Consider the following 56,490-nt stretch of genomic DNA (forward strand, 5'->3'; position numbering starts at 1 on the left):
CGGGAGCGGCAATCAGAACCTGGCGTCGAACTTTCCTGGGTAGTCGGTGTTGCCGCTGTAACGCAAGAAGGCCGGGAGTGATCCCGGCCTTCTTTGTTTGCTGCGGTCTGTCATGTAGGAGCGCACCTGGGCGCGAGGGGCTTTCTGGTGGGAAGCTTCGGTCGCGCCCGGGTGCGCTCCTACGATTGCGGGAGCGGCAATCAGAACCTGGCGTCGAACTTTCCTGGGTAGTCGGTGTTGCCGCTGTAACGCAAGAAGGCCGGGAGTGATCCCGGCCTTCTGTGTTTGCTGCGGTCTGTCATGTAGGAGCGCACCTGGGCGCGAGGGGCTTTCTGGTGGAAAGCTTCGGTCGCTCCCGGGTGCGCTCCTACGATTGCCGGCGCACCGATCAGAACTTGGCGTCGAACTCGCGCGCGTAGCCGGTGTTGACGATGACCTTCTGCAGCGCGTCGCTGATCTTGATGTTGCCGGCCACGATCTGCTGGGTTTCCGGGCCCATGTTGTCCATGCGCGGCGGGGTGGCGCCCTTGTAGTCGCAGACGCGGCCGCCGGCTTCGCGCACCAGCAGCACGCCTGCCGCGATGTCCCAGGCTTTGACGCCGGCTTCGAAGTAGGCATCGGCGCGCCCGCAGGCCACGTAGGCCAGATCCAGCGCGGCCGAGCCTGTGCGGCGCACGTCCTCGGCCTGCACCAGCACCGCATCGACGCACTTCAACTGCGCACTGATCCGTGCGCGCTCGCGCGGCGGGAAGCCGGTGTGGATCATCGCGCCTTCCAGATCCTTGCGCTCGGCAATGCGGATACGGCGGTCGTTGAGCACCGCGCCGGCGCCGCGGCTGGCCGTGAACAGCTCGTTGCGCAGCGGGTCGAAGATCACCGCGTCGGTCGGTTCGCCGTTTTCCACCAGTGCGATCGACACGCAGTAATGCGGAAACCCGCGCAGGTAGTTGCTGGTGCCGTCCAGCGGGTCGATGACCCAGGTGTAGCGGCCACTCTTGCCGCCCTGCACGCCGCCTTCTTCACCGAACACCGCGTACTCGGGGTAACCGCGCTTGAGTTCCTTGATGATGACTTTTTCGGCATCGGCATCGACTTCGCTGGCGTAGTCCATGCGGCCCTTCTGCACCACGTTGAGTGCATCCAGCTTGTTGATACCACGCAACAGCACATTGCCGGCGAGGCGGGCGGCTTTGACCATGACGGTGACGGCGGGTTTCTGCATGGTTAAAGCTCCCGTGAAGGCAGAATCGAAAATGGCGAAGGTAAAAGAGCGGTCCGGCACCAAAGCCGGCCGCGCAGTTTACCATCTACGACCGAATAGCTCCCCAATCTCCGTTCATGTCCGTCAGCCAGCGCATCCGTTTTGTTCTTGTCGGTACCCAGCATCCAGGCAACATCGGCGCCGCCGCGCGTGCCATGAAGACCATGGGTGTCTCGCGGTTGGTACTGGTGGCGCCCGAGCGCGCGCTCGATGAAGACGCGTATCGGCGCTCGGCCGGCGCCGAGGAAGTGTTGGGCGATGCGCCGCTGTTCGCCACGCTGGGCGAGGCGGTAGCCGACTGCACGCTGGTGATCGGCTGCACAGCGCGCGCGCGTCGGGTGGCCTTGGAAGAGTTGCTGCCGGACGAAGGCGCGCAGCGGGCCTTGGCCAAGGCGAGCGAACCGGCCGAAGTGGCGTTCGTGTTCGGCCGCGAGCGCACTGGCCTGACCAACGACGAATTGCAGCTCTGCCACGCGGCGGTGCATATCCCGTCCGACCCGCAGTTCAGTTCACTCAATCTGGCGGCGGCGGTGCAGGTGCTCGCCTACGAAGTACGGCTGGCACAGCTGGCAGCCGGCGAGGCCGAGCCAGCACCGGCCACCGCCGCCGGCCTGCGCGACGGGCCGGCCAGCCATGCGCAGCTGGAAGGCATGTTCGGCCAGTTTGGCGAAACCCTGGACGAGATCGACTTCCACAAGGGGCGCGCGCCGGAGTCGGCGATGCGCAAGTTGCGGCGGCTGTTGTTGCGCGCGGAAATGACCGAGCAGGAGGTGCGGCTGATCCGCGGCATCCTGTCCGATGCGCAGCGCATGGCGATGCTGGCCAAGCGTGCCGGAAACTGACGTCTGTCACATCTTCACAGATTCGGCTAGGCTGTCCGCGGCTCTAGGGGAGTGTCCGTTTTGCGCGGTCTACAATGGTGTCTGATTGCCTGCTGGCTGGTGGCCGGGGCAGGCTTGGCCGCGACGGCTGCGGCAGCGCCCTCCTCGGTATTGGTGCTCGGGCGGATCAGCGATGACCCCGCCACGCATTACGATCAACTCAAGCCACTGCTGGACTATGTGGTGCCGCGCATGCGCGAGGTGGGTATTCGTCGTGGGGAGATCCTGATGGCGCCGGATGCGCGCCAGATGTCCAGCTATCTGCGGCGTGGCCGGGTCGACTGGGTCAGCGAGACCACTGGTGCGGCGATGTTGCTGGAGCGGCGCGGCGGCGCGCACCCGTTGCTGATGACCGAACGTGGCGGGGTGCGCGAGTTCCACACGGTTTTCTTCGTGCGCCGCGACAGCCCGATCCAGTCGCTCACACAACTGCGCGGGCATAGCCTGGCATTGCAGACTGCGTCCTCCACCAGCGGTTATCTGGTGCCGATGCTGGAGCTGATGCGCAACGGCATCGCCTGCGATGTGCTGCTGTCGCCCGACGACCCTCAGGTGCCGGGCTCGGTGGGCTATCTGATGGTCGGCTCGAAATTGAATGTCGCTGCGTTCGTGCACAAGCGCCTGATCGATGCCGGGGCCTTCAGTAATCTCGATTGGGACGACGAGCGGCATTTGCCGCCGGTGTTCAAACGCGATTTCCGCATCGTGTACCGCAGCGCGCCGGTGCCGCGTGCGGTGGAAATGGTGCGCTCCGGCATGGACCCGGCAGTGGAGCGTCGCCTGCGCGTGGTGTTGCTGCAGGCAGCATCCGACCCGCAGGCCGGACCAGCGCTCAAGCGCTTTTTCGGCACCACCGCGTTTCACCCGCTGGATGGCAGCAGTCGCAGGCGTCTGGATGCGTTGAGCGCCGGCTTGCGTCACGTCAGGGATGAAATCGAATGAGCCAGGTGCGCTTCGGGTTGCAGGCACGCTTCTTGTTGGTCATGGCGCTGACCTTGCTGTTGGTCGGCGCGATCCTGGCGTCGCTGCTGCAACGCCAGAGTGCGATGCAGCGCGAGGTGCGCGGGCTCAGCGCACAGATCCTGCACGAGCTGTTCGATCGCAGCCTGCGCACCCGTGGCGAGACGCTGGCGACCGAGCTTGCCTCCGGCTTGGCCAATCCGCTGTATTACTCCGACCTGGGGGCGGTAGGCGCGCTGGTGCGCAATGCCTCGCGCCAGCAGGTGGTGACGTATGTGCTGGTGTTCGATCGGCGTGGCCTGCTGGTGCACGACGGCACGCCCAATCTGCAGCGCTACGGTCAGCGCATGGACGACCCGCTCGCGGCCAAGGCGGTGACCGCGCAGGCGATGCTGCTGCAATCCTCGCCCGAGGTGCTGGACGTGACGGTGCCGATCAAGATCGGCGATCAGCGCATCGGCGGGGTGCGCGTGGGCATGTCGCGCGAGCGGGTGCGCAAGATCGAGTCGGGCGCCAATCTGACCCTGGTTCAGAACCTCAATGCGATCGGCAAGCGCGATCTGGGCTGGTTGCTGGTGCTGCTGGCCGCGTTGGTGGCGCTGGGCGTGCTGCTGGCGATCTATGTGCAACGCACGCTGGTGGCGCCGGTGCGGCTGTTGGCGGCGGCGGCGCGGCAGATCGAGCGCGGCGACTACGCCGTGCAATTGCCGCCGCATCCGCGTAACGACGAGATTGGCGAGCTGATTTCCGCATTCGGCCGCATGAGCGAAAGCATTGCCCGGCACGACCGTGAAGTGCGTCATATGGCCTACACCGATGCGCTGACCGGGCTGACCAACCGCCTGGGTTTTCGCGAAGGTCTGGACTACCTGCTCAATACCGCGCGCAGCAGCAACAGCAAGCTGGCACTACTGTTTGCCGATATCGACGACTTCAAGCGCGTCAACGATACGCTTGGTCATGAAGCGGGCGACGAGGCCTTGTTGCAGTTCGCCAGCCGGATCAGTCGCGCGGTTTCTGCGCTGGGTGGCGACGATGCGATCCTGGCGCGCTTCGGTGGCGACGAGTTCGTGATCCTGCTGCAAAGCGGCGATGTCACCCTGCTCGCTGCACAGCTGGCGGACCGCCTGGTGCATGAATTGAGCCGCCCGTTGAATGTGCAGGGCCGCGAAGTCTTCCTGGGCACCTCGATCGGCATCACGCTGTTCCCCGACGATGCCAACGATGCCACCGCGCTGCTGAAGAACGGCGACATCGCGATGTACCAGGCCAAGGTCGCCGGCAAAAACTGCCACCGCTTCTACAGCCGCGCGGCCGACCATGCGGTGGAGCGACGCGTGCATATGGAGCACGAGCTGCGCGGTGCCTGGGAGCGCGACGAGTTGCGGCTGGTCTATCAGCCGATCTACCGCACCAGCGACCGCCTGCTGGTAGGCGTGGAGGTGCTGCTGCGCTGGCAGCATCCGGCGCTGGGCACGATTGCGCCCTCCACGTTTATCGATATTGCCGAGCAGAGCGGGTTGATCGAGATGATCGGCCCCAAGGTGCTGCGCGCGGCCTGCCTGGAAGCGGCGCAGTGGCCGGAAGTGGGCGAGGGTCTGTTTATTTCGGTCAATGTGTCGCCGCGGCAGTTGCGCAGCGGCGATCTGATCGACACCGTGGCCGAGTGCCTGGCCGAGTCTGGCTTGCCGGCCGCGCGCCTGCATCTGGAACTGACCGAGACGGCGGTGATCGGCGACGAGATGATGGCCGCCAGCCTGCTCGATCAGCTGCACCGCACCGGTGTGAAGGTGTGGCTGGACGACTTCGGCACCGGTTTCTCCGGGTTGAGCCATCTACGCCAGGTGCCGGTGGATGGGGTCAAGATCGACAAGAGCTTCATCGCCGACCTGCAGCGCGACCCGGACGATCTGGCGCTGACCACGGCCATCATCAACATGGCCCACTCGCTGGGAATTACGGTAGTGGCCGAAGGCATCGAGCAAGAGGCGCAGTTCAACCTGTTGCGCGAGCGCGGCTGCGATCTGGGGCAGGGCTACTGGTTCAGCAGGCCCTTGAGCCCGGCCGATATGGTCAAGCTGATCGCGACGGGCTAAGTACCGTAGGAGGGCACCTGGGGGCGATTGGCGTTACCGGTGAGGCTTCGTCGCGCCCGGGTGCGCTCCTACGGCGAGGAGTGCTTGGGTCTGGGCGATTACAACGGCCATCGCCTGAGACTTCGCTCATTTGCCACGTTACCCGATAGCGCCGTAGGAGCGCACCTGGGCGCGATGGGGCGTTACCGGTAAGGCTTCGTCGCGCCCGGGTGCGCTCCTACGACGAGCTGCGTTTGGGTGGTGTAGGTACAGCGGCGGCTTGCCGGTATCGCCCGGAATTTCGCGCACTTGATGTGGCACCGGATACCACCGTAGGAGCGCACCTGGGCGCGATGGGGTGTTACCGGTGAGGCCTCGTCGCGCCCGGGTGCGCTCCTACGATGCACTGCTTGAGTTGGTTGGTTACAGCGGCCGTTTGCCGGTATCGCCTGGGATTTCGCGTACCAGGCGCGGGACTAGATAGCCAGACAGGCGCGTGGCCAGTTCCGCATGCAGGGCGCGTGCGCGGGCATCGTCCACTTCGAAATGCGCCACGCCCGCTACGCGATCGAGCTGATGCAAGTAGTAAGGCAGCACGCCGGCGGCAAAGCTGCGTTCGCTCAACGCGGCCAGCGCGTCCACGCTGTCGTTGACGCCACGCAGCAGCACCGCCTGATTGAGCAGTTGCACACCGGCATCGCGCAAGGCGTGCATGGCGCTGTCCACGTCGGCATCGAATTCGTTTGCATGGTTGGCGTGGATCACAAACGCCACCGGCCACGGCAGGCTGCGCAGCCAGGCCAGCAGGGGCGTGTCCACGCGTGCGGGCAACACCACCGGCAGGCGGCTGTGGATGCGCAGCCGCTTGAGGTGTGGGATGGCGGCCAGGGCGTCGGTGAGTTCAACCAGTTTGGGCGTGGCCAGCGACAGCGGGTCGCCGCCGGATAGCAGTACTTCGTCGATGTCCGGGTCGGCAGCGATCGCCTCCACCGCCTCACGCCAGCCATCGCGCGCGGCGGTTTCTTCTGCGTATGGGAAGTGGCGACGGAAGCAATAACGGCAGTGCACCGCGCAACTGCCGGTGGCGATCAGCAGGGCGCGGCCGCGGTATTTCTGGATCACCCCGGCGGCCGTCTTGGCGGCGGCATCGCCCACCGCATCCAGACCGAAGCCCGGCACCGGCTGCATTTCTGCATCCAGCGGCAGCACCTGCTGTAGCAGCGGGTCGTCGAGGTCGCCGTGCCGCATCCGCGTCACGAAGGCCTGCGGGACGCGCAGCGGAAACTGCGCGGCCGCGTCTGCACTGATGCCGGCCGCTTGCGCGTCCAGGCCCAGCAGTTCCAGCAATGCGCGCGGGTCGCGCACGGCATCGCGCCACTGCTGCTGCCAGCGCGGCGGCTGCAGGGTGGAGGGCGGGGATGGCTGTAAGGCGACGGGGGCTGCGGTTATCATGTGCGGTCACAAAACCAATGCCCGCCGGTTGCGGCGGGCGCCCCATTCTAATCCGACCGGCCACCGTGTGGCGGGTCGTGGTCTTATCGAGGAGCTGCACCATGGCCACTGTTGGCATGAACGACGTCAAGAACGGCATGAAGATCCTGGTCAACAACGAGCCGGCGGTCATCACCGAGACCGAATATGTCAAGCCGGGCAAGGGCCAGGCCTTCACCCGCATGAAGTACCGATTCATCAGGTCCGGCCGCGTGGTCGAAATGACCATGAAGGCGACCGATGACCTGGAAGTGGCCGACGTGGTCGATACCGACATGCGTTACCTGTACAGCGATGGCGAGTACTGGCACTTCATGGACCCGGAAACCTTCGAGCAGGTGCAGACCGACAAGGCCGGCATGGGCGGCGCCGAAAAGTGGCTCAAGGGCGAAGAAGACTGCATCGTGACGTTGTGGAATTCCGCGCCGATTTGGGTGCAGCCGCCGAACTTCGTTGAGCTGAAGATCACCGAGACCGATCCGGGCGTGCGCGGCGATACCTCGGGCGGCGGCGGCAAGCCGGCCACGCTGGAAACCGGTGCGGTGGTGCGCGTGCCGTTGTTCGTCAATCAGGACGAAATCATCAAGGTCGATACGCGTTCGGGCGAATACTCGGCGCGCGTCAAGTAAGCCGGATGCGCCCGCGACGCCTGCCTGTTCGAGCGGTACGCAGTGCCGGTGTCCTGGTGGTGCTGTGGGCTGCGCTAGTAGCGTGCCCGGCCTTTGCGCAATCGGCCGCCGCAACCTGCGACGCCGGTGACGTGGCCGCCGTTGCGGCCATTGCAACCTCCGGTGTCGTGGGCGGCGCTGCCGCCACGGTGCCGGTCGAGCGTGCGGTGGCCCAGACCTGCAAGCCGTGGCCGAACGATCCGGCCATCCGGCTGGCAGCAATCGCGTTTGCTGGCGACGCTCAGACCGTGGCTGGCGAGCGCGACCTTGAGTTGCGCGTGGCCATGCTTGATGCCGCCAGCGGCAAGGTGCTGGCGTTTTATGCGCAGGAAATGGGCGAGGACGCGGCCTTCGAACTCGCTGCCGACAGCCTGCGCCTGGATACGGCGCGCTATGACCTGGCCAAGGGCGTGCGCGCGATCGGCGTGGTGGTGCATAGCGCTGCGCGTGGGCCCAGCTGCCCGGATTTTTACAGCAATCAGGCATTGACCTTGCTGGTACGCGACGGGCGCAATTTGCGCCCGGTGCTGCAACGCGATCTGTATGCGTGGCAGCGTGTGAAAGGCGAGCCGTGCAGTTGGGGGAAGGGCGGTGTCATCACCGAAACCGCCAAGGTCGCTGTGAGCATGGCAGCGCAGGCACATGCCGGCTATGCGGACATCGTCCTGACCGCCGACGTGGTCACCATGGAGACCGCGCCGGGCAGCGACACCGATACCGAACGCACCCGTCGTGCACGCCAGGTGCTGCGCTACGACGGCAAACGCTACGTGCCTGCTGCTGGTGGCGATCGCAGCTGGCCGTTCGACAACTAACCCTTTATGGATACGCTCATGACCAATGCCCCTCCCGAAGCGTGCGACCTGTTGATCGAAGCCGGTTACGTGGTGCCGATCGAACCGCATGCGGTGGTGCTCGAAGACCACGCGGTGGCGGTCAGCAATGGCGTCATCGTGGCGATCCTGCCGACTGCCGAAGCACGCACGCGCTTTGCGCCGAAGCAGACCGTCTCGCGCCCGGAGGCGGCGTTGATGCCGGGTCTGGTCAATGCGCATACGCATAACCCGATGACGCTGCTGCGCGGTATTGCCGACGATCTGCCGCTGATGGTGTGGCTGCAGCAGCACATCTGGCCGGTGGAAGCGGCGGTGATCGGGCCTGAGTTCGTGGCCGACGGCACCACGCTCGCCATCGCCGAGATGCTGCGCGGCGGTACCACCTGCGTCAACGAAAACTACTTCTTTGCCGATGTGCAGGCGGCGGTCTACAAGCAACACGGTTTCCGTGCATTGGTGGGCGCGGTGATCATCGATTTCCCCACCGCTTGGGCATCGTCGGACGACGAATACTTCGCGCGGGCCGGCGAGCTCCACGACCAATGGCGCGACGATCCGTTGATCGGCACTGCGTTCGCACCGCATGCGCCCTATACGGTGAATGACGCCAACTTCGAGCGCGTACGCATGCTCGCAGATCAGCTGGACATGCCGGTGCATCTGCACACGCATGAAACCGCGCAGGAAGTGGCCGATTCGGTCAAACAATACGGCCAGCGCCCGCTGGCACGGCTGGATCGGCTTGGTCTGGTCAACGACCGCTTGATCGCCGTGCACATGACCCAGCTCACCGAGGCGGAAATCCATCTGTGCGCCGAGCGCGGCGTCAGCGTGGTGCATTGCCCCGAGTCCAACCTCAAGCTGGCGTCGGGCTTCTGCCCGGCCTGCGCATTGCAACGCGCTGGGGTGAACCTGGCCATCGGCACCGACGGCTGCGCCAGCAACAACGATCTGGACATGTTCAGCGAAAACCGCACTGCCGCGATCCTGGCCAAGGCCGTGGCCAACGATGCCACCGCGCTGGATGCGGCCACCACGCTGCGCGCGGCCACGTTGGGCGGTGCGCGTGCGTTGGGCTTCGGCGACAAGATTGGCTCGATCGAAATCGGCAAACAGGCCGATCTGGTCTGCGTGGATCTGTCTGCGCTGGAGACCCAGCCGCTGCATCATGTGCTGTCGCAATTGATCTACGCCGCCGGCCGTCATCAGGTCACCGATGTGTGGATCGCCGGCAAGCCCAAGCTGGTGCAGCGCGAGCTGATCGACATGGATACCGCCGCCCTGGTCGCCAATGCGCGGCAATGGCGCGAACGCATCCGCACCGTCCGCGCCTGATCGCGCGTCATCGCATCCCGGAGTTCCGCATGAATCCCACGACCCAATCCACCTCCAGCAATTTCCGTCAGGCCGAGCTGGACAAATTCGCCGCACTGGCCAACCGCTGGTGGGACGCCGACGGCCCGCAGAAGCCGCTGCATGCGCTCAACCCGGTGCGTCTTGCGTACGTGTCCGCACGCCAGGAACTGGCCGGCGCACGGGTGCTGGATGTCGGCTGCGGTGGCGGCTTGCTCAGCGAGTCGATGGCGCGCCTGGGCGCGCAGGTCACCGCAATCGATCTGGCACCGGAGCTGGTGAAAGTCGCCCGGCTGCACAGCCTGGAATCGGGCGTGCAGGTGGATTACCGCGTGCAGTCGGTGGAAGACCTGGCAGCCGAGCAGCCGGGCAGTTTCGATGCGGTGACCTGCATGGAAATGCTCGAACACGTGCCGGACCCGACCGCGATCATCCGCGCCTGCGCCAGCCTGCTCAAGCCGGGCGGCAAGCTGTTCCTGTCCACGCTCAACCGCACGCCGGCCGCATTCGCGCTGGCGGTGGTCGGTGCCGAATACATCGCACGGCTGCTGCCAAAGGGCACGCACCACTACAAGGACTTCATCAAGCCATCGGAACTTGCGGCGTGGTTGCGCAGCGCCGAACTACAGCTGCAAGACGTCAGCGGCATGCTGTACGAGCCGTGGCGCAATCGTGCGCGGCTGTCCTCGCGCACCGAGGTCAATTATCTGGCGTATGCGGTGAGGCCGTGACGGGCGGGAATTGGGGAGTCGGGATTCGGGATTGGGAAGGGCAGCTAACTGCAATCTTGATGTCTTTCGATTCCTGCCGGGCTGCTTGTCGTTGGTCACTCGTGGTGGGCGCGTGAGTTTTCCGCGTGCGGCGTTGTTCGATCTGGATGGCACCTTGCTGGACAGTGCGCCGGATATGCTGGCCACGGTCAACGCAATGCTGGCTGAGCGCGAGCGTGCGCCGATTGCGTTGGAACAGCTGCGGCCGGTGGTGTCGAAAGGCGCGCGTGCGATGGTCGGCGTGGCCTTTGCCGAACTCGATGACGCTGCGCGCACCGCTTTGGTGCCAGAGTTCCTGCGTCGCTACGAAGGCTTGATCGGGACCCACTCGCAGCTGTTCGATGGTGTCGAAGCGCTGCTGTCGCGGCTGGAAGCGGCCGGCTGCATCTGGGGCGTGGTCACCAACAAGCCCGAATCTCTTGCACGCTTGATCCTGCCGCAACTGGGTTGGCAACAGCGCTGTGCCGTGTTGATCGGCGGCGATACCTTGCCCGAGCGCAAGCCGCATCCGCTGCCGTTGCTGACCGCCGCCGAACGCATCGGCGTTGCGCCTGCGCAGTGCGTCTACGTCGGCGACGACGAGCGCGACATTCTCGCGGCGCGCGCGGCCAACATGCCGTCGGTGGCGGTGTTGTGGGGCTATCGCCTGCATGACGATGTGCCGGCGCGCTGGCAGGCCGATGTGCTGGTGGACCAGCCGCAGCTGCTGTGGAATCCGGCCACGTGGCCGCAGACCTGATTCTTTTGAACTTATTTCTGGACCCGCCATGAGCCAATCCAGCGCTCTCGACAGTTTTCTCGACAAGTGGCGAACCCGCTGGCCGGAGTGGTCGGTTGCCGAGCCGTTCGTTCCCGCAGCGCAGCGCCACCTGACCGCGGCCTGGTTCGCCTTGCTGCAGGAATGGGAGGACATCATGAATATCCCCGGCGACCCGTTGCCGGCCGACGCCAAGCTGGCGTGGTGGCAGCAAGAGTTGCGCGATTGGTCCAGTCAACGCTCGCGGCATCCGTTGGGACGCGTGCTGGAGCCGGTGCGCGCGCCGTGGGCGCAGTTGGCCGAGACCTTGCCGACCATGCAGGTCGCACGCGCACAGCCGGCATCGCTGCAGCAGGCGCTGGACCAGTTACGGGCCTTTGCCGAGGCAGTGGTCGCAGTGGAAGCGGTGCTGTTTACGCGCACGGCGCCAAGCGATGCCACTGCGGTGTCGGTGCAATGGCTGGATGCACGTCAACGCGTGGCCGGCGATAGCGCCGCGCCTGGCGGTGTCACCACGGTGGCCTGGCGCACGCAGCTGTTGCATGCATGGCCACGCAAGCCGGCCTTGGCACGGCCGCATCGGGTGTGGTCGCGTCTTGCGCGGTTGCGCTTGCAGCGCGAGCTGGGCGGCAAGGCGGCCTATCCACCGCCGGTGCAGCAGTTGTGGCATAGCTGGCGCGCGGCCAGCGGCGCTGACTGAGCGTAACTGCGTCGGCCGGATGGCGGCCGTACCGTGCAAGCGCACTGGTGCGCGCCGCCGGCTGGCCGGATGCGTGCTCGTTGCATTGTTGGCTTTGAGCCCATGACTTGCTGCGATCGGTTGATCGCAGCAAGCGATGCATCAGCGTGTGACTGCTGTGCTGCAGGTCAGAACATCCGACTCAGATCGGCGAATCCGGCAGCACCGAGTGATAGGCAATGAAGGCGTCATTGCATTGCAGTGGCGCGCCCGGGCCGGGTTTGCCTTGCAGCTGCACATCGTTGGGCACCGATTCCGTCAGCTGATCGTAAAAGTTCACCGGGCCGCCCTTGAAGGTGAAGTGCGTCGCCCCCGGATTACTCGCAGGCCCACCGAAATGCGGCTGCGCGAAGCTGACCTTGCCGCCTTCCAGCACGACATTGTCCAGCGAGATGGTGATCGGCTGGGTGGTGCTGGCATCGCGATACCCATAGAAACTCAGTTCGCCGCCACCCAACGTGGTCGAACCCAGCGAATGCACGTTACTGAGCGAAATGCCGTTGAACTGCGGGATCTTGTCGCGCGTCGCCGCATTGGCGTAATTGGCATCGAACACCAACGGGCGCGCAACCCCGCGCATGCAGATGTTCTCAAAACTGATGTCGTAGACCTGCCCGCCGCGTGAAGCATCGGACTTGATGCGCAGGCCATTGGCCGAGTAGGGATCGCGCTGTACATCGTTGGCGTTGAAGCCGTCGATGCTCAACCCGCGCACGGCGATATGGCGCATGCCCGAATCGGTTTCGCTGCCGAGCGAGAATCCGTGGGTGTAGTAGAACTGGTTGTAGGCGAACAGCATGTTTTCCGAGGCGATGCTGCGCTTGCTGTTGGCATGCGCCTTGATCGCCACGCCGTCGTCGCCGGTGCCGATGTAGGAGTACGCCAGCAGCACATTCTTCGACTGACCGGGGTCGAACCCGTCGGTGTTCTTGGCGGTTTCCGGCGTGAAGCAGGTAGCGTGCGGATTGACGTCCGGGGTGCTGCCGGCCGGGCATTGGTAGCCAGGGCGCGAATAAACCAGGCTGGGTGCCAGGATCTTGATGCCCCACGCGGTCAAGCCCACCACGTTATCGCTGATGACATGGAAATTGGGCGAGTTTTCCAGGGTGATGTCGTACAAGGTGACGTCGGTGCTGTTGTCGATCTGCAATAGACGCGGCACGTGCTGACTCAAGCCTTTGGTGACGTTGAGATACGCAAGATCCCACCAGCTGGCCTTGCCGGCATTGGGCCCGGCCGTGAGCGTGCTGCCGCCGCGGCCGTCGATCTTGCCCGCACCGACGATGGCGCTCTTGGCCGCATCGGAGATGTGGATCAGCGGACTGCACGACTTGGCCTTGTCGCTGGTGGCGGTGCCGCAGGTGCCCAGGCCGTTGTCGTAGTCCTGCGGATTGCGCGAGCCAAACAAGGTGACGCCGCGGTCGATCCACAACGTGACTCCACTCTTGATGGTCAGCGGCCCACTGAGCAGGCCGGACTCGCCGGCATCGCCGGGGACCAGATGCACCGCGCTGCCGGCAGGGCAATCGTCGATGGCCGCCTGCAGGCGTGCGGTATCGCGCTTGGAGTGGGCGGGATCGGGATCTAGCGTGTCCAGCGAACCGGCCACCGGCACCAGCGCGGCCTTGAGCGTGGCGCAACTCTGCGTCGGCAAGCTCGGCTGCTGGACCACGCCCCACCGGGTGGAGATGCTGTGCGCGGTGTCTGGCACGTCCTGCCCATGCGGTCGCGCCGCGTCGGCCTGGAAGGCCGTCATGCCGAACAAGGCGAGTGTGAGCGGCGCGATGGCTGGAAAGGGAAACGTAGGTTGCATGGGGGAGTGCTCCGATGGGGCGCGGTGGCGGTGCAATCTGCGCGCGGCATCGATACGTTGCATGACAACTGGATGACCGTGCGGGGGGAGGCACAGTGCATGCAGTAAGGGTATCGATGTCGCTACGTCGATCGCCTAGGGGAGCCGTAAGCGTGGCGCCTCGTGTCGGCTGCCGACGTCGGAGGGGCGAACTCGGCACCGCATCCCCGAAGCCAACCAACGCATTGCCTCATCCAACACTGCGCCGCCATCAGTGGAGCGGAGACATGTCAAACAACATCGCCTGCTGGCAGGCCGCATCACGCGGGTTGCCAACAGGCGACGAGTGCAGTGCTAAACGCAGGTTTTGCTGCGAGGCTGCCGGAGAGCGGCGCAGCTGTCCTGGCTAACGCTCAGTCGGCGGCGCCCGCACCGCTATTGCCGTGCTCGTAAAAGCGGTTTGCCGAATTGGTGCAGCTGCTGCTGCAATAAGGGCGGCTTGCGGTGGAGGCATTCCAGGGCGTGGTCTTGCGGATATGGCTGCCCAGCGTGGAGTTGCGCACCGTCACCTGACCATTGGGTGAGGTGCCGTTGACGTAAGCGCCCAGATTGCTGATGCCTTCGTCCCAGGCGCGACCCAGATAGGTCTGGTTGTCGGGCGAACCGGACAGGCTGACAAAGGTGCTGTTGATGGCAAGAAAGCCGTATGCGCTGCCGGGGCGCGTGCTGGGTGCAAAGATATAGCCGCCTCGGCTGGTTCCCAAGCGCGCGCCGGTGGAGCGGATGTTGGCAGTGTCGAACACGCCGACGCCGGAGCCGAAGATGAAATCCACATCGCCATCGATGGTGCTGTTCTTGAAATACGCACGAATGACATTGGCTGCATTTGTCGCACTGATCAGCAAGGTGTCCTGGTTGCCGGTCACCAGCACATCTTCGAAGCTCGCCTTGTCGCCGCGCACTGCCAGCGCGACAGCCGCCTGGTTGTTGTCCGCGTAGGTGCCTTCGACGTAATTGTTGTCCACACGCAGATGGCGTGCCTGGAAGTCGGCCGCGCGCACCGTCAGCGTGGCGCTGTTGGACGTTCCCACCGTGGCGGCCGAGGCATTGCTGGCACACGCATGGCTCGCCGTCCCGGTGGGCTTGGGCGTGGGGTTGGCATTGTTGAAGCGGATGATGGTGTCGGCCTTGGCCGCACCCAGCCCGAACAGGGTCAACGGCGGTGCATTGGTCGGCACGCACACCAGTTCGGTATAGGTACCCGCCTTGATGCTGATGTAGCGACGCGTGGTGCCGCCTGCGGTCACTGCCGCATCGATCGCCGACTGCACGGTGCGGTAGCGCGTGGAGCCATCCGCGGCCACCGCATAGTCCGCGCTGAGCAAGGCAACGCCGGCAGTGGGATTCCAGTTGTCGGTGACCAATGCAGTGATCGGCCCGGCCTTGGCCAGCGCTTTGGCGATCGTATAAGTGCTTGCTTCGCTGCTGGTGAGCTGCGGACGTGAAGCGGTGCCGGTGAGTGCTGCCGCATCAACGCTGACAAGACTCAATAGTGCAGCGGCGATGCAGGTCGTGCGGATGTGCGAGACGGACATGGTGTGGCGCTCTTTTGGGAAGGGACGCATACAGACACGTGGGGACGCCGCAGATGTTGTGCGCTGCGTGAGTCGTCGAGCGCGGTTGCCTGCGATGGAGCAGGCGTCGTGGTCGGGTTGGAGTTCACGTCGGCGCCGCCTGCGGTGCAGAGCGATGGTACTGCCGGGGTCGCTTGTTGGCGCCGGCGACGCCAAGCAATGTGCAGGATGTGCGCTGTGGTCACGCTTTACACCAGCTGCAGGTCGCAACGCGCACCACTAGAGCGGCTCTCACAACGTAGCGAGCAGCCGTCAGGTGGATGCGGGCGGCGCGAATGAAATGGCGTGCACGCGTGGTCCCTGCCGTACCTGGCTCCGGTAGCGCCCGTCTGGTGGCTGCGCAGTCATGTTGTTAGCTGCTCATAGTCGTGTTGTCAGTCGCGCTTGGCCGCTGTCTCGATGCGGCTGCCTTATACCGATGCGTTGCCTGTGCGTCCTCACATGCCGTGGGCGTGCGGCCTTCCAGACTCAACGGCCCGCGTAAAAGCGCGTATGTCAGGAATCGAAATGGCAGATCCCAAAGAACTGCAGGAAAAATTCTGGAAGGCGTTGAAGTCCGACCGCACCGTGATGCTGGGCCTGGATGGCGTCGAAGACGGCCATGCGCGTCCGATGACAGCGCAGATCGAGGGCGACAGCGGTGGTCCGATCTGGTTTTTCACGTCCAAAGACAATGCATTGATCGCAATGCTTGGGCAGGGCCGCCGCGTCATCGGCGCCTTCAGCAGCAAGGGCCATGATCTATTCGCCAGCATCAGCGGATCGCTGCGCGAAGACACCGACCCGGCCGTGATCGAGCGGTTGTGGAACCCGTACGTCGCAGCATGGTACGAAGGTGGCAAGGACGATCCGAAGTTGGCGCTGTTGCGTCTGGACCCCGATCACGCGCAGATCTGGCTCAACGGCTCCAGTCTGCTCGCCGGCATCAAGGTGCTGTTCGGCGTCGACCCGAAGAAGGATTACCAGGACAAGGTAGCGGACGTTCCGCTGCGTTGAAGGTTGCACGCACACGCGGCCTTCAATGCCGCGTGTGTGTGCCGATTGCATCACCACGATTGCGCATCTGTACGCGACGACAGCGTTGGGGATTTCGCTCGCACGGTGTTATCGGGGGAACGCTTGGGTAAGGGCCGCCCGCGCGCGCGCCAGCCGTGCGTGCTGCATGCGCCGCACTGAGCTGCGCTTCACCACGGCAGAACACCGAGCAGCGCGATGATCAACCACCACGGCACAGCGCGCTTGCGCCGGTGCTTCATGAGGAGAGTGACATGCAGCAGATCGAGATCGGCCAGATGGTATTCCTGCGCGACGGCGAAGTTGGTGTTGGCGCGGTGCGCGATATCCGCAACGATGGCGCCGAGCTGGTGATCAATATCGAGAACGGCGGCGATTTCGTCCTGCCGGCGTCGGTGGTGCGCGATGTGCATTCTGGCAAGGTGTTATTGGATGTGGATCGGTTGCCAGAGGATGTGCGCAATGCGCTGCGGCATGTGCATGACAACGAGCTGTAGACCAGCACGTATGCTGCAAGTAATCCGCAGGATGGTGCGCTGAGGTAGACCTCCTGTCGGTCCATGATTGCGTCAACGCCGCGCTTGCGGCCTGGCGTTTGCCATGCGACGCGCTCGAGAAGGCTTACGTAACGCAGGCCGCCTCGCACACTGTTGACCGCCTCGGGCACCGTTCGGCCAAGCGAGCGACCGGTCGGCATGGTGACTTCCTGGGGGCGGCGAGAGCTCGACTAACGTTTACCGTCGGACTTCACCGTTTCGGGATCCGACATGAAACTCGCAGGTCTGGCCATTGTCTTGTCGCTCGTTGTTGCATTCGATGCGGTCGCATTCGATGCACCAGCTGCATCTGGCGCGGACGACGAACGCGAGGTTCGAAACACCGACACGCTGTTCTGGGACGCGTACAACGCCTGCGACATGCGTCGCATCGGCGAGCTGGTCACCGCAGACATCGAGTTCTATCACGACAAGACCGGACTCACGACCTCGCGGGCTGCCGTGGTCGATTCTTTGCGCAACGGACCTTGCGCCGATCCGACATCGCGACTGCGACGCGCGCTGATCGATGAAAGCCTGGCGTTAACGGCGTCGTCAGTGAGCGGGCGCTGCGCGAAAAATAGTTTATTGCAGGCGCCAGCCGCGCGCTCGCATCGACCGGCCTGCAATGATCGCGTGTTACATCTGGCAGGCGGCGGCAGGCGGGCAAGCACTCGTCGCTGGTGAGTCGCCTTGTTGACGACCCATCTCCGATCCATCGGCCAGAGCGTTATGCATCCGGTAACAGGAACGTACGCGGCACCGCATCGGCAGGCCCGGCCGACGGCAACGCCGGTTGCTCCGCTTCGTCCTTGAGTTGCACACCGGACAACTGACGGCGGAACGCTTCGCGCAACAGATACGCCAGCTTGTGCGTGGCGTCGGCGTAAGTCAGTCCTTCGGCACGGATGTTGGAGATGCAATTGCGTGCGGCATCGGTCAACCCGACGCGTGGCGTGTAGGTGAGATACAGGCCGAGACTGTCGGGCGAACTCAGCCCCGGCCTTTCGCCGATCAAGACGATCACCACGCGTGCCTTGAGCAGTTCGCCGACCTCGTCGCCTATTGCGACGCGCCCTTGTGCAACCAACACCACCGGCGCCAGCGACCAGGCTTCATGTGCAGCCAGGGCATCGATCTGTTCGAGCATGTGCGCCGCGTGCCGATGCACGGCCAGCGCCGAGAGCCCGTCGGCAACCACCACGGCGACATCATGCCCGCCGCCATGGACAGCGGTGAGCCCGCGCAGATGCGTGGCAGCGTCGTCGGCCAGGCGGCGGCCCAAATCCGGGCGTTGCAGATAGGCATGCCGGTCCACCGCAGCGCTGTGCAACAGAATGCTGCTGCGCCCACGTTGTTCCAGTGCGGCCTGCAATGGTGCCGGGTCGAATGCCAGATGCACCGCATCGCGTGCCTGCGCATGCGCGAGCTGGAAATCCAGGTGCGCGGCAGTGGGCAAACTGGTGCCGACCCGCCCGAGTGCGATGCGCGCAGGGGTGAGCCGACGCAGTTGCGCCCAGGCATCGTGCGGGGGTGTCGTCGGGCTGCTCATTGCGGCGACTCGGTGGGGAAGTGCGACAGCGCACGGCGAAACGCTGCAGGTACCTCGCTGCCTAGTTCAAACCGGCCATCGCCATGCAGCCGCAGAATGCCTTGCTGGTCCAGCCATCGCTCGAATTCGGGCGCTGCACGCAGGCCAAGTGCCTGACGCGCATACAGCGCATCGTGAAATGAGGTTGTCTGGTAATTCAGCATCACATCGTCCGAGCCGGGAATCCCCATGATGAAGTTGATGCCGGCGGTGCCGAGCAGAGTCAGCAACATATCCATATCGTCCTGGTCGGCTTCGGCATGGTTGGTGTAGCAGATATCGCAGCCCATCGGCACGCCAAGCAATTTGCCGCAGAAATGATCCTCCAGCCCCGCACGAATGATCTGCTTGCCGTCGTAGAGATACTCCGGGCCGATGAAGCCAACCACGGTGTTCACCAGCAACGGCTTGAACTGTCGTGCCACCGCGTAAGCGCGTACTTCGCAGGTCTGTTGATCCACGCCATGATGTGCGTTGGCCGACAGCGCGCTGCCCTGGCCAGTTTCGAAATACATCACGTTGTCGCCGACGCTGCCGCGCCGCAAGGACAGCCCCGCCTCGTAGCCCTCCTGCAGTACCGCCAGGTTGATGCCGAAGCTGGCATTCGCGGCCTCCGTGCCTGCGATGGACTGGAACACCAGATCCACTGGCACGCCGCGATTGATGGCCTCGATAGTGGTGGTGATATGCGCCAGCACGCACGACTGCGTGGGGATCTGGTAGCCGGTGATCACCGCATCGAGCATGCGCAACAACGTGGTGGTGGCTGCCAGGCTGTCGCTGGCCGGATTGATGCCGATCACCGCATCGCCATTGCCGTACAACAATCCGTCGAGCACGCTGGCGGCAATGCCGGTGGCATCGTCGGTGGGATGATTGGGTTGCAGGCGCGTGGATAGCCGCCCGCGCAATCCCAGCGTATTGCGAAAGCGCGTGACCACACGGATCTTTTGCGCGACCAGGATCAGATCCTGCACGCGCATCAATTTGGACACTGCGGCCACCATTTCCGGGGTCAGGCCGGGGGCCAGCGCGGCCAGTGCGGCTTCATCGGCCTGCGCGCTCAGCAACCAATCGCGAAACCCGCCGACGGTGAGGTGCGCCACTGCGGCGAATGCATGCGCGTCGTGCTGGTCGACGATCAGCCGGGTGACTTCATCGGTGTCATACGGCACCACGGCTTCATCAAGGAAATGCCGCAACGGCATGTCTGCCAGCGCCATCTGCGCCGCGACGCGCTGCAGCTCGGAATCGGCCGCAAGCCCGGCCAGTTGATCGCCCGAACGTGCCGGCGTCGCCTTGGCCAGCAACGTTTTGAGATCGGCAAACTGGAACCGCTCGCCGCCGGCCGTAAACGCAAAGCCGCTCATCTGCCGCTGGCCACGATGGACGTCTGGCTGCGCAGGCTCAGCACGCAACACAGCGCGCCAAACAGCAGCAGGCCGACAAAGATCAACGCCACGATCGGGTTGAACCACACCATCGCCACCAGACAGACCAACGCGAGCAACAGCGCAATCGCCGGCACCACCGGATACCCAGGTGCGCGGAAGCTGCGCTCCAGCCCAGGTTCAGAGCGTCGCAGCTTGAACAAACTGAGCATGCTCATGACATACATCACGATGGCGCCGAACACCGACATGGTGATCATTGCCGCCGTCAGCGACATGCCCTGAATCTTCACCACGCTATCGCTGCAGATTGCGGCAATGCCGATCACGCCGCCGGCCAGAATCGCGCGGTGCGGCGTACGAAAGCGCGACAACTTGGCCAGCCCGTGCGTCAAAAAGCCGGCACGCGCCAGTGCGAAAAATTGCCGCGAGTAACCCAGGATGATGCCGTGGAAGCTGGCAACCAGCCCGAACAAGCCGATCCACACCAGCATGTGCAGCCAGGTCGAACTATTGCCGACCACGGCCTTCATCGCCTGCGGTAGCGGGTCGTTGATGTTGGATAGCTGGCGCCAGTCGCCCACGCCGCCGGCAAACACCATCACGCCCAGCGCCAACACCACCAAAGTGAGAATGCCGGCGATGTAGGCGCGCGGGATCGTGCGCTTGGGGTCCTTGGCTTCCTCGGCCGCCATCGCTGCGCCTTCGATCGCCAGAAAAAACCGGATCGCAAACGGAATTGCGGCAAAGATGCCGGAGATGGCCGCAGGGCCGAACACATCGCTGCCGGCCCAGCCATTGGCGGCGAAGCGCGCCACGCTGAAGCCCGGCGCTACCACGCCCATGAAGACCAACAGTTCGATCACTGCCAGCAAGGTGACGATCAGCTCGAAGGCAGCCGCAATCGCCACGCCGACAATGTTCAAGCTCATGAAGATCACATACGCGCCGATGGCGGCGATGCGCGGGTCCAGCGTGGGGAACTGCACATTCAGATACGCACCGATCGCCATCGCGATGGCCGGTGGCGCGAACACGAATTCGATCAACGTGGCCAGGCCCGCAAGCATCCCGCCATAGGTGCCGAACGCGCGCAGGCTGTAGGCGAATGGCCCGCCCGCATTTGGAATGGCCGTAGTCAGCTCGGTAAAGCTGAAGATGAAGCAGGTGTACATCACCGCGACCAGCACGGTGGTGACCAGAAATCCCAGCGTGCCGGCGGTGCCCCAGCCGTAACTCCAACCGAAGTATTCGCCGGAGATCACCAGACCCACCGCAATGCCCCACAGCTGCCAGGTGCCGAGGGTGGGCTTGAGTTGCTCGTTGCGCATGTCGCACATCTCCTGCAGTCGGGGGAGGGGAGACGAAGCACGTCGATTGCAAGGGCGTGATCGCCAGCGCGGACTGACCGTCGCTGGCCGATCCGCCGCTGTCATCGGCGATGATCGACATTCGTCCGGTTATACCCCAAAGCCCGGCGACGGACACAAGCGCAGCGGGTAGGTGTGGCGGAACGTGGTGGCGTTCCAATCCGATCAATCGACAAGTGGGTGGAATCGCCGACAGGCCGCTGTGCGGCTGCAATCGCTGAAAGCCCCTCTCCCCTCGGGAGAGGGGTTGGGGTGAGGGTACGATTACTCAGTTAACCAGCCGCCGCCGCACCCTCATCCGGCGCTGCGCGCCACCTTCTCCCGGAGTGAGAAGGGAGATGTCCGCGAGTAGTTGTGAGCGCGCACGGGTTGAGCGCCTGATGCGCAAATGCTGGCCTCGCCACAACCCACGCATTCGGTCAATCAACACTTGTGTGGACTTGTCGAGGGCCCGCTTCGCTGCCGGCAAGTGAAAGCCCCTCTCCCCTCGGGAGAGGGGTTGGGGTGAGGGTACGGTTACTCAGTTAACCAGCCGCTGCCGCACCCTCATCCGGCGCTGCGCGCCACCTTCTCCCGATGGGAGAAGGGAAAAGCCGCCCATCCGGAATTACTTCCCGCGCTCAAGCACCAGCAATGGGTCGATACGCACATCGAACCAATTCATCCCCCAATGCAGATGCGGTCCGGTCGCACGCCCGGTAGCCCCCACCGCTGCAATTACCTGGCCCTGTTCCACCCGATCGCCCACTTTGACGTCGATCCGCGACAGATGCAGAAAGTTTGAGCTGATGCCGAAGCCGTGATCGAGCAGGACCGTGCCACCGGTCAGATACAGATCCGGCGCAGCAAAGGTGACCACGCCCGCAGCCGGGGCCTTCACCGGCGTACCGGTCGGCACGGCGATGTCCATGCCAGAGTGACCGGCGCCGGGCTGGCCGTTGTACACGCGCGCATTGCCAAAGCGCCCACTGATACGGCCCTGCACCGGCCAGATAAAGGGCTGCGCAAAATCCGCGCGTGCATCGTCGCGATCACGCGCGGCGGTGACCTGCGCCTGCTCGCGCTTGATGCGCTCGGCAATGGCCGCAGGCGGGTTTACCGTTTTGGGCGGCACGCCGTTGACGCGCTCGGTTGGCCAATCGCGCGGCGTCACTGCGATGCTGCTGGTGCGCTGGGTGCCATCGGGCAAGGTGATTTGCACCTGCAGCGGGCCGGTCGCGTCGCGGCCGATGCCGAACACCACGCTGCCGTAGCCACTGACGCGCAAGGTGCGCCCCGCATATTGCACGGTGCTGCCGGCAGGTACCTTGCCGATCACCATGGCTCCTTGCGAGGCGTTGGCCGGGAACACTACGCCAGCCTCGCTTGCGGCCTGCGCCTGCACTGCGCCCGCACTCAGCATGGCCGGCGCCAACGCCAGCCATGCACCAAACAATGCTGCGCGCATCAGCGGTCGAAGGTCAGGCGCTGGCCAGCGGCACTGCCGACCAACTGCTCGCCGTCCCACACCTGCTGCCCGTTGACCCAGGTTGCGGCAATGCGCGAGCGGAACGTGGTGCCCTCGAACGGCGACCAGCCGCATTTGGACAGCACCTGCTCGCGCTTCACGGTGAACGGGGTGTTGTCGATCATCACCAGATCGGCGAAGTAGCCTTCGCGCAGAAAGCCGCGCTCTTCCACATCGAACAACTGCGCCGGTGCATGCGCGAACTTCTGCACGATACGGGTGATCGGCAGCTTGCCTTCATGCACCAGCTCCAGCGCGGCGACCAGCGCGTACTGCACCAGCGGCAGCCCGGACGGCGCCTGCGCGTAGGGCTTCTGCTTCTCTTCCCAGGTATGCGGGGCGTGGTCGGTGGCGAGCACGTCGATGACGTCTTCGGCCAGCGCTTCGATTAGTGCCAGGCGGTCGTCGGCGTCCTTGATCGCGGGGTTGCACTTGATCAGGTTGCCCAGCCGCGCGTAATCGCTGCGGTCGAAGCGCAAGAAGTGGATGCAGGTCTCGGCAGTGATGCGCTTGCGCAGTTTGCCGTCGGCGTCCACCAGCGGGCCGGCTTCGAACAGCCCCAGCTCGTCGGCGGTGGAGATATGCAGTACGTGCAGGCGGGTGTTGTGCTTGCGCGCCAGCGACACGGCCAGCTGCGAGGACTTCAGGCAGGCCTGCCGCGAGCGGATGTCCGGGTGCATGTCCGGGGTCAGCGCATCGCCGTACTTTTCCTTGTACTGCGCCATCGTCGCGTCGATGGTCGGGGTGTCTTCGCAATGGGTGATGATCGGCGTCGGCGCGTCGCGGAAGATCGCGTCCAGCGTCTCGGGGTTATCGACCAGCATGTTGCCGGTGGAGGCGCCCATGAACACCTTGATGCCCGGCGCGGTCTTGGGGTCCAGCGACTGGATCGCGGCCAGGTTGTCGTTGCTGGCGCCCATGTAGAAGCCGTAGTTGGCCCAGGCGCGCCCGGCCGCAGCGTCGTACTTGGACTGCAGCGCGGCCGCGTCCAGCGTGGGCGGGTTGGTGTTGGGCATGTCCATGAAGCTGGTCAGCCCGCCGGCCACGGCGGCGCCGGATTCGGTGGCGATGTCGCCCTTGTGGGTCAGGCCAGGCTCGCGAAAATGCACCTGGTCATCGATCATGCCCGGCAGCACCCAGCGCCCGGCCGCGTCCACCACGGTGTCGCCGGCGGCAGGCGTGATCTTGCTGTCGATCTTGGCGATGCGACCGCCCTCGATCAGGAGATCGGCGTCGAACTCCTTGCCTTCGTTGACCAGGCGGGCGTTGATGATGACGGTTCGGCTCATGGATGAGGTCCTTTGCAACTGCAGGAAGAAGAGGGGGAAGGGGCGGCGGATGCGGACGCATCGGGCACCGGATCAAAGCCGCCCGGATGGAAGGGATGACAGCGGCCGAGCCGGCGCGCAGCCAGCCAGCTCCCGCGTAGCGGGCCGAAGCGGCCGATGGCGGTCATCGCATACTCCGAGCAACTGGGCGCAAAACGGCAGCGCGGCCCGAGCAGCGGGCTGATGAACAGCTTGTAGAAGCGCAACAGCGCGATGAGCAGGCGTCCGATCACTTGCCAATCATATGCCACTTGCATTAATAGGTGGTTGCCGGGGGTCAGCGGGGTACGTTATAAAGGCCCGCTTTCCCGGGCCCCGGGGGAACCAAGGAAGAGCGTTTCGTGGCTGCTAAAAAACCTGCAAAAAAGGCCGTAGAGGCCGCCAAGAAGTCCGCCAAACCCGCTGCGAAGAAGGCAGCGGCGCCTGCCGCTGCAAAACCGGCCGCCAAGAAGGCGACTCCGGCTGCTGCGCAATCGGTTGCCAAGAAGGCACCTGCGACCAAGGCCGCTGCCAAGCCGGCGCCGGCTTCCAAGGCCGCAGCGTCCAAGCCCGTGAAACCTGTCGCCAAGACCGCTGCCAAGCCGGCGGCGAGCAAGGCAGCTCCGGCTGCCGCCAAACCGGCTGCCAAGCCGGTGGCGTCCAAGTCCGTACCGAAGCCGGCCCCCAAGCCGGTTCCGGCCAAGTCAGTCCCGGTCAAGGCTGAGAAGCCCGCGCCCGCACCGGCCCCCAAGGCCGTCCCTGCGAAGCCGGCAAAGCCCGCGACCCCGTCACTTAAGAATCCCGTGCCCGTTTCGAAATCTTCCGCAAAAACGCCAACCAAAACCGAAGCCCCCGCCAAGCCCGCCGCGACCCGTCCGGTCGGTAAGGTGGCAGTGGCCGTGACCGCCAAGTCATCCAGCCCGACGCCCAAGACCAAGTACAAAGTGGTCGACTACAAGAACGACGAGACCACCGGTCGCCCGATCCTCCCGCAGGGATACAAGCCTTCGGCGGACGAGGAGTACATGAGCAAACTGCAGCAGGAATACTTCCGTCAGCGTCTGCAGAGCTGGCGCAACGAGATGGTGGAGGAATCCAAGCAGACCATCGAAAACCTGCGCGAAGAAGTGCGCGACATCGGCGACGAAGCCGAGCGTGCTACGCGCGAGACCGAGAATTCGCTGGAACTGCGCGCGCGCGACCGTGCACGCAAGCTGATCTCCAAGATCGACAGCACGCTCAAGCGTCTGGAAGACGGCGACTACGGCTACTGCGTGGACACCGGCGAAGAAATCGGACTGGACCGCCTGGACGCGCGTCTGACTGCCGAGCGCACCATCGACGCTCAGGAGCGTTGGGAGCATCTGCAGAAGCAGCAAGGCGACTGATCGTCTTTCTCCGTCCGCATAAAAAACCCCGCCGTGTGCGGGGTTTTTTTGTGGACGGTGGGTTGCTGCGGGCCGTTGTCGTGGCGCGTCGTTGCAGTGCGCCAAGCGACGCGGTGCCTGGTGGACCCGGTGGGTCCCGTCGCATCGACCGTCGCGGCGCGAAGTACGCGCAAGCGGTGCAGGGCACTGGCGGCATCTGCAACCAGCGCCTCGCCAGGCTTGGCCTGGAGCGTCTGGACAACCCGTCGCGGGCACACCGTCAGCATTTGCAGCCGATGCCTCGCCGGGCTTGGCCTGGAGCGTCTGGACAACACGTAGCGAACACACCGGCAGCATTTACAGCCGATGCCTCGCCAGACTTGGCTTGAAGCGGCTGACAACACGCAGCGAGAAGTCATCAGGCGGACTCGGCCGCCGCGCTCAGAACCCACGTGCACGCGTTGTAGCTACCGCGCCGAGCACCGACTGCGCCCGTGTTGCAGTGAGCGCAGTCGTCTTGTCGGCTGCGCTTATTGCAGATCGCGTAAGTCCAGCTTGCGCAACCGCGGTGCCTTCCAGGCCGTGGTTGCCACCACGCCCAGCGTGACGCAGCCGCCGATGACGACCGCCGGCACCAGCCCGACCAGCCGTGCCATGACGCCGTCGTAGAACGCACCCAGCTCGTTGGACGAGCCGATGAAGATGCCGTTGATCGACGACACCCGGCCACGCATCGCGTCCGGCGTAGCGAGCTGCAGAATGGTCTGCCGCACCACCACCGACACGCCGTCGCACATGCCGTAGACCAGCAGGATCGCCGCCGACAGCCAGAAGTGCCGCGACAGGCCGAAGGCGATGGTGCACAGCCCGAAGCCGGCCACCGACAGCATCAGGATGCGGCCGGCATTGCGCTGCAGCGGGTGCCGCGCCAGCCACACGCCGACCACGATCGAGCCCAGCGCCGGCGCACCGCGCAGGATGCCCAATCCCTCAGGGCCGTAATGCAGGATTTCCTGGATGAAGGCGGGCAACATCGACACCGCGCCGCCCAGCAGGACCGAAAACATGTCCAGCGCCATCGCGCCCAGCATGATCTGGTTGGAGAGCACGAACTGCGCCCCTTCGGCGATGCTGCGAAAGATCGGCGCACGTGGGCCGGCGTTGACCGGCTCGCTGACGCGCAACAACGCCAGGGCCAGGATCGCCACCAATGCCACGCCTGCGGCCACGCCATAGGCCAGGCCCTTGCCGCCCCAGCCGACCAGCACGCCGCCCAGTGCCGGGCCGATCACCATGCCGGCCTGGAAGGTGACGCTGCCGATGCTGGCGCCGCGTGCGAACGCTTCGCGCGGCAACGCACGCGCGAACAAGGCGTTGTAGACCGGCGACAGGAACGAGCGCGCCGCGCCGGTCAATGCGATGGCGGCATAGATCGGCCACACGCCCTGGATGGGCAGCCAGCCCTGTGCGATCGCCATCAACAGCAACGCGGTGGCGACCAACCCCAGGACTGCGACCATGCCCAGGCGCCTGCGTGGCAGATGATCGACCAGATAGCCGGCAAACGGCGCAATGCAGAAGAACGGCAGGATTTCCGCAAGGCCGATCAGCCCGAGCGACAGCGGATTGCGCGTGATCTCATAGATGTGCCATCCGACCGTGACCGCCACGATCTGGTACGACAGCATCGCCGCGACGCGGTAGAGCAACACCAGGCCGAAGCCCGGATGGGCGAACAGCGTGCGCAGCGAGTCGGTGGGCGAGGGCGTCGGCGTGCTCACTGTTGTGCGCGTGCAGTGTCGCGAATGAAGGCCAGCATGGCGGCCACGCCGTTGCTGCGCGTCGGCGACAGGTGCTTGGCCAGGCCAATGCCGGCGATGTAGTCCGGCTCGGTGGCCAGAATTTCTTGCGCGCTACGCCCGGAATACACGCGCAGCGCCAGATAGATCAGCCCGGACACGATGGCCGAATCGCTGACGGCATGGAAGTCCAGCCGTTCGGCATTGCCTTCCGGCACGATCCACACCATCGACTGGCACCCATGCAGGCGGTGTTCTTCGGTCTTCCACTGCTCGGGGAAGGTGGGCAATTTGCGGCCCAGATCGATCAGGTACTGGTAGCGCTCGGACCAGTCGCTGAAGAAGGAAAACTCGTCGGCAATGGCGGCCTGCGCTTCGACGGCAGTGGGTTCAAGCGGAAAGGGGGTGGTGGTCATCAAAATTCCAGAATCGTTCGCAAAATCTAGGGGCATTCGGTCAAAGCCCCTCTCCCTCCGGGAGAGGGGGTGGGGTGAGGGTACTGGCGAAGCCTCGCTGGAATTCGATGCGGACTTCGTCCAGCCCTCAAAAAAGCGGTACACGCGGCATCGCCTGCACCCTCATCCGCCCCTTCGGGGCACCTTCTCCCGCGCGCGGGAGAAGAAATCTGACGGACGCAGGCAAGAGGTCAGCTGCGCTTCCAGCGCACGCCTTGCGGGGTGTCTTCCAGCACGATGCCTTCGTCGGCGAGTTGCTTGCGAATGGCGTCGGCACGGGCAAAATCCTTGGCTTTCTTCGCCGTGCTGCGTTCTTCGACCAGGGCGGTGATGCGTGCATCGTCGCTGGCATCGGTGCCGCGCGAGAACCAGGCGGCCGGGTCTTGCTGCAACAAGCCCAGCGCCATTCCGGCACCCAGCAGCTCTGCCTTGGCGCGTTGCACTCCTGCAGGATTCTCTGGGCTAAGCCCGTCGATTGGGCCGCCGGCCGGAGCAAATTCCAGCAGCGCCCGGTTCGCATCCTTGGCAAGCTTTGCCAGCACCGCCAGCGCCAGCGGCGTATTGAGATCGTCGTTGAGCGCGTCTTCCATCTGCTCGGGAATGACAGGCTCCGCTTCGATCGCGCTGAGGCTGCGCAAGGTCCCGTACAAGCCATCGAGCCGCTTGACCTGATCGTCGATCAACGCATCCGACCAATCCAGCGGTTGCCGGTAATGCGCGCTCAGTAGCGCAAGGCGCAGCGCTTCCGGCGGATGTCGGGCGATCAGATCGTGCACCGTTTCGACGTTTCCCAGCGACTTGCTCATCTTGGCGCCGCTGAAATTGAGCATGCCGTTGTGTAGCCAGAAGCGGGCGAAGGTGGCGCCGCCATGCGCGCACTCGCTTTGCGCGATTTCGTTTTCATGATGCGGAAACTGCAGGTCCACGCCACCGGCATGGATGTCGATGGTCGGGCCCAGGTGCGCGGCGGCCATGGCCGAGCATTCGATATGCCAGCCGGGGCGGCCGCGGCCCCACGGCGAGTCCCAGCCGGGCAGGTCGCCGGTGGATGGCTTCCACAGCACGAAGTCGCCGGGGTCGCGCTTGTACGGCGCCACGTCCACGCGCGCGCCGGCCAGCATTTCATCAGGGTCGCGACGCGACAGCTTGCCGTAGCCGTCGAAACTGGCCACGGCGAACAACACGTGGCCTTCGGCGGCATACGCATGGCCGTTGGCGATCAGCTGCTCGATCATCGTCACGATCTGCGGGATATGCGCGGTGGCTTCCGGTTCGATGTCCGGCGGCACGACACCCAGCGCGGCCATGTCCTGCCGATAGATCGCGGCGAAGCGGTCGGTGATGGTGGAGATCGGGACGCCCTGCGCCTGTGCGGCGGCGTTGATCTTGTCGTCCACGTCGGTGATGTTGCGCGCGTAGCGCAGCGCCCCAAAGCGGCGCCGTAGCAGCGCGGCGAGCACGTCGAACACCACCGGGCCGCGGGCGTTGCCGATATGCGCGTAGTTGTAGACGGTAGGGCCGCACACATACAGAGTGGGGCTGGACGGATCGAGCGGCGCGAACGGTTCGACCCGCCGCGTCAGGTTGTTGTGCAGGCGCAGGCTCATCGGCATCTGAAAAAGGGTAACCGCACGATTCTAGCCCCTCGCGGCAGGATGGCGAACCGGCATGCCGACACCGGCGACCGGATGGGCTGCGTTCAGCCCCGGAGATCACAAGCTCCATACACTAACGTATTGCCCGGCTATGCCTTCCTGGTACTGATGCGACCTTCTCTGTTCTTCATGCTGCTGTGTGTGTTCGCCTGGCCGGCGGTCTCGGTGCACGCGGCAGAGCCGGACCCCAAGAACCGGGTCGTGGTGATCGAGAACGTCAAGCTGGACTATGCGCAAGTGCTCAATGTCGAGCCGGTCTATCAGACGCTGCGCGCCACCCGTATCGAAGAGCAGTGCGAGGCCGAACAGGCAGCACCGGTGGCGGTTGCGTCGGTCGAAGACGAGGGCCGCATCAACCGCATGGTGGATTCGGTCAAGGAGATGTTCACACGCAGGCCCGAGCCCGCCCCGGCCGCAGTGCCGCCGACCAGTACCCGCCGCAATTGCCGGGTAGTGGAAGTGCCGCGCGAGTTCCGGCGGCCAATCGCCTTCGACGTGGATTACGTCTACAAGGGCACCAAGTACCGCTCGCGGCTGCCGGAAGATCCGGGCAACCGGCTGCGCATCCGGGTCTCGGTGACCCCCTATATTCCCGACGCCATCGTCGCGCCGCCGCGCTGAGGGGCATTGCGGTTGCGCCGTACCCGCATGCATGCGAGGATTCGCGCCCTATGCAAGCAATCCCCTTTCAGCACGACACCAGCGCGGCCCGGATGGCCTCCGGCATGACCTCGCGTGCCCGCCGACCGGAATCCCACATTTTCGCTGGGTAACCGGGGCGTTTTGCTGTCCGTTCTGAAAACCCAGCCCACCGGCTGGGTTTTTTCGTTCTGGCGTCACAAAAGTTTCAACCGCAAGAAACGCGCATGTCGCGCACCCCGTCGCTCCTGGCGGACCACGCAGCAGAAGCACGCAGCAAAGGATCGATCGATGTCACTGAAGCACTTCTTGAACACCCAGGACTGGAGCCGCGCCGAACTGGACGCGTTGTTGACCCAGGCCGCATTGTTCAAACGCAACAAGCTGGGAAGCGAGCTGAAGGGCAAGTCGATTGCGCTGGTGTTTTTCAACCCGTCCATGCGCACGCGGACCAGCTTCGAGCTGGGTGCGTTTCAGTTGGGCGGGCATGCGGTGGTGTTGCAGCCGGGCAAGGATGCCTGGCCGATCGAGTTCAACCTGGGCACGGTAATGGACGGCGACACCGAGGAGCACATTGCCGAAGTGGCGCGCGTGCTTGGCCGCTATGTCGATCTGATCGGCGTGCGCGCGTTTCCCAAGTTCGTCGACTGGTCTAAGGACCGCGAAGATCAGGTGCTGAAGAGCTTCGCCAAGTATTCGCCGGTGCCGGTGATCAACATGGAGACCATCACTCACCCGTGCCAGGAGCTGGCGCACGCGATGGCATTGCAGGAACACTTCGGCACGCAGGATCTGCGCGGCAAAAAGTACTTGCTGACCTGGACCTATCACCCCAAGCCGCTCAACACCGCGGTGGCCAATTCCGCGTTGACGATTGCTACGCGCATGGGCATGGACGTGACCCTGCTGTGCCCGACGCCGGATTACATCCTGGATCAGCGTTACATGGACTGGGCGGCGCAGAACGTGGCCGAAAGCGGCGGCTCGCTGCAGGTGAGCCACGACATCGCAAGCGCCTACAGCGGCGCCGATGTCGTCTACGCCAAGAGCTGGGGCGCGCTGCCGTTCTTCGGCAACTGGGAGCCGGAAAAGCCGATCCGCGACCAGTACCAGCACTTCATCGTCGACGAAGCCAAGATGGCGCTGACCAACAACGGCGTGTTCTCGCACTGCCTGCCGCTGCGTCGCAACGTCAAGGCCACCGACGCGGTGATGGATTCGCCCAACTGCATCGCCATCGACGAGGCGGAAAACCGCCTGCATGTGCAGAAGGCGATCATGGCGGCGCTTGCTTCGCAAGCGGGAATCGGGAATCGGGAATAGAGAATCGCAACAGCAACACCCTTAGCCCCCACATTTACGTACTAAGGAACAATGATGAGCACTGCTTCCATCAATCCCGAATCCCCAATCACGACTCCCGGCACCAAAGATATCGTTCTCGCTTTTTCCGGTGGCCTCGATACCAGCTTCTGCATTCCGTATCTGCAGGAGCGCGGCTATGCGGTTCACACGGTGTTTGCCGATACCGGCGGTGTGGATGCCGACGAGCGCGACTTCATCGAGAAGCGCGCCGCCGAGCTGGGTGCGGCCAGCCATGTCACCGTCGATGGTGGCCCGGCAATCTGGGAAGGCTTCGTCAAGCCGTTCGTATGGGCGGGTGAGGGTTACCAGGGCCAGTACCCGTTGCTGGTGTCCGACCGCTATCTGATTGTCGATGCCGCGCTCAAGCGCGCCGAAGAGCTGGGCACGCGCATCATCGCGCACGGCTGCACCGGCATGGGTAACGACCAGGTGCGTTTCGACCTGGCGGTGAAGGCGTTGGGTGATTATCAGATCGTCGCGCCGATCCGCGAAATCCAGAAAGAACACACCCAGACACGCGCCTATGAGCAGAAGTATCTGGAAGCGCGCGGCTTCGGTGTCCGTGCCAAGCAGCAGGCTTACACCATCAACGAAAACCTGCTGGGCCTGACCATGTCCGGCGGCGAGATCGACCGTTGGGAAGCGCCGGGCGAGGGTGCACGTGGCTGGTGCGCGCCGCGCAGTGCGTGGCCGACCGAAGCATTGACGGTGACCTTGAAGTTCGTCGAAGGCGAAGCGGTGGAACTGGATGGCAAGCCGCTGCCGGGCGCCAAGATCCTGGCCAAGCTCAACACCTTGTTCGCGCAGTACGGCGTGGGCCGTGGCGTCTACACCGGCGACACCGTGATCGGCTTGAAGGGCCGCATCGTGTTCGAAGCGCCGGGCCTGATTTCGCTGCTCACCGCGCACCGTGCGCTGGAAGATGCGGTGCTGACCAAACAGCAGAACCGCTTCAAGCCGGACGTGGCGCGGAAGTGGGTTGAGCTGGTGTACGAAGGCTTCTATCACGACCCGCTCAAGACCGATATCGAAGCGTTTTTGAAGTCCTCGCAGTCCAAGGTCAACGGCGAAGTGACGCTGGAAACCCGCGGCGGCCGCGTCGATGCGGTGGCGGTGCGTTCGCCGCACCTGCTCAACACCAAGGGCGCGACCTACGCGCAGTCGGCCGATTGGGGCGTGGAAGAGGCGGAAGGCTTCATCAAGCTGTTCGGCATGAGCTCCACGCTGTACGCGCAAGTCAACCGCTGAGGCGACCGCCGAGTAGGCACCCGCATCTTCCTTCTCCCGCGTGCGGGAGAAGGTGGCGCAGAGCGCCGGATGAGGGCGGCTTGACGCATGCCCCCATCCGCCCTGTCGGGCACCTTCCCCCGCAGGCAGGGGAAGGGCTAGATGGGCTTAGAAAGACCAACCATACGCTGCCCGACGCAATCAAGACGCGATCAATGACCACACTGCTCGACAACACACTGACGCATCTACAGGCACTGGTGTCCTTCGACACCCGCAATCCGCCGCGGGCGATCGCTGCCGAGGGCGGCATCTTCGATTACCTGCGCGCGCAGCTGCCCGGTTTCCAGGTCGAGGTGATCGATCACGGCGCCGGTGCGGTGAGCCTGTACGCGGTGCGCGGCACGCCAACGTATCTGTTCAACGTGCATCTGGACACGGTGCCGGATTCGCCGCATTGGAGCGCCGACCCGCACGTGATGCGGCGCACCGAGGACCGGGTGATCGGTTTGGGCGTGTGCGATATCAAGGGCGCGGCGGCGGCGTTGGTGGCTGCGGCCAATGCCGGTGATGGCGATGCGGCGTTCCTGTTCTCCAGCGACGAAGAAGCCAACGACCCGCGTTGCATCGCTGCATTTCTGGCGCGTGGGTTGCCATACGAGGCGGTGCTGGTGGCCGAGCCGACCATGAGCGAGGCGGTGCTGGCGCATCGCGGCATCAGTTCGGTGTTGATGCGCTTTGCCGGCCGTGCCGGGCATGCGTCGGGCAAGCAGGATCCATCTGCAAGTGCCTTGCATCAAGCGATGCGGTGGGGCGGCAAGGCACTGGACCATGTCGAGTCGTTGGCGCATGCACGCTTCGGCGGTTTGACCGGCTTGCGCTTCAACATCGGCCGCGTCGACGGTGGCATCAAGGCCAATATGATCGCGCCGGCGGCGGAGCTGCGTTTTGGCTTTCGTCCGTTGCCGTCGATGGACGTGGACGGCTTGCTGGCCACTTTTGCCGGCTTTGCCGATCCTGCGGCAGCGCACTTCGAAGAAACCTTTCGTGGGCCGAGCTTGCCGTCGGGCGACATTGCGCGCGCCGAAGAACGCCGCCTGGCTGCGCGCGATGTGGCCGATGCGCTGGATCTGCCGATCGGCAACGCGGTGGACTTCTGGACCGAAGCCTCGCTGTTTTCGGCCGGCGGCTATACCGCGCTGGTCTATGGCCCGGGCGACATCGCCCAGGCGCACACCGCCGACGAATTCGTGACGCTGGAGCAATTGCAGCGTTACGCCGAATCGGTCAACCGCATCATCAACGGCGCGCACTGACGCCGATTCCTGCGCCTGGCGCATCCTTCTCCTCTTTCGATCACGGCAATGTCCCTCTCCGCACAGCCCCACAAACAGACCCGCCAGACCATCGTGCGCCTGCTTTCGAGCATGGCCAGCGCCAAGGAAATCAGCCAGTACCTCAAGCGTTTTTCGCAGCTGGACGCCAAACGCTTTGCGGTGGTCAAGGTGGGCGGCGCAGTGCTGCGCGACGACCTGGACGCGCTGACGTCGTCGTTGTCGTTTCTGCAGGAAGTGGGCTTGACCCCGATCGTGCTGCATGGCGCCGGCCCGCAGCTGGATGCGGAGCTGTCTGCAGCGGGCATCGAAAAGCAGACCGTCAACGGCTTGCGGGTGACCTCGCCGCAAGCGCTGGCGATCGTGCGCAAGGTGTTCCAGGCGTCCAACCTCAAGCTGGTGGAAGCGCTGCAGCAGAACGGTGCGCGTGCGACATCGATCACCGGCGGCGTATTCGAAGCGGAGTATCTGGACCGCGACACCTACGGCCTGGTCGGTGAGGTCAAGGCGGTGAATCTGGCGCCGATCGAGGCCAGCCTGCAGGCCGGTTCGATCCCGGTGATCACCAGCCTGGGCGAAACCCCGAGCGGGCAGATCCTCAACATCAATGCGGATTTTGCTGCCAACGAACTGGTGCAGGAACTGCAGCCGTACAAGATCATCTTCCTCACTGGCACCGGCGGGCTGCTGGATGCCGATGGCAAGCTGATCGATTCGATCAACCTGTCCACCGAATACGATCACCTGATGCAGCAGCCGTGGATCAATGGCGGCATGCGCGTCAAGATCGAACAGATCAAGGATCTGCTCGATCGCCTGCCGCTGGAATCGTCGGTGTCGATCACCCGGCCGGCGGACCTGGCTAAGGAATTGTTCACCCATAAGGGCTCGGGCACGCTGGTGCGGCGGGGCGAGCGCGTGCTGCGCGCGACTTCGTGGGATGAGCTGGATCTGCCGCGGTTGACGTCGCTGATCGAATCCAGCTTCGGCCGCACATTGGTGCCGGATTATTTCGCCAACACCACGCTGCTGCGCGCTTACGTCAGCGAGAACTATCGCGCTGCGGTGATTCTCACCGACGAAGGCCAGTTCGGTGCAGGCAGGCTGACCTATCTGGACAAGTTCGCCGTGCTCGACGATGCGCAAGGCGAAGGCCTGGGCCGTGCGGTATGGAATGTGATGCGCGAAGAGACCCCGCAGCTGTTCTGGCGCTCGCGTCACAACAACCAGGTCAACATCTTCTACTACGCCGAATCCGACGGCTGCATCAAGCAGGAAAAGTGGAAGGTGTTCTGGTACGGGCTGGAGAACTTCGAACAAATCCAGCACTGCGTGGCGCACTGCGCGACGCGTCAGCCGACCTTGCTGGGCTGAGCGCAATGACACCTGTCGCCTTGCCATCGGCCTGGAGCGAGATGCCAATCTTGCGCGGGCAGCACGCCACCCTGGAGCCGCTGCAGCCAGCGCACGCCGATGGCCTGCGTGCGGCGCTGGGCGACGGCGCGTTGTCGCGCTTGTGGTACACCGGCGTGCCGGCACCGGCCCAGGTCGATGTCTACATCGCGGCGGCAATGTCAGCCCGCGCCGATGGCACGGCGTTGCCGGTGGTGGTGCGCGATGCGGCAGGTGACATCGTCGGCTGCACGCGCTATTACGCGCTGGATGCCGCCGTGCCCCGGCTGTCGATCGGCTACACCTGGTACGCACCGCGTGTGCAACGCAGCGGCGTCAATACCGAAGCCAAGTTGATGCTGCTGCAGCACGCCTTCGAAACGCTGGGCTGCCTGAGCGTGGTGTTCGAAACCAGCTGGTTCAATCACACCTCGCGCGCGGCGATCGCGCGGCTGGGTGCAAAGCAGGACGGCGTACTGCGCAATCACACCCGCCACGCCGACGGTACGCCGCGCGATACCGTGGTGTTCTCCATCATCGATACGGAATGGGCCGGGGTGAAACGCCACCTGCAGTTCCGCCTGGAAGCAAACGCATGAGTGTTCAAACAACAACCATCGGCATCGTTGGCGCCCGCGGGCATACCGGTTCGGAATTGATCAAGCTGGTCGTGGCGCATCCGCATCTGCAGCTGGTGTTCGTGTCCTCGCGCGAACTGGCGGGGCAGGCCGTGGCCGACCACAACGACGGTTATCGCGGCGATCTGCGATTCGAGAGCCTGGATGCCGACGCGGTGGCCGCCAAGGGCGCCGATGTGGTGATCCTGGCGCTGCCCAATGGCAAGGCTGAGCCGTTTGTTGCCGCAATCGATGCGCGCCGGCCGCAGACGCTGCTGATCGATCTGTCGGCAGACTATCGCTTCGACCCGGCGTGGTATTACGGCTTGCCGGAGCTCACCCGTGGCAAGTATGCGGGGCAGCGCCGCATCAGCAACCCCGGCTGCTATGCCACTGCAATGCAGCTGGCGATCACCCCATTGCTGGATCAGCTGGCCGGCCCGCCGCAATGCTTTGGTGTGTCCGGTTATTCCGGCGCGGGGACGACGCCATCGGACAAAAACAACCCCGAGCTGCTCGCCGGCAATCTGATGCCGTATGCGCTGACCAACCACATGCACGAGCGCGAAGTGTCGGCGCAGCTTGGCGTGCCGGTGGAGTTCATGCCGCACGTGGCGCCGCATTTCCGCGGCATCACCATGACCGTCAACCTGTGGCTGCAGCAGCCGCTGACGCGCGAGCAGATCCAGGCGCGCTATGCACAGCGTTACGCGGGCGAGCCGCTGATCGAGCTTGTCGACGAGGCGCCGTGGGTGAGCCGCATCGCAGGCAAACACGGCGTGCAGATTGGCGGCATCACCCTGGCGCCGGGCAACAAGCGCGTGGTGGTGGTGGCGACGCTGGACAACCTGCTCAAGGGCGCAGCGACCCAGGCCATGCAGAATCTCAACCTGGCGTTTGGCTGGGACGAGTTGACCGCAATTTCGATGTGATTCTCGGGACCAGGGACCAGGGACCGGGGACCCGGGAAGAGCAAGGGCAAACGCTCCTGCTTTTCCGGGTCCCCAGTCCTCGGTCCCCAGTCCCGCAAAAAGGACCCAAATGACTAATCTGTTGTGGCAAAAGCCCGGTGTTGCGGTGGACGCCAAAATCCAGACGTTTCTGGCCGGCGACGACGTGATCCTGGATCGCGAATTCTTCCTGCACGACATCGCAGCCAGCAAGGCGCATGCGCAGGGGCTGCAGCACATCGGCATCCTGTCCTTGCAAGAGCTGGGCGGCTTGAGCGAACAACTCGATCTGCTGGCGGACGATTTTCGCAGCGGCGCGTTCGTGCTCGATGCGCAGTACGAAGATTGCCATTCGGCGATCGAAGCGCGCTTGACCGAACGTCTGGGCGATGCCGGGCGCAAGATCCACACCGGTCGCAGTCGTAACGATCAGATTCTGGTCGCCACGCGGCTATGGCTGAAGGACAAGCTGCAGCGCGTGGCCGAGCTCAGCCGCGAGATCGCCAAAGTGGCGCTGGATCGCGCGCAGGCCGAAGCCGCGTTGCCGGTGCCGGGCTATACGCATATCCAGCGTGCGGTGGTGTCGTCGGCAGGCATGTGGTGGGCGGGCTGGGCAGAGGCATTTATCGATAACGCCGTGCGCGCGACCGATACCCTGCACCTGGTGGACAGCAACCCGCTCGGCACCGCCGCCGGGTACGGCGTCAATCTTCCGCTGGACCGTGCGCACACCACTGCCGAACTCGGTTTTGCACGTCTGCAGGTGTCGCCGATCTACGCGCAGCTGTCGCGTGGCAAATACGAGCTGGCCGCACTCGAAGCACTGGGCAGCGCCACGCTGGATTTGCGCCGTATCGCCTGGGATCTGTCGCTGTTCACCAGCGGCGAATTCGCTTTCGTCGCGTTGCCGGCGCAGTACACCACCGGCAGCTCGATCATGCCGAACAAGCGCAACCCGGACGTGATCGAACTGATGCGCGCTACCCATGCCAGCGTGGCGGCCGCACGCACCGAGATCGAACAACTGCTGTCGCTGCCTTCCGGCTACCACCGCGATCTGCAGAGCAGCAAGGGCGCCATCGTGCACGGTTTCGGCCGTGGCCTGGCTGCGCTGGAATTGTTGCCTGCGTTGCTTGCCAATCTGGAATGGCGCCCGGACAAGTTGCATGCAGCGATCGACTCGGGCATGTACGCCACGGATGTGGCGGTGGAAGCGGCCGTGGCTGGTGTGCCGTTTCGCGATGCCTACAAGGCTGCCGCGGAAGCATCCGAGAGCGCAGGGCAGGGACGCACGCCGGAAGGCAGCCTGGCCGCGCGCGTCTCGCCCGGTGCCGCAGCCGATCTGCAACTGGATGTGTTGCGCGCGCGTTGGCAGGCGCTGCGCTGATGGCCATGATCAGCACCGACACGGCCGAGCATTACCCCTGGGGTGAGGCCTGCGAAGGCTGGCATCTTTTGCGTGATCCCAACTTAAGCGTGCTCGAAGAACGCATGCCGCCAGGCGCCGCAGAGTTGCGCCATCGGCATAGTCGCGCACGGCATTTTTTCTACGTCGTGGCCGGTGAAGTGATGCTGCAGCTGGACGGCGCGCAACATGTGCTGCGTGTCGGGCAGGGCTTGCACGTGCCGCCGGGGTCTACCCATCAGATGCACAATCTGTCGGACGTGGAAGCGCGCTTTCTGGTGATTTCCGCACCGCATGGTCGCGAACGCACGTCAGCGGCCGCACGCATCAAGGACGCAGGCTGATGAAGACGCGCTATCTGGTGTTGGCGATCCGCAATGCGACTTTTCCCGCCGATGTGGTGGAGCCGCATCTGGCGTTTCTGGAGGAACTGCGAGCCGCCGCGCAGCTGGAGTTGACCGGTGGTTTCAGCGATCGCTCCGGTGGGGCGTATGTGCTGGTCAACGTCGACAGTCTGGAGGAGGCCAAGCGGATCGTCGCGCGCGACCCCCTGGTGCTGCGCGATGCGTCCACACTGACCGTCTACGAATGGAACACGTTCTGAGTACCTTGCCCCCATGAGTACGCCCGCAGGCACGGCATCGCCCTTTACCGAGCAACCGCTGCCGCCATGGCGGCGCGCGGTGCTCAAGGTCGGCAGCAGCCTGCTTGCCGCCGATGGCGGTGGCCTGTCGCCGCGTTTTGCGCTGGGGTTGGCGCAGTTCGTCTCGGCCAATCTGGCGGCCGGGCGTGAACTGGTGATCGTGTCGTCGGGCGCGGTGGCCGCAGGCCGCGCAATCCTGCCGAAGGCTGCCGAGATCGGCGCGCCGATCGCAGCGCGACAGGCGCTGGCTGCGCTGGGTCAGGCGCAGTTGATCGCGCTGTGGCAACGCTTTTTCGAACGGCCGGTCGCGCAGGTGTTGCTCACGCACGACGACCTGCGCAACCGTCGTCGTTATCTCAATGCCCGCGCCACCTTGGGCGAGTTGTTGCGGTTGGGCGCGCTGCCGGTGATCAACGAGAACGACACCGTGTCGGTGGACGAGCTCAAGCTGGGCGACAACGACAATCTGGCTGCAATCGTCGCCGCGCTGGTCGATGCCGATGCGCTGTTCATCGCCACCGACATCGACGGCCTGTACAGCGCCGACCCACGCAGCAACCCATTGGCGCGGCCGCTCGACGATGTTCCCGAGCTCACGCCGCAGGTGATGGCGATGGCTGGCGGCAGTGGCAGCAGCGTGGGCACCGGCGGCATGCGCACCAAGCTCGAAGCCGCCGCAAAGGCGGGCGCGGCCGGCATCGAAACCTATCTGTTCAATGGCCGCAGCGGCGAGGTGGTACGTGGGCTGGCGCAGGATCGCCTGAGCGGTACGCGCATCCACGCCGCACGCACGCGCATCGCGGCACGCAAATACTGGCTGCGTCATTCACCGGTGGAGGCGGGCGCCATCCTGATCGATGCGGGCGCTGCAGCCGCGCTCAGCGACAAGGGCGCATCGCTGTTGCCGGGCGGCGTGGCCGGTGCCGAAGGCGACTTCCGTCGCGGTGACATGGTGGAGATCCGTTTGCGCGATGCCGACGGCGAGCGCTGTCTGGCACGTGGCGTCAGCCAGTATTCGGCGCTGGATATCCGCCGGATTGCGCGCCGCCACTCGCGCGAGATCGACAGCGTGCTCGGTTACAGCTATGGCGAGAACGTGGTGCATCGCGACGATTTGGTGCTTTTGTAGCGGGGAATGGAGAATCGGGAATGGGGAATCGCAAACGCGTGTCACCGAACTTCTCCCGGCGCCGATTCCGTCGCAGTAAAGTGATATCGCGTGCTTTTACCATTCCCGAATCCCCACTCCCGGCCCCCAAATGACCATCAAAACGCTCGCTCTGCAATGTCGCGATGCCGCGCAGGTACTGTCGCAACTCTCTGCTGAGGCAAAGCAATCCTTGCTCGAAGCGATGGCTGCGGCACTGGAAGCTGATGCCGTATTGATCCTGGCTGCCAACGCGCGCGATCTTGAGGCGGCGCGTGCGAAGGGAACGGCTAGCGCCATGCTCGATCGGCTGGCGCTGGACGACGCGCGCCTGGCCGGCATCGCGGCGGCATTGCGCGAGGTGGCGCAGTTGCCGGACCCGGTCGGTCAGATCACGCGCGACGACACGCGCCCCAATGGCATCCGCGTGCAAAAGGTGCGCGTGCCGCTGGGCGTGATCGCGATGATCTACGAGGCACGCCCCAACGTCACCGCCGATGCGGCCGCGCTATGCATCAAGGCCGGCAATGGCGTGATCCTGCGTGGCGGCTCGGAAGCGATCCAGTCCAACACCGCCATTGCGCGTGCGTTGCAGCGCGCCTTGCGCGAGGCCGGCGTTCCGGAAGCGGCATTGACGTTGGTCGAGGATCTGCGCCGCGAGACCATGCTGGAGTTGCTGCAGCTCAGCGACATCATCGACCTGGCGATTCCGCGCGGTGGCGAAGGGCTCATTCGTTTTGTCGCCGAACACGCGCGCGTGCCGGTGATCAAACATTACAAGGGCGTGTGCCATCTGTTTGTGGATGCATCGGCCGATATGGAGCGTGCCGTGCGTCTACTGGTCGATGGCAAGGCGAGCCGGCCATCGGCGTGCAATTCGCTGGAAACGCTGTTGGTGCATGCGGACATCGCCGAGCGCTTTCTGCCGCTGGCCGCCGCTGCGCTGCGCGCCCGCAACGTGGAGTTGCGGGGCGATGCGGCAACGCGCGCGTTAGTGCACGACATCGCGCCCGCCAGCGACGACGACTATGCCGCCGAGTATCTGGATCTGATTCTGGCGATCCGCGTGGTTGCGGACCTGGACACCGCACTGTCCCATATCCGTCAGTACGGCTCGGACCATACCGAAGTCATCGTCACCGAAGACGCCGCAAACGCCGAGCGCTTCGTGCATGCGCTGCGCTCGGCGGTGGTGATGGTCAACGCCTCTTCGCGCTTCTCTGATGGAGGCGAACTTGGCCTGGGCGCCGAGATTGGCATCTCGACCACGCGTCTGCATGCCTATGGCCCGATGGGCCTGGAAGCGCTCACCGTGGAGCGCTTTGTGGTGCGTGGGCAAGGCCAGGTGCGGCACTGATCGGCACGCGGCGGATCAGGCGTGTGGTTGCCCGCCAGCGAGCCTCGAGCTGTTGAGGCATCGATGCCACGCCCTTGGTTGAAGGGGGGTGGCATCGTGAGCTTACGCAACACTGCATGCGCCACGGTCCGCAACCACCGTGCGTGCAAAGCCGTGCACCGCATCCAGGCCCATCCGCAGCCACTACCGCACGCCTAGCCCGCCAACCACGACCTTTGACACTCCCCCGGCAGCCCGCCACCTGCCTACAGTCGACGATTACCCCGCACGTTCCGGAGTCGTCGATGCGCCGCTTTGCCGCCTGCCTGCTTGCCACCGCCATTGCCGCCGCCACCGGCAGCGCAGTCGCACAGACCTCGCCGATGACGCCGGACATCACCGGCAAGCCGTTCGTGGCAAGTGACGCTGCCAACGACTACATCAAGCGCGAGGTGATGATCCCGATGCGCGACGGCGTGAAGCTGCACACCGTGATCGTGATGCCCAAGGGCGCGCGCCATGCGCCGATGGTGCTGACGCGCACGCCCTACGATGCCAGCGGTCGTAGCGAGCGGCTGGCATCGCCGCACATGAAGGATCTGCTGCCGCTCGGCGACGACGTGTTTGTGGAAGGCGGCTACATCCGCGTGTTCCAGGACGTGCGCGGCAAGTACGGCTCCGAAGGCGACTACGTGATGACCCGCCCGTTGCGTGGCGCACTCAATCCCAGCGCTGTGGATCACGCCACCGATGCGTGGGACACCATCGACTGGCTGGTCAAGAACGTCGCCGAATCCAACGGCAAGGTCGGCATGATCGGCTCGTCCTACGAGGGCTTCACCGTGGTGATGGCGCTGACCAATCCGCATCCCGCATTGAAGGTGGCCGCGCCGGAAAGCCCGATGATCGATGGCTGGATGGGCGACGATTGGTTCAATTACGGCGCGTTCCGCCAGGTCAACTTCGACTACTTCACCGGACAGCTCAGCAAGCGCGGCAAGGGCGCCGGCATCCCGCGCCAGGGGCAGGACGATTACAGCAATTTCCTGCAGGCCGGGTCGGCCGGGGATTTCGCCAAGGCAGCAGGGCTGGAGCAATTGCCGTGGTGGCACAAGCTCACCGAACACCCGGCCTACGATGCGTTCTGGCAGGAGCAGGCGCTGGACAAGGTGATGGCGCGCACGCCGCTCAAGGTGCCCACGATGTGGCTGCAGGGCCTGTGGGACCAGGAAGACATGTGGGGCGCGATCCACAGCTACGCGGCAATGGAACCGCGCGATACGCGCAACACGCTCAACTATCTGGTGATGGGGCCGTGGCGGCACAGTCAGGTCAATGCCGATGGCGGGACGTTGGGCGCACTCACGTTCGATGGCGATACCGCGCGTCAGTTCCGCCGCGATGTGTTGCGCCCGTTTTTCGACCAATACCTGGTCGATGGCGCGCCCAAGGTGAGCACGCCGCCGGTCTTCATCTACGACACCGGCGAGAACCGCTGGGATAGTCTGCAGTCCTGGCCGCGCAGTTGCGACAAGGGCTGCGCGTCGGCGAGCAAACCGCTGTATCTGCAGGCCGGCGGCAAGCTGTCCTTCGACAAACCCGCTGCCGGGCAGAGCGCGTTTGAAGAATACGTTTCCGACCCGGCCAAGCCGGTGCCGTTCGTGCCGCGCCCGGTGGATTTTGGCGACCGCAGCATGTGGACCACCTGGCTGGTGCACGACCAGCGCTTTGTGGACGGCCGGCCCGACGTGCTGACCTTCGTCACCGAACCGCTGACCGAACCGTTGCAGATCGCCGGTGCGCCCGACGTGCATCTGCAGGCCTCCACCAGTGGCAGCGACAGCGACTGGGTGGTCAAGCTGATCGATGTGTATCCGGATGAGATGGCATCCAGCCCGAAGATGGGCGGCTATGAACTGCCGGTGTCGCTGGCGATCTTCCGCGGCCGCTATCGCGAGAGTTTCAGCACGCCCAAGCCGCTGGCGGCCAATCAACCGCTGGCGTTCGAGTTTGGCCTGCCCACCGCCAATCACACCTTCCAGAAAGGCCACCGGGTGATGGTGCAGGTGCAATCCAGCCTGTTCCCGCTGTACGACCGCAACCCGCAGACTTACGTGCCGAATCTCTTCTTCGCCAAGCCGGGCGATTATCAAAAGGCCACCCAGCGCGTCTACGTGACGCCGGAGCAGCCCAGCTACATCAGTCTGCCGGTGCGCTGACTGCACGGGCGCCGCGTGCCGGCGGCGCCCATAGGTCTTCCAGCAGCTGTGGGCGGCAGGCCACCCAGGCGGCGGCCAGCTGCACCACGATGCAGATCACCAGAAACCCGAACGGCGCTGTCCAGCCGCCGCGATGCGCATGCAGCCAGCCGAACAGAAACGGCCCCAGGCAGCTCACCGCATAGCCCACGCCTTGCGAAAAACCCGAGAGCGCGGCCGAGCCCGCAGCAGTGCGGCTGCGTTGGTTGACCAGCACCAGCGCCAGCGGAAAGGTGCTGGGCCCCAGGCCGAGCAAGGTCACCCACAGGATCGGCGCCGCCAGCGGTGCCCAGCACAGCCCGGCAAACGCGATCAGATGGCAGGCCGCGCACAGCAGCACGATCGGGAACGGGTTGCGCATGCGCACTGCCAATGCCGGCATGGTCAACGCACCGATCATGCCCAGCGCGGCGAACAGCGCGACCATGGTGCCGCCGAATGCAGGCGAGGCGCCGGCCTCGCGCAGCAGCGTGGGGAGCCAGGTGAACATCGAATAGGTCACCAACGAGGTCATGCCGAAGGTGATCGCCATGCTCCAGCCCAAGGCGGTGCGTGCGACCCGTCCTTCGGCCTCGGGGGTCGGCGTGACCGGCGCCGGGCCGGTCGCACGCAGACGGCCCTGGTTGGTGTGCACCAGCGCCCAGGCCGCCAATGCGAGCAGCGCCGGCAGTACCCACACCACCATCGAGCTGCGCCAGCCGAGCGCGTCGGCCACCGGCACCGCCATCAACGCCGGCAACAGGGTGCCGACCTGCAGCACGGTGATGTACAGCGTGCTGACGCGGCCCACGCGGTCGCCAAAGTAACGCTTCACCAACGGCGGCAACACCACGTTGCCCATGCCCATGCCGGCCAGCGCCACCAGCGAGCCCACCAGCAGCCCGCCAGTGCCCGGCAGCAGCGGGCGCAATACCAGCCCGAGCGTGGCCAGCGCCATCGACAACAGCGCCGTGCGCAGCAGGCCGAAGCGACGCAAGACGGCTGGCGTTGCAACGCCGGTCAAGGCAAATGCGGCAGTGGGCAACATGCCGAGCGCGCCCATGGTCGGCGCACCGAACGCGTATTCGTCGGCGATGCGTTCCAGCAGCGGAGTGAGTGAGGTCACCGCCGTGCGCAGGTTGAATGCGGACAACAAAATAGCGGCCAGCACCAGGCCGCGCCCACGCAATTGGGCAGACGGGGACAAGGCGGCAGTGACAACAGACATGACAGACCATCCGCACCGTGCACAGCCGTGCGACGGCGCCTGAAAACACAAAACCGGCACGAGGCCGGTTTTGTGTTTTGAAACTGGTCGGGGAGACAGGATTCGAACCTGCGACCTCTACGTCCCGAACGTAGCGCTCTACCAGACTGAGCTACACCCCGAAGGAGCCGCGTATGTTACATAGGGAATGCGCAATCGGCAAGCATCTGTCGCAATTATTTTTCTTGCGGCCGATGCGCACGCTCGGGCTCGCGTGCTTCGAACCACATGCCGTTGAGGATAGCGGCCAATGCCGCCAGGCCGGTGCCGAGAATCCAGGCGAAGTACCACATCGTTGTGCTCCTGAAAAACGGTGAGAGAGAGTTTGTGTGTGGGAAGGCGAGCGCGGCTGCGACGACCTGCTGGCGTCGCAGCCATTGCGTCAGCTAATACGCATTGGGATTGGCTGAGAGTTCCTCGGCAGTGACCTTGCCCCTGAGTACGCGATACACCCACGCCGTGTAGGCCAGGATGATCGGCATGAAGACGGTGGTGGCCAGCAACATGATCCACAGCGTGAGGCGGCTGCTGGAGGCATCCCACAGCGTCAGGCTGGCACTCGGTGCAGTGGACGACGGCAGCAGGAACGGGAACAGCGCAAAGCCCACGGTAAAGACGATGCCGACGATGGCGCTGCCCGACGCAATGAACGCCAGGCCGCCGCGTCGCGCGCGCAACAGCACTGCGCTCATTGCGAGCCCGAGCAGGCCGAGCAGCGGCGCCATCAAGGTGGCCGGCATGCTGCTGTAGTTGTGCAGCCAGCCACCAGCGGCCGTGAGTGCTGCGGTCTTGGCCAACGGATTGGTCTGCGCATCGGTCGCCAGCACCGATGTCACCGCATAGCCCGGCAAGCCAAGCGCCACCCAGACACCGGCTGCAGCAAACAACGCCAGCGCAGCCATCGCGGCGGTGCTGCCGACACGCGCGGCACGGTCGGCCACCGGTCCATCGGTCTTGAGCACCAGCATCGCCGCGCCGTGGGCGATCAGCATCGCCACGCTGAGCAGGCCAGCGAGCAAGGCAAACGGCTTCAGTAGCCCGAACAGATTGCCGGTGTAGAACGTGCGCATGCTGTCGTCGAAATGGAACGGCACACCCAGCACGACATTGCCAACCGCCACACCCATGATCAGCGCCGGAATCAAACCGCCGACGAACAATGCCCAGTCCCATGTACTGCGCCAGCGTTGATTCACCAGTTTGCCGCGGAACTTGAAGCCGACCGGCCGCAGGATGAGCGCAAACAACATCACGAACATCGCCAGATAGAAACCGGAAAAACTCACCGCATACAGCGGCGGGAACGCGGCGAAGATCGCGCCGCCGCCCAGGATCAGCCATACCTGATTGCCTTCCCAGACCGGGCCGACGGTGTTGATCGCCAGCCGGCGTTCGGCATCGTTTTTGGCAACGAACGGCAGCAGCGCGCCGACACCCAGATCGAAGCCGCCCATCACTGCGTAACCGGACAGCAGCACGCCGAGTAGCAGCCACCAGATCACACGTAAAGTTGTGTAGTCGAGCAATACGAAATCCATCACGGTCTCTCCTGGGTTACGGTGCGCTGCCGGCCACGGCGCCGGAGCTCAACGGTGGGTGACTCAACGGGTCATGACTCATCGGGGCATGACCTTGCGGCAGGGAAGGCGACGCGCTGGGTTGCGTCGGCGGGAACAGTACGTCCGGGCCACTGTGGATGGTCTTGAGCGACAACTTGATCGCGATCACCAGCAGCGTGGTGTACAGCGCTGTAAAGCCCACCAGCGTCAGCACGATCTCGTACAGATCCAGACCCGATGCGGCGTAGAACGTGGGCAACACGCCTTCCACCGCCCACGGTTGGCGGCCGTACTCGGCCACGAATCAACCGCATTCGATCGCGATCCACGGCAGCGGCAGCGTCCACACCGCCAAGGTCAGGAACCAGCGCTTTTCCTGGAAGGTGTGTTTGCAGGCGAACCAGAACGCAATGGCGAAGAAGGCGATGAGATAGATGCCGATGCCGGCCATGATGCGAAAGGTCCAGAACAGCGGCAGCACGCGTGGCACCGTATCCATCGCCGCCTGCGCGATCTGCTCGGGCGTGGCATTGCCGATATCGTCGCGGTAACGCTTCAGCAGCAAGCCGTGTCCCAGGTCCTGCCAATGGGCGTCGAAGACCTTGCGCGCTTCGGCATCATTGGTGTCGGCGCGGATACGCTGCAGCGCGCCGTAGGCGATCTGCCCACCGCGGATGCGATGCTCGGCACGCCCAACGAGTTCCAGGATGCCGGGGATGGGCGTATCCAACGAACGTGTGGCGATCAGCCCCATCAGATACGGAATCTTGATCGCGTAGTCGTTGCGATGGGTCTGCTGATTGGGAATGCCGAAGGCAGTGAAATCCGCCGGCGCGGCTTCGGTTTCCCACATCGCTTCGATCGCGGCCAGCTTCATTTTCTGGTGCTCGTTGGCGGCGTAGCCGCTCTCGTCGCCCAACACCACCACCGACAGCGACGACAGCAGACCGAAGGCCGCGGCCACTGCGAACGAGCGGCGCGCCATCTCGGCGTGCTTGCCGCGCAGCAGGTAAAACGCGCTGATCGACATCACGAACACTGCGCCGAGCACGTAACCAGCACTGACGGTATGCACGAACTTGGCCTGCGCCACCGGGTTGAACAGCACCGCCATGAAATCCACCACTTCCATGCGCATGGTGTCCGGGTTGAATACCGCGCCGGTCGGGTTCTGCATCCAGCCGTTGGCGATCAGGATCCATAGCGCGGAGAAGTTGCTGCCCAAGGCCACCAGCCAGGTGGTGATCAGGTGCTGCACCTTGCTTAGGCGATTCCAGCCGAGGAAAAACAGGCCCAGGAAGGTCGCCTCGAGAAAGAAGGCCATCAGCCCTTCGATCGCCAGCGGTGCACCGAAGATATCGCCCACGTAATGGCTGTAGTACGACCAGTTCATGCCGAACTCGAACTCCATCACGATGCCGGTGCCCACACCCATGGCGAAGTTGATGCCGAACAGCACGCCCCAGAACATGGTCATGCGCCGCCAGATCGGCTTGCCGGTCATGACGTAGACGCTTTCCATGATGCCGAGCAGGAACGACAGGCCCATGGTCAGCGGTGGAAAGATGAAGTGGTACATCGCGGTGACTGCAAACTGCAGCCGCGAGAGTTCGACAACGGTCGAGTCGATCATGGCGGGGTGGCCTGGTTGAGTATCGGTGAGCAACGTGGCCGATCATCTGCCGCCGCTGCGTTACGCGCGTTGATTCAAATCAATGCGGCCCCGATCGCGTGCGGCACACTGTCCATCCCGCAGTGGACAGTGGCGACTTGGAGCAGCTAACAAAACTACTGTGCAGCCGCCAGGCGGGCGCGGCCGGTGCTCGGAATCGGCATGTACCACCTGTACACTCCGGTTCCTCCGCGCCGTCCGCACCCACCTGACGACTGCTCGCGACGTTTTGTTAGCCGCTCTTACAATCGCCTGCGATGCACCGCCTGAAGAGAGCCATGTGAGCCAGCCCAGCGTGCAAGCCAGCGAAACGCCCGCCCAGCGCCGTCAACGCGGCCAATGGCTGGATGCGCTTGCCGCACCCGCTGCACGGGCCCGGCGGCTGTCCGGTGTGGCGGTGGCGCTGTCTGGCGTGTTGTTGCTTGCGCAATCGGCGGCCATTGCGTGGTTGGTGCAGGCGGTGCTGGTGCAGCACCTGGCGCTGGCGCAGCTGCGTCATGTGGGCATCGGGTTGCTGCTCGCAATGCTTGGGCGCGCCGTGCTCACGGGGTGGGCGCAATCGCTGACCGGCGAAGTGGCCGATGTGGCCAAGCGCGAACTGCGGGTGCGCATTGCGCGTCGGCTGATGCAGCATGGGCCGCTGTGGTTGCGCCGGCAACGCAGCGGTGAACTGGGCGAGTTGAGCCTGGCGCATACCGATGCGCTGGAAGGTTACTTCGTCGGTTATCAGCTGGCGCGCACCGAGATGCTGCTGGTGCCGCCAGCGATCCTGATCGCGGTGTTTTCGGTCGACTGGGTGGTGGGCCTGGTGTTGTTGCTGACCGCGCCGTTGATTCCATTCTTCATGATGCTGGTGGGGTGGGGCGCAGAAGCCGCAGGCCGCGAGCAGCTCGGCGAGCTGGCGCGGATGGGCGGGCACTTTGCCGATCGTCTGAAGGGGCTGGGCTTGCTGCGTGTGTACGGGCGCGGGGAGGCCGAATTGGGCGGTATTGCCGCAGCGGCCGAAGGCGTGCGCGAGCGCTCGCTCAAGGTGCTGCGCATCGCGTTCCTGTCGTCCACGGTGCTGGAATTCTTCGCCTCGGTGAGCGTGGCCATCGTGGCCTTGTACTTCGGTCTGAGCTATCTGGGCATGCTCGATCTGCACGGGTTGCCGTCGCTGGGCGCGGGCATGTTCTGCTTGCTGTTGGCGCCGGAATTCTTTGCGCCGTTGCGGCGTCTTGCAGCGCATTACCACGACCGTGCCAATGCGCTGGCCGCCGTGACCGAGGCCGAGCGGTTGCTGGAAGGTTTTGTGACCGAAGCCGATGCCATTGCCCCAGTTGCAGCGCCGCCGCCGCGCGCCTTGGAGCCTGCGCAGGCGCACGGGCCGTTGCTGCAGGCACGTGGTCTGGCGCTGCGTCCGCTTGGCGCGCCGCACACGGTGATCACGCAGTTTTCGCTGGACCTGCAGCCTAGTCAGCGCGTGGCGGTGATCGGTGCCAGCGGTAGCGGCAAGAGCACCTTGCTGGAAGGGCTGGCCGGCTGGCTGTCACCGGAAGCGGGCAGTGTGGTGCTGCGCCCGGGCACGCGTGTGGGCTATGCCACGCAGCGGCCGTATCTGTTTCACGGCAGCATTGCCGACAACCTGCGGCTGGCCGATCCGCAGGCCAGCGATGCGCAGCTGCAGGCAGTGGCCGATGCGGCGCAAGTCATGCGCTTTGCCGCGCAGCTGCCGGCGGGCCTGGACACGGTGATCGGCGAACGCGGCTTTGGCCTGTCCGGTGGCGAAGCACGACGTGTGGCATTGGCGCGGCTGCTATTGCGCGCGCCGGATCTGCTGCTGCTGGACGAACCCACCGCGTTTCTCGACCCGGACACAGAAGCCGAATTGCTCCGCGCACTCGGGGTACTCGCACGCGGCCGTGCAGTGGTAGTGGCGACGCACAGCCCTGCAGTGATGCGCTGGGCCGATACGGTGATCGATCTGCGTGGCACCACCGTGACGGCAAGCGCGCCATGAGCGGCGCACGCCACGATCGTCTGAGCGAGGTGTTTCGCCGGCATGTCTGGCGCTTGCTGCTGTCCGCGCTGCTGGTGCTGGTCACAATGCTGGCCGGAGTGGGTCTGTTGAGTCTGTCCGGCAGCTTTCTCACGGCGGCGGCATTGGCTGGCGTTGCAGGCATGGGGGCAGGCTTCAATTTCTTCTCGCCTTCGGCAGGCATCCGCGCATTGACGTTTGCGCGCATCGTGTCGCGCTATGGCGAAAAATTGATCGGCCACGATGCCACCTTGCGTATCGCCCGCGATCTGCGGGTGTGGTTCTTCCGTCGTGCGTTGCCGCTTGCGCCAGGGCGGTTGTCGGCCACGCGCACCGGCGATCTGTTGGCGCGGTTGATGTCCGACATCGGCGAAGTCGATGGCCTGAGCGTGCGCGCGCTTGCGCCGCTGACGGCGCTGCTCGGCATCTGGTTGGCCGGTACGGGTGCCGCTGCGTTGATCTATCCGCCGGCCGCATGGTTGTTGCTGGCGCTTGGTGTGCTGATTGGCGGGCTGGTGCCCTGGCAGGTGGCACGTGGTGGCGCGCAGCGCGAGCAGCTGCGCGCGCAGCAACGCACGGTGTTGCGCACGCAGGCGTTCGAAGGTCTGGAAGGTGCGGCCGATCTGGCGGCGATCGATGCGCAAGGCGCCTGGCTGCATCAGCTCGACGCCGCTGCGGCGGCCGTGATGGATGGCGACCGCGTGCAGCGCCGTCGATTGATCGCCGGCAACCTGCTGCATGCGGTGTGCGGGGCCATCGGTCTGGCCGGCATGTTGTGGCTTGCCTTGAGCGCCGCCGAGCGTGGGCTGATTGCAGCAGACATGGCCGCAGGCCTGGTGTTTCTGACCATGGCGCTGCTGGAGGTATGGGCGGGTGCCGGGCTGGCCTTGCAGGCACTGCAAAGCGCGCGCGTCGCGGCGCGGCGCCTGCAGTCCATCGTCGATCAAGCGCCGTCGGTCAGCGAGCCGGTGCAGGCAGTCGACGTGCCACGCACGGGCACGCTGCACCTGCAGCAGGTGTCGTTTACATGGCCCGGTAGCGTGCGGCCGGTGCTGCACGCGCTCGATCTGACACTGGCAGCTGGCGAACGCATCGCCATCAGCGGCGACAGCGGCAGCGGCAAGAGCACTTTGTCGGCGCTGCTGCTGCGGCTATGGGACCCGCAGGCCGGGCAGGTGAGTTACGCCGGCATCGATTTGCGTCACTGTGCACAGGCGCAATGGCATCGACGCATCGCCTGGTTGCCGCAGAACGCGCCGGTGTTTGCCGGCAGCGTGCGCGAAAATCTGGCCATCGGCGATGCAGATGCCGACGATGCCGCCATGTGGCAGGTATTGCAGCAGGTGCGCCTGCACGACTGGGCCAGAGCGCACCATGGTCTGGGCACCTGGGTGGGCGAAAACGGCGCCACGCTCTCCGCAGGCCAGGCTCGCCGTCTTGCGCTTGCGCGTGCGCTGTTACGCGATGCTCCCATCCTGCTGCTCGACGAACCCACCGACGGCCTGGACGTGGACACGGCGCACGCCCTGTTGATCGATCTGTCGGCCGCGCTTGGTCAGCGCAGCCTGGTGATGATCACCCACGACAGCGTGCCTGCCGGCGTAGTGCAACGGCGCTACCGCATGCGTGCCGGGGTGCTGGAGCCGCTGCCGTGACACGTGTTTGATCGGCGAGGGTTATCGCCGCGCAACCGCTGACTGCGGTTTATAGAGCCCGCATTACGCGGATCGATACACCGCCCATGCAAGCACCGCGCTGTTCGCGATTGCCGTGGCCCAGAAGGTGATCTGGAATGAGGTCTTGCTGGATTTGTGCCGGAACAGCGACTGCGCCAACAGCGCGCCCGGCCAGCCACCGAGTACTGCAATGCCGTGCAAAGTGGTCTCCGGCGTTCGTCGCTGGCCGCGGGTTGCCGCGTTCTTGTCGCGCCGGTAAGCGATCAGCGCCACGAGGCTGGCAACCGCGTACCAGACTGCCACCCAGACCGGCAGCAGGCCTGCTGCGACGATGCTGGCCATGCTCACCGCAAACAGTGCGGTCAACGTCTTGCGCGGCACCAAGCTGCGCGCGCGTGGCCTGGATCTGGAAATCAGCAGGCGTCCAGAAAGTCGCGCACCGCCGGGCCGAAGCGGGCGAAGTCCACCAGAAACGCATCATGGCCTTGCGGCGAATCCAGGCCGATAAAGCGCGCATCCGCGCCGCCCGCACGCAGGCCTTCGGCAATCTGTTCCTGCTGCTGAACCGGGAACAGGATGTCGGTGTTGGCGCCGATCGCCAGCGCGCGTTCGATACGGATATTTGCCAGGCCGGCCAGCACCTCGGCCTCGGTGGAGACGTCTGCAGCCGGCGTGCTGCCGATCTGCGTGCCTGCAGCCTGCGCGGCAGCGATCGAAGACCCATCCACATAATCGGCCAGATCGAACCAGTCCATCGAGCGGCTCAGATATAGATAGCAATTGGGATCGAAGAAACGCACGAAGCGACGCGCATGGCCTTCGAGATAGCTTTCGACCTGAAATTCCAGGCCGAACGGATCGTCGGCGGCCTGTTCGGAATCCAGCCGCACCCGGCCAAAGCGGCCGTCCCATTCCAGCGCCGAGCGGTAGGTGATCACGCCGAGTTTGCGTGCCATGCGCATGCCCGATTCCGGATAGCGCGTGTCGTCGTAGTGGCCGCCGTTCCAGTGCGGATCCAGCCGGATCGCTTCGCGCTGCAGCGAGCGGATGGCAATGGAAAACGGCAATGCCTGTGCGCTGCCGGAGATATTGATGTGACTGCGCGCAATGCCGGGATGCCGCAGCAACAACGCCAACGCGGTCATGCCGCCCATCGAGTTGCCGATCAGGCAGGCGAGCTGTTCGATGCCCAGCGCACGCACGACATCGGCTGCTGCATCGGCAACATCTTCGATCGACAGATCCGGAAAGGTCAGGCGATACAACTGCCCGGTGGCCGGATCGATGGACGCAGGCCCGGTGGAGCCTTTGCAGCTGCCCAGCGAATTGACGCACACCACAAACCAGCGCTCGGTATCGATCGGCTTGCCCGGCCCCAGCATCGCGTCCCACCAACCCGGCTCGGGGTTGGCCTGATTTGCGGCTGCATGCGCGTTAGGCGACAAGCCGGTGACGATCAGCACCGCGTTGCTGCGATCGGCCGCCAGCGTGCCCCAGGTTTCGTAGGCCACATGGGCCTGATGCAGCTCACCGCCGCGCTTCATCGGAAACGGCGACGGCAGTGCGTGGAATAACGTGCCTGTAGGGATGAATTCGGTCATGTCGCAATTCTATCCGGCGTGGCGGCGGGCGGCGGGGTGAATCGGGATGGGGACTCGGTTTGAGCCCTTGCGTGGTGTGATGCCAGCTTTAAAGCTGTTGATCTGCGGCTTGGTTGCAGGGCGCTTGCCCGCTCACCATCGCAGGACACGCTGCAAGTACGTCCATGTAAGCTCCGTGGCGGCATCCATGCCGCCAAGGGTCCTGCAACGGTGAGCGGACAAGGACCAGTTCAGATGGTCGGTGTGCTTGGTCAAGAGCCATGCGTGATGAGGCTTGTTGACTCATGATGCGCCGGCCCAACCTTCGACGCATGCCGAGCGACAAGCAGCTTTTCACGCGACTGCCAACCAACTATCTGGTGCGGTGTCCTTGCCGATTGCGGGACCGTTGGCGGCATGGATGCCGCCATCGAGCCCCCAGGGATGGGTTTATGGCGTGTCCCGCGAGCGGCGAGGGCACCGCGCCCTCGACTTCTTCGCATTTTGCTGCAGGGCCCTTGCCCGCTCACCATCGCAGGACACGCTGCAAGTACGTCCATGTAAGCTCCTTGGCGGCATCCATGCCGCCAAGGGTCCCGCGACGGTGAGCGGGCAAGGACCAGTCGAGACGGTCGATGCGCAGACTATCAACAGAGCAGTTGGTAACTGTCCGGCCCGGTTTGCTCGCTCTTCAACAAACCACCAGCGAACTATTTGGTGCGGTGTCCTCGCCGATCGCGGGACCGTTGGCGGCATGGATGCCGCCATCGAGCCCCCAAGGATGGGTTTACGGCGTGTCCCGCGAGCGGTGAGGGCCCGCGCCCTCGACTTCTTCGCATTTTGCTGCAGGGCCCTTGCCCGGCCACCATCGCAAGACACGCTGCAAGCACGTCTCTGCGAGCTTTACGCGGCATCCAAGCCGAGTAAGGTCTCGCGACGGTGAGCGGGCAAGGACCAGTCGAGACGGTCGGTGTGCAGGTGCTGGCATGGAATGCTGTACGTGGCGAGCAATCAGCGCCCGATCACCAACTCCACATCCGCCTTGGCCGGCAACTCCACCGTCACCGGCGCACTTTCCACATCGTCGGCCTGGCGCATGGCGTTGCCGCTACGCGACAAGCGCGCCAGCACTTGCACGGTGTCCAGCGACGACAGGGTGCGGGTCGGCATCGGGCTGTCGCCATCGTCCAGGGTGATGGTCAACGGCAGCTCGCTGAGCGTGTGCTTTTCCACCGCAACCGGCATCGGCGTGCCGGCTGCGCGTGCGATCACGAATACGCTGGTGTCGCCAGGCAGGCCGGCACGTTGCGCGAACGCCGCATCCAGCGACACGCGCACGCTGATGCGTTTGCCGGCAGATGTGTCGGCGGTGGGCGAGGGTGTCAGCGGCGCAAGTTTGGCTTCCTGCCGCGCAGCGTTGATCTGTTCGAGCAGGCCGGGCCGGGTGGCGGCGTCGACCACGCTCAGTAGCGGCTCCCAGGTTGCGCTGGCCTTGGCCGGTTGACCGGCCTGACGCTGCACCACGCCGAGAAACCAGCGTGCGCGCTGATGGTCCGGTTGCACCACCAGCGCGTGTTCGAGCAGACGCATCGCCTCCGGGTCCGGGCGGCCGCTGTCGTCGGCGAGCATGCGCGACTGCGCGGCCGCCACCAGCACGTCCGGCTCGTCCGGGCGCAGCGCCACCGCGCGCGCAAACGCGTCGCTGGCCTCGGCGAATTTCTGCTGGCTGGACAACGAGCGCCCCAACAACACCCAGCCTTCGGCCTGATCGGGGTTGCGCGCCAGGGCGGTGCGCAGCTGCACAATGGCTTCGTCCAGGGTGCGTGGCGTGGCCGGGCGGTCGGCCACCTGTTCGATCGCCGACGGTGTGCCGACCAGCCAGTACAGCGCCGCGCTTGCGGCCAGCAACAGCACCGCAACGCTGGCGGTCAGGGCGCGGGTTTCGCGCCACAGCGGGCGCAGCGCCACGCCGAAGGCGAGCAGCGCGACCACCGCAACCGCAAGGACAAAGCCGACCATCACCACTCCTGCTCATCGGCGGGCAACGCGGGCGCCGCAGCGCTGCGTCGACGCACCACAACCATCACCACCACCCCACCCAGCAGCAATACCAGCAACGGGCCGAACCACAGCAGCCAGGTGCGCGATTCCACCTGCGGGCGATACAGCACGAACTCGCCATAGCGGGCGACCAGAAACTGCCGAATCTGCGCATCGCTGCGGCCTTCGTGCATCAAGGCCAGTACCTCGCGGCGCAGATCCTGCGCAATCTGCGCGTTGGAATCGGCCAGCGACTGGTTCTGGCACTGCACGCAACGCAGCTCGGCAGTCAGCGCATGAAAGCGCGCTTCTTCGGCCGCCGAGCGGTATTGCAGCGGTGACGGATCGCCGACCGGCTGGGCCAGGGCCAGCCAGGGCAACAGCAGTAGCGTGAGCAGCCAGGCGCGCATCATTGGGGGGCGTGCAGGTCCGGTGCGGCGGTGGGCGAGCGCTCGATCTTGCTCAGCATCGGAATCAACTGAGTGTCGATGATGGATTGGGTGAGCATGCCGCTGTATTTCCAACGCACCACGCCGCGCCCGTCGACCAGAAAGGTTTCCGGCGCGGCAGCGATGCCGAAGTCGATGGCGGTGCGCCCGTCCTTGTCTGCAACCACCAGCAGATACGGGTTGCCCAGCTGCTCAAGCCAGCGCAAGGCATCGGCGCGCTCGTCCTTCCAGTTGTAGCCGATCACGCGCACGCGCTTGGTCAACGCAAAGCGGCTCAATACCGGGTGTTCTTCTCGGCAGGCCGGGCACCAGCTGCCCCACACGTTGATGATGTACGGCGCGCCGCGTAGCTCGCGCGCATGCACCACGATGCTGGGGTCGTGCAGCAGCGGCAGCGCGAACTCCGGCGCCGGTTTGCCAATCAGGGCCGAGGGCAGGGCATCGCGATCGCCCTGACCGGAGCGCACCACCGCGTAGACCAGCAGCGCTGCAAGTGCGAGCAGCAGCACGATGGCGCCCACGAGTACGGCAGTGGGCAAGCGGGGCGAACGTGACTCAACCATCTTGGATCTCCGGAGAACGACGAAAACGCCGGTCGGCCGCGGTGACCAGGCCACCGAGCGCCATCAGCAACGCCCCCAGCCAGATCCAGCGGACGAACGGTTTGAGGTGGACGCGCACCGCCCAGGCCTGATTGCCCAGCGGTTCGCCAAGCGCGACATACAGGTC

The 56,490-nt window shown here is 64.9% G+C and carries 51 protein-coding genes, 1 tRNA gene, 2 other RNA genes and 1 pseudogene (1 of these 55 cut by a window edge); 29 read left to right on the top strand and 26 right to left on the bottom strand.

What is annotated here, in order from left to right; all coding sequences use genetic code 11:
* Positions 1 to 388: 388 nt before the first annotated feature.
* Positions 389 to 1,222: an inositol monophosphatase family protein gene (locus tag ABQZ00_RS07710; protein ID WP_005994417.1), complete on the bottom strand. Its 834-nt coding sequence runs from the start codon at positions 1,220 to 1,222 to the stop codon at positions 389 to 391.
* A 116-nt stretch (positions 1,223 to 1,338) separates the two neighbouring features.
* Between ABQZ00_RS07710 and ABQZ00_RS07715 the strand changes: the two genes are divergently transcribed.
* The 3 genes from ABQZ00_RS07715 to ABQZ00_RS07725 are packed head-to-tail and all read left to right on the top strand — an operon-like array spanning position 1,339 to position 5,198.
* Complete coding sequence (locus ABQZ00_RS07715; RefSeq protein WP_323537178.1) at positions 1,339 to 2,103, top strand: RNA methyltransferase; 765 nt, start codon at positions 1,339 to 1,341, stop codon at positions 2,101 to 2,103.
* A gap of 51 nt (positions 2,104 to 2,154) precedes the next feature.
* Positions 2,155 to 3,084 (top strand): phosphate/phosphite/phosphonate ABC transporter substrate-binding protein, encoded by a 930-nt coding sequence (locus ABQZ00_RS07720; protein ID WP_323526318.1) that lies wholly within the window; start codon positions 2,155 to 2,157, stop codon positions 3,082 to 3,084.
* Complete coding sequence (locus ABQZ00_RS07725) at positions 3,081 to 5,198, top strand: putative bifunctional diguanylate cyclase/phosphodiesterase (protein ID WP_323537177.1); 2,118 nt, start codon at positions 3,081 to 3,083, stop codon at positions 5,196 to 5,198. Before ABQZ00_RS07720 ends, ABQZ00_RS07725 begins: the two co-directional genes overlap by 4 nt.
* A gap of 402 nt (positions 5,199 to 5,600) precedes the next feature.
* On the opposite strand, the gene epmB is transcribed toward ABQZ00_RS07725, so the two are convergent.
* Complete coding sequence (epmB, locus tag ABQZ00_RS07730) at positions 5,601 to 6,629, bottom strand: EF-P beta-lysylation protein EpmB (RefSeq protein ID WP_323537176.1); 1,029 nt, start codon at positions 6,627 to 6,629, stop codon at positions 5,601 to 5,603.
* A gap of 101 nt (positions 6,630 to 6,730) precedes the next feature.
* Between epmB and efp the strand changes: the two genes are divergently transcribed.
* From efp to ABQZ00_RS07760, 6 genes are all read left to right on the top strand, one after another.
* A complete protein-coding gene (gene efp / locus ABQZ00_RS07735; RefSeq protein ID WP_055851998.1) occupies positions 6,731 to 7,297 on the top strand; it encodes an elongation factor P in 567 nt (188 codons plus the stop codon).
* Positions 7,298 to 7,302: 5 nt separating this feature from the next.
* Entirely contained in the window at positions 7,303 to 8,151 is an 849-nt protein-coding gene (locus tag ABQZ00_RS07740) for a PA3715 family protein (RefSeq protein WP_503064249.1), read from the top strand.
* A gap of 18 nt (positions 8,152 to 8,169) precedes the next feature.
* Positions 8,170 to 9,507 (top strand): TRZ/ATZ family hydrolase, encoded by a 1,338-nt coding sequence (locus ABQZ00_RS07745; protein ID WP_323522668.1) that lies wholly within the window; start codon positions 8,170 to 8,172, stop codon positions 9,505 to 9,507.
* Positions 9,508 to 9,536: 29 nt separating this feature from the next.
* Positions 9,537 to 10,256: a bifunctional 2-polyprenyl-6-hydroxyphenol methylase/3-demethylubiquinol 3-O-methyltransferase UbiG gene (gene ubiG / locus ABQZ00_RS07750; protein WP_323537175.1), complete on the top strand. Its 720-nt coding sequence runs from the start codon at positions 9,537 to 9,539 to the stop codon at positions 10,254 to 10,256.
* 112 nt (positions 10,257 to 10,368) lie between these two features.
* Positions 10,369 to 11,034, top strand: a complete 666-nt coding sequence (locus tag ABQZ00_RS07755; protein WP_323537174.1) for a phosphoglycolate phosphatase — start codon at positions 10,369 to 10,371, stop codon at positions 11,032 to 11,034.
* 28 nt (positions 11,035 to 11,062) lie between these two features.
* Complete coding sequence (locus ABQZ00_RS07760) at positions 11,063 to 11,752, top strand: isoprenoid biosynthesis enzyme family protein (protein WP_323537173.1); 690 nt, start codon at positions 11,063 to 11,065, stop codon at positions 11,750 to 11,752.
* A gap of 181 nt (positions 11,753 to 11,933) precedes the next feature.
* Here ABQZ00_RS07760 and ABQZ00_RS07765 read toward each other — a convergent pair whose 3' ends face one another.
* The 3 genes from ABQZ00_RS07765 to ABQZ00_RS07775 all read right to left on the bottom strand — a co-directional run bounded on the left by ABQZ00_RS07765 (position 11,934) and on the right by ABQZ00_RS07775 (position 15,519).
* A complete protein-coding gene (locus ABQZ00_RS07765) occupies positions 11,934 to 13,604 on the bottom strand; it encodes a glycoside hydrolase family 28 protein (protein ID WP_323537172.1) in 1,671 nt (556 codons plus the stop codon).
* A 392-nt stretch (positions 13,605 to 13,996) separates the two neighbouring features.
* The gene (locus ABQZ00_RS07770) at positions 13,997 to 15,178 is read right to left on the bottom strand and encodes a putative acyl-CoA thioester hydrolase (RefSeq protein WP_055852017.1); all 1,182 of its coding nucleotides are present in this window, start codon (positions 15,176 to 15,178) and stop codon (positions 13,997 to 13,999) included.
* 265 nt (positions 15,179 to 15,443) lie between these two features.
* Positions 15,444 to 15,519: non-coding RNA, sX9 sRNA (locus ABQZ00_RS07775), on the bottom strand.
* 190 nt (positions 15,520 to 15,709) lie between these two features.
* On the opposite strand from ABQZ00_RS07775, the gene ABQZ00_RS07780 reads away from it, so the two are divergent.
* The 3 genes from ABQZ00_RS07780 (at position 15,710) to ABQZ00_RS07790 (ending at position 17,454) form a co-directional block, all read left to right on the top strand.
* The gene (locus ABQZ00_RS07780) at positions 15,710 to 16,213 is read left to right on the top strand and encodes a pyridoxamine 5'-phosphate oxidase family protein (RefSeq protein ID WP_193552451.1); all 504 of its coding nucleotides are present in this window, start codon (positions 15,710 to 15,712) and stop codon (positions 16,211 to 16,213) included.
* A 272-nt stretch (positions 16,214 to 16,485) separates the two neighbouring features.
* Positions 16,486 to 16,728 carry a hypothetical protein gene (locus tag ABQZ00_RS07785; RefSeq protein WP_323537171.1) on the top strand — a complete coding sequence of 81 codons (243 nt, stop codon included), beginning with the start codon at positions 16,486 to 16,488 and terminating at the stop codon, positions 16,726 to 16,728.
* Positions 16,729 to 16,998: 270 nt separating this feature from the next.
* The gene (locus ABQZ00_RS07790) at positions 16,999 to 17,454 is read left to right on the top strand and encodes a nuclear transport factor 2 family protein (RefSeq protein ID WP_323537170.1); all 456 of its coding nucleotides are present in this window, start codon (positions 16,999 to 17,001) and stop codon (positions 17,452 to 17,454) included.
* A 43-nt stretch (positions 17,455 to 17,497) separates the two neighbouring features.
* Here the strand turns inward: ABQZ00_RS07790 and eutC are convergent, their stop codons facing one another.
* The 7 genes from eutC to ABQZ00_RS23805 form a co-directional block, all read right to left on the bottom strand.
* The gene (eutC, locus tag ABQZ00_RS07795; RefSeq protein ID WP_323537169.1) at positions 17,498 to 18,319 is read right to left on the bottom strand and encodes an ethanolamine ammonia-lyase subunit EutC; all 822 of its coding nucleotides are present in this window, start codon (positions 18,317 to 18,319) and stop codon (positions 17,498 to 17,500) included.
* Entirely contained in the window at positions 18,316 to 19,728 is a 1,413-nt protein-coding gene (locus ABQZ00_RS07800; protein WP_323537168.1) for an ethanolamine ammonia-lyase subunit EutB, read from the bottom strand. The genes eutC and ABQZ00_RS07800 overlap by 4 nt, the downstream gene beginning before the upstream one ends.
* Positions 19,725 to 21,089, bottom strand: coding sequence for an ethanolamine permease (gene eat, locus ABQZ00_RS07805; RefSeq protein WP_323537167.1), 1,365 nt, complete (start codon positions 21,087 to 21,089; stop codon positions 19,725 to 19,727). The genes ABQZ00_RS07800 and eat overlap by 4 nt, the downstream gene beginning before the upstream one ends.
* A 637-nt stretch (positions 21,090 to 21,726) precedes the next feature.
* A complete protein-coding gene (locus tag ABQZ00_RS07810; RefSeq protein WP_323537166.1) occupies positions 21,727 to 22,566 on the bottom strand; it encodes a M23 family metallopeptidase in 840 nt (279 codons plus the stop codon).
* The gene (locus ABQZ00_RS07815) at positions 22,566 to 23,915 is read right to left on the bottom strand and encodes a dihydroorotase (protein WP_115513159.1); all 1,350 of its coding nucleotides are present in this window, start codon (positions 23,913 to 23,915) and stop codon (positions 22,566 to 22,568) included. The genes ABQZ00_RS07810 and ABQZ00_RS07815 overlap by 1 nt, the downstream gene beginning before the upstream one ends.
* On the bottom strand, positions 23,912 to 24,211 hold the full coding sequence (gene yidD / locus ABQZ00_RS07820; protein WP_161963062.1) for a membrane protein insertion efficiency factor YidD: 300 nt from the start codon (positions 24,209 to 24,211) through the stop codon (positions 23,912 to 23,914). The genes ABQZ00_RS07815 and yidD overlap by 4 nt, the downstream gene beginning before the upstream one ends.
* A 20-nt stretch (positions 24,212 to 24,231) precedes the next feature.
* Positions 24,232 to 24,843 (bottom strand): hypothetical protein, encoded by a 612-nt coding sequence (locus ABQZ00_RS23805; protein ID WP_503064250.1) that lies wholly within the window; start codon positions 24,841 to 24,843, stop codon positions 24,232 to 24,234.
* Between the two features lie 115 nt (positions 24,844 to 24,958).
* Between ABQZ00_RS23805 and dksA the strand changes: the two genes are divergently transcribed.
* A complete protein-coding gene (dksA, locus tag ABQZ00_RS23810; RefSeq protein WP_267191048.1) occupies positions 24,959 to 25,321 on the top strand; it encodes an RNA polymerase-binding protein DksA in 363 nt (120 codons plus the stop codon).
* Between the two features lie 509 nt (positions 25,322 to 25,830).
* Here dksA and ABQZ00_RS07830 read toward each other — a convergent pair.
* The 3 genes from ABQZ00_RS07830 to cysS all read right to left on the bottom strand — a co-directional run bounded on the left by ABQZ00_RS07830 (position 25,831) and on the right by cysS (position 29,161).
* Positions 25,831 to 27,081, bottom strand: coding sequence for an MFS transporter (locus tag ABQZ00_RS07830; RefSeq protein WP_055852050.1), 1,251 nt, complete (start codon positions 27,079 to 27,081; stop codon positions 25,831 to 25,833).
* Positions 27,078 to 27,515, bottom strand: coding sequence for a SufE family protein (locus ABQZ00_RS07835; RefSeq protein WP_055852053.1), 438 nt, complete (start codon positions 27,513 to 27,515; stop codon positions 27,078 to 27,080). The genes ABQZ00_RS07830 and ABQZ00_RS07835 overlap by 4 nt, the downstream gene beginning before the upstream one ends.
* Before the next feature lie 230 nt (positions 27,516 to 27,745).
* Positions 27,746 to 29,161 carry a cysteine--tRNA ligase gene (cysS, locus tag ABQZ00_RS07840; protein WP_323537164.1) on the bottom strand — a complete coding sequence of 472 codons (1,416 nt, stop codon included), beginning with the start codon at positions 29,159 to 29,161 and terminating at the stop codon, positions 27,746 to 27,748.
* A 177-nt stretch (positions 29,162 to 29,338) separates the two neighbouring features.
* On the opposite strand from cysS, the gene ABQZ00_RS07845 reads away from it, so the two are divergent.
* From ABQZ00_RS07845 to ABQZ00_RS07905, 13 genes are all read left to right on the top strand, one after another.
* Positions 29,339 to 29,830 (top strand): hypothetical protein, encoded by a 492-nt coding sequence (locus ABQZ00_RS07845; RefSeq protein WP_055852058.1) that lies wholly within the window; start codon positions 29,339 to 29,341, stop codon positions 29,828 to 29,830.
* 309 nt (positions 29,831 to 30,139) lie between these two features.
* Entirely contained in the window at positions 30,140 to 31,171 is a 1,032-nt protein-coding gene (locus tag ABQZ00_RS07850) for an N-acetylornithine carbamoyltransferase (protein WP_323537163.1), read from the top strand.
* Between the two features lie 51 nt (positions 31,172 to 31,222).
* Positions 31,223 to 32,461, top strand: a complete 1,239-nt coding sequence (locus tag ABQZ00_RS07855) for an argininosuccinate synthase (protein ID WP_193552450.1) — start codon at positions 31,223 to 31,225, stop codon at positions 32,459 to 32,461.
* 194 nt (positions 32,462 to 32,655) lie between these two features.
* Positions 32,656 to 33,756, top strand: a complete 1,101-nt coding sequence (locus tag ABQZ00_RS07860) for an acetylornithine deacetylase (RefSeq protein ID WP_115513154.1) — start codon at positions 32,656 to 32,658, stop codon at positions 33,754 to 33,756.
* 48 nt (positions 33,757 to 33,804) lie between these two features.
* Positions 33,805 to 35,148, top strand: coding sequence for an acetylglutamate kinase (locus ABQZ00_RS07865; protein WP_115513153.1), 1,344 nt, complete (start codon positions 33,805 to 33,807; stop codon positions 35,146 to 35,148).
* 5 nt (positions 35,149 to 35,153) lie between these two features.
* Positions 35,154 to 35,765, top strand: coding sequence for a GNAT family N-acetyltransferase (locus tag ABQZ00_RS07870; RefSeq protein ID WP_323537162.1), 612 nt, complete (start codon positions 35,154 to 35,156; stop codon positions 35,763 to 35,765).
* Positions 35,762 to 36,715 carry an N-acetyl-gamma-glutamyl-phosphate reductase gene (gene argC, locus ABQZ00_RS07875; RefSeq protein WP_323537161.1) on the top strand — a complete coding sequence of 318 codons (954 nt, stop codon included), beginning with the start codon at positions 35,762 to 35,764 and terminating at the stop codon, positions 36,713 to 36,715. The genes ABQZ00_RS07870 and argC overlap by 4 nt, the downstream gene beginning before the upstream one ends.
* Positions 36,716 to 36,824: 109 nt before the next feature.
* The gene (locus ABQZ00_RS07880) at positions 36,825 to 38,120 is read left to right on the top strand and encodes an argininosuccinate lyase (RefSeq protein ID WP_323517620.1); all 1,296 of its coding nucleotides are present in this window, start codon (positions 36,825 to 36,827) and stop codon (positions 38,118 to 38,120) included.
* Positions 38,120 to 38,482, top strand: a complete 363-nt coding sequence (locus ABQZ00_RS07885) for a cupin domain-containing protein (RefSeq protein ID WP_055852323.1) — start codon at positions 38,120 to 38,122, stop codon at positions 38,480 to 38,482. Before ABQZ00_RS07880 ends, ABQZ00_RS07885 begins: the two co-directional genes overlap by 1 nt.
* Positions 38,482 to 38,742, top strand: a complete 261-nt coding sequence (locus tag ABQZ00_RS07890) for a YciI family protein (RefSeq protein ID WP_115527903.1) — start codon at positions 38,482 to 38,484, stop codon at positions 38,740 to 38,742. The genes ABQZ00_RS07885 and ABQZ00_RS07890 overlap by 1 nt, the downstream gene beginning before the upstream one ends.
* Before the next feature lie 13 nt (positions 38,743 to 38,755).
* Positions 38,756 to 39,910: a glutamate 5-kinase gene (gene proB / locus ABQZ00_RS07895; RefSeq protein WP_323537160.1), complete on the top strand. Its 1,155-nt coding sequence runs from the start codon at positions 38,756 to 38,758 to the stop codon at positions 39,908 to 39,910.
* Positions 39,911 to 40,040: 130 nt separating this feature from the next.
* Positions 40,041 to 41,285, top strand: a complete 1,245-nt coding sequence (locus ABQZ00_RS07900; RefSeq protein ID WP_323537159.1) for a glutamate-5-semialdehyde dehydrogenase — start codon at positions 40,041 to 40,043, stop codon at positions 41,283 to 41,285.
* A 284-nt stretch (positions 41,286 to 41,569) separates the two neighbouring features.
* Positions 41,570 to 43,483, top strand: a complete 1,914-nt coding sequence (locus ABQZ00_RS07905; protein ID WP_323537158.1) for a CocE/NonD family hydrolase — start codon at positions 41,570 to 41,572, stop codon at positions 43,481 to 43,483.
* On the opposite strand, the gene ABQZ00_RS07910 is transcribed toward ABQZ00_RS07905, so the two are convergent.
* The 5 genes and pseudogenes from ABQZ00_RS07910 to ABQZ00_RS07930 all read right to left on the bottom strand — a co-directional run bounded on the left by ABQZ00_RS07910 (position 43,464) and on the right by ABQZ00_RS07930 (position 47,960).
* Complete coding sequence (locus ABQZ00_RS07910; RefSeq protein WP_323537434.1) at positions 43,464 to 44,690, bottom strand: CynX/NimT family MFS transporter; 1,227 nt, start codon at positions 44,688 to 44,690, stop codon at positions 43,464 to 43,466. The two genes, ABQZ00_RS07905 and ABQZ00_RS07910, sit on opposite strands and share 20 nt — an antisense overlap.
* A gap of 123 nt (positions 44,691 to 44,813) precedes the next feature.
* Positions 44,814 to 44,890, bottom strand: a tRNA-Pro gene (locus ABQZ00_RS07915).
* Positions 44,891 to 44,944: 54 nt separating this feature from the next.
* Positions 44,945 to 45,061, bottom strand: a complete 117-nt coding sequence (gene cydX, locus ABQZ00_RS07920) for a cytochrome bd-I oxidase subunit CydX (protein WP_323537157.1) — start codon at positions 45,059 to 45,061, stop codon at positions 44,945 to 44,947.
* A 93-nt stretch (positions 45,062 to 45,154) separates the two neighbouring features.
* Positions 45,155 to 46,306, bottom strand: coding sequence for a cytochrome d ubiquinol oxidase subunit II (cydB, locus tag ABQZ00_RS07925; RefSeq protein WP_323537156.1), 1,152 nt, complete (start codon positions 46,304 to 46,306; stop codon positions 45,155 to 45,157).
* A gap of 16 nt (positions 46,307 to 46,322) precedes the next feature.
* Positions 46,323 to 47,960 (bottom strand): annotated as a pseudogene (locus tag ABQZ00_RS07930) (cytochrome ubiquinol oxidase subunit I).
* Between the two features lie 201 nt (positions 47,961 to 48,161).
* On the opposite strand from ABQZ00_RS07930, the gene ABQZ00_RS07935 reads away from it, so the two are divergent.
* The 3 genes from ABQZ00_RS07935 to cydC all read left to right on the top strand — a co-directional run bounded on the left by ABQZ00_RS07935 (position 48,162) and on the right by cydC (position 51,671).
* Positions 48,162 to 48,237: non-coding RNA, sX9 sRNA (locus tag ABQZ00_RS07935), on the top strand.
* Between the two features lie 9 nt (positions 48,238 to 48,246).
* Complete coding sequence (gene cydD, locus ABQZ00_RS07940) at positions 48,247 to 49,998, top strand: thiol reductant ABC exporter subunit CydD (protein WP_323537433.1); 1,752 nt, start codon at positions 48,247 to 48,249, stop codon at positions 49,996 to 49,998.
* On the top strand, positions 49,995 to 51,671 hold the full coding sequence (cydC, locus tag ABQZ00_RS07945) for a thiol reductant ABC exporter subunit CydC (protein ID WP_323537155.1): 1,677 nt from the start codon (positions 49,995 to 49,997) through the stop codon (positions 51,669 to 51,671). The genes cydD and cydC overlap by 4 nt, the downstream gene beginning before the upstream one ends.
* Positions 51,672 to 51,734: 63 nt before the next feature.
* On the opposite strand, the gene ABQZ00_RS07950 is transcribed toward cydC, so the two are convergent.
* The 6 genes from ABQZ00_RS07950 to ABQZ00_RS07975 form a co-directional block, all read right to left on the bottom strand.
* Positions 51,735 to 52,034 carry a DUF1294 domain-containing protein gene (locus ABQZ00_RS07950; RefSeq protein WP_323537154.1) on the bottom strand — a complete coding sequence of 100 codons (300 nt, stop codon included), beginning with the start codon at positions 52,032 to 52,034 and terminating at the stop codon, positions 51,735 to 51,737.
* A 71-nt stretch (positions 52,035 to 52,105) separates the two neighbouring features.
* Entirely contained in the window at positions 52,106 to 53,293 is a 1,188-nt protein-coding gene (gene metX, locus ABQZ00_RS07955; RefSeq protein WP_323537153.1) for a homoserine O-acetyltransferase MetX, read from the bottom strand.
* Between the two features lie 990 nt (positions 53,294 to 54,283).
* Entirely contained in the window at positions 54,284 to 55,291 is a 1,008-nt protein-coding gene (locus ABQZ00_RS07960; protein WP_323537152.1) for a tetratricopeptide repeat protein, read from the bottom strand.
* The gene (locus ABQZ00_RS07965) at positions 55,291 to 55,725 is read right to left on the bottom strand and encodes a cytochrome c-type biogenesis protein (RefSeq protein ID WP_055852113.1); all 435 of its coding nucleotides are present in this window, start codon (positions 55,723 to 55,725) and stop codon (positions 55,291 to 55,293) included. The genes ABQZ00_RS07960 and ABQZ00_RS07965 overlap by 1 nt, the downstream gene beginning before the upstream one ends.
* Entirely contained in the window at positions 55,722 to 56,324 is a 603-nt protein-coding gene (locus ABQZ00_RS07970) for a DsbE family thiol:disulfide interchange protein (protein WP_055852116.1), read from the bottom strand. The genes ABQZ00_RS07965 and ABQZ00_RS07970 overlap by 4 nt, the downstream gene beginning before the upstream one ends.
* Positions 56,317 to 56,490: the end of a heme lyase CcmF/NrfE family subunit gene (locus ABQZ00_RS07975; RefSeq protein WP_323537151.1), read on the bottom strand. The gene runs 1,764 nt beyond the window's last position; only the last 174 of its 1,938 coding nucleotides appear in the window; its start codon lies beyond the right edge, outside the window; it ends in the stop codon at positions 56,317 to 56,319. Before ABQZ00_RS07975 ends, ABQZ00_RS07970 begins: the two co-directional genes overlap by 8 nt.

Source organism: Xanthomonas sp. WHRI 10204, from assembly GCF_040202875.1.
Classification (GTDB): Bacteria; Pseudomonadota; Gammaproteobacteria; order Xanthomonadales; family Xanthomonadaceae; genus Xanthomonas.

Coding starts and splice junctions, on each gene's coding strand:
- ABQZ00_RS07905 (WP_323537158.1), top strand. CDS start 41,570: ATGCGCCGCTTTGCCGCCTGCCTGCTTGCCACCGCCATTGCCGCCGCC.
- ABQZ00_RS07890 (WP_115527903.1), top strand. CDS start 38,482: ATGAAGACGCGCTATCTGGTGTTGGCGATCCGCAATGCGACTTTTCCC.
- dksA (WP_267191048.1), top strand. CDS start 24,959: ATGAGCAAACTGCAGCAGGAATACTTCCGTCAGCGTCTGCAGAGCTGG.
- eat (WP_323537167.1), bottom strand. CDS start 21,089: ATGTGCGACATGCGCAACGAGCAACTCAAGCCCACCCTCGGCACCTGG.
- ABQZ00_RS07950 (WP_323537154.1), bottom strand. CDS start 52,034: ATGGCCAGCATCGTCGCAGCAGGCCTGCTGCCGGTCTGGGTGGCAGTC.
- ABQZ00_RS07880 (WP_323517620.1), top strand. CDS start 36,825: ATGACTAATCTGTTGTGGCAAAAGCCCGGTGTTGCGGTGGACGCCAAA.
- ABQZ00_RS07765 (WP_323537172.1), bottom strand. CDS start 13,604: ATGCAACCTACGTTTCCCTTTCCAGCCATCGCGCCGCTCACACTCGCC.
- ABQZ00_RS07710 (WP_005994417.1), bottom strand. CDS start 1,222: ATGCAGAAACCCGCCGTCACCGTCATGGTCAAAGCCGCCCGCCTCGCC.
- ABQZ00_RS07785 (WP_323537171.1), top strand. CDS start 16,486: ATGCAGCAGATCGAGATCGGCCAGATGGTATTCCTGCGCGACGGCGAA.
- ABQZ00_RS07780 (WP_193552451.1), top strand. CDS start 15,710: ATGTCAGGAATCGAAATGGCAGATCCCAAAGAACTGCAGGAAAAATTC.
- cydX (WP_323537157.1), bottom strand. CDS start 45,061: ATGTGGTACTTCGCCTGGATTCTCGGCACCGGCCTGGCGGCATTGGCC.
- ABQZ00_RS07885 (WP_055852323.1), top strand. CDS start 38,120: ATGGCCATGATCAGCACCGACACGGCCGAGCATTACCCCTGGGGTGAG.
- argC (WP_323537161.1), top strand. CDS start 35,762: ATGAGTGTTCAAACAACAACCATCGGCATCGTTGGCGCCCGCGGGCAT.
- ABQZ00_RS07870 (WP_323537162.1), top strand. CDS start 35,154: ATGACACCTGTCGCCTTGCCATCGGCCTGGAGCGAGATGCCAATCTTG.
- ABQZ00_RS07865 (WP_115513153.1), top strand. CDS start 33,805: ATGTCCCTCTCCGCACAGCCCCACAAACAGACCCGCCAGACCATCGTG.
- cydC (WP_323537155.1), top strand. CDS start 49,995: ATGAGCGGCGCACGCCACGATCGTCTGAGCGAGGTGTTTCGCCGGCAT.
- ABQZ00_RS07815 (WP_115513159.1), bottom strand. CDS start 23,915: ATGAGCCGAACCGTCATCATCAACGCCCGCCTGGTCAACGAAGGCAAG.
- ABQZ00_RS07715 (WP_323537178.1), top strand. CDS start 1,339: ATGTCCGTCAGCCAGCGCATCCGTTTTGTTCTTGTCGGTACCCAGCAT.
- ABQZ00_RS07760 (WP_323537173.1), top strand. CDS start 11,063: ATGAGCCAATCCAGCGCTCTCGACAGTTTTCTCGACAAGTGGCGAACC.
- yidD (WP_161963062.1), bottom strand. CDS start 24,211: ATGCAAGTGGCATATGATTGGCAAGTGATCGGACGCCTGCTCATCGCG.
- ABQZ00_RS07900 (WP_323537159.1), top strand. CDS start 40,041: ATGACCATCAAAACGCTCGCTCTGCAATGTCGCGATGCCGCGCAGGTA.
- ABQZ00_RS07790 (WP_323537170.1), top strand. CDS start 16,999: ATGAAACTCGCAGGTCTGGCCATTGTCTTGTCGCTCGTTGTTGCATTC.
- ABQZ00_RS07860 (WP_115513154.1), top strand. CDS start 32,656: ATGACCACACTGCTCGACAACACACTGACGCATCTACAGGCACTGGTG.
- efp (WP_055851998.1), top strand. CDS start 6,731: ATGGCCACTGTTGGCATGAACGACGTCAAGAACGGCATGAAGATCCTG.
- ABQZ00_RS07970 (WP_055852116.1), bottom strand. CDS start 56,324: ATGGTTGAGTCACGTTCGCCCCGCTTGCCCACTGCCGTACTCGTGGGC.
- ABQZ00_RS07960 (WP_323537152.1), bottom strand. CDS start 55,291: ATGGTCGGCTTTGTCCTTGCGGTTGCGGTGGTCGCGCTGCTCGCCTTC.
- ABQZ00_RS07810 (WP_323537166.1), bottom strand. CDS start 22,566: ATGCGCGCAGCATTGTTTGGTGCATGGCTGGCGTTGGCGCCGGCCATG.
- ABQZ00_RS07845 (WP_055852058.1), top strand. CDS start 29,339: ATGCTGCTGTGTGTGTTCGCCTGGCCGGCGGTCTCGGTGCACGCGGCA.
- ABQZ00_RS07770 (WP_055852017.1), bottom strand. CDS start 15,178: ATGTCCGTCTCGCACATCCGCACGACCTGCATCGCCGCTGCACTATTG.
- ABQZ00_RS07740 (WP_503064249.1), top strand. CDS start 7,303: ATGCGCCCGCGACGCCTGCCTGTTCGAGCGGTACGCAGTGCCGGTGTC.
- ABQZ00_RS07855 (WP_193552450.1), top strand. CDS start 31,223: ATGATGAGCACTGCTTCCATCAATCCCGAATCCCCAATCACGACTCCC.
- ABQZ00_RS07965 (WP_055852113.1), bottom strand. CDS start 55,725: ATGATGCGCGCCTGGCTGCTCACGCTACTGCTGTTGCCCTGGCTGGCC.
- ABQZ00_RS07850 (WP_323537163.1), top strand. CDS start 30,140: ATGTCACTGAAGCACTTCTTGAACACCCAGGACTGGAGCCGCGCCGAA.
- eutC (WP_323537169.1), bottom strand. CDS start 18,319: ATGAGCAGCCCGACGACACCCCCGCACGATGCCTGGGCGCAACTGCGT.
- metX (WP_323537153.1), bottom strand. CDS start 53,293: ATGACCGAATTCATCCCTACAGGCACGTTATTCCACGCACTGCCGTCG.
- cysS (WP_323537164.1), bottom strand. CDS start 29,161: ATGAGCCTGCGCCTGCACAACAACCTGACGCGGCGGGTCGAACCGTTC.
- epmB (WP_323537176.1), bottom strand. CDS start 6,629: ATGATAACCGCAGCCCCCGTCGCCTTACAGCCATCCCCGCCCTCCACC.
- ubiG (WP_323537175.1), top strand. CDS start 9,537: ATGAATCCCACGACCCAATCCACCTCCAGCAATTTCCGTCAGGCCGAG.
- cydB (WP_323537156.1), bottom strand. CDS start 46,306: ATGGATTTCGTATTGCTCGACTACACAACTTTACGTGTGATCTGGTGG.
- proB (WP_323537160.1), top strand. CDS start 38,756: ATGAGTACGCCCGCAGGCACGGCATCGCCCTTTACCGAGCAACCGCTG.
- ABQZ00_RS07725 (WP_323537177.1), top strand. CDS start 3,081: ATGAGCCAGGTGCGCTTCGGGTTGCAGGCACGCTTCTTGTTGGTCATG.
- ABQZ00_RS07745 (WP_323522668.1), top strand. CDS start 8,170: ATGACCAATGCCCCTCCCGAAGCGTGCGACCTGTTGATCGAAGCCGGT.
- ABQZ00_RS07800 (WP_323537168.1), bottom strand. CDS start 19,728: ATGAGCGGCTTTGCGTTTACGGCCGGCGGCGAGCGGTTCCAGTTTGCC.
- ABQZ00_RS07835 (WP_055852053.1), bottom strand. CDS start 27,515: ATGACCACCACCCCCTTTCCGCTTGAACCCACTGCCGTCGAAGCGCAG.